The following is a 57,671-nucleotide window of genomic DNA, read 5'->3' on the forward strand; positions in this document are numbered from 1 at the left end:
ACTGACTTTTTATCAGACGTCGGGATTCGCGTTTCATCAGCAGCAACCCATAACAATTCAAAAAACAGGAACATTGCTCATGTGCACCCTCTTCGCTCCGCTCGCCAGTTCATCTATCCGTCATCCGGACCTCAAGAATCGACGACTGTCTCTGGCCACAAGCCAGCTATCGGTTCGCGTCGCCTGAAAAAAATCCAGCGCACTCGAAAGGCCCCGGCCGTGAATTGCCTGTCTGTAGAATCGTCTCGATAACGCCCCGCCTTGCGGCGTTCGAATTATGGTTCAACGAAGTCACTTTGCATGCATGACGCCTGAATCGAGTGGACTTCTCAGTCCGACTGTCGCAAGCAGCACAGTCTTGGAACGGATGGTTAGAACATTATGCTCAATACCCAGACCAACCCTGTCGCCCAGGCCGCCCGTGCCGGGATGGGCGAAAAGATTCGCGGCGCACTTGCCGTGGGCAAGACTCGCTGGGGCATGCTCGCCCTGGTGTTTTTCGCCACCACCCTGAATTACATCGACCGGGCAGCACTTGGCGTCATGCAGCCGATCCTCGCCAAAGAAATGAGCTGGACGGCGATGGATTACGCCAACATCAACTTCTGGTTCCAGGTGGGTTATGCAGTCGGCTTCGTGCTGCAAGGCCGGTTCATTGACCGGGTCGGTGTAAAGCGTGCCTTTTTCCTCGCTGTACTGCTCTGGAGCCTCGCTACCGGCGCGCATGGTCTGGCGACCTCGGCCGTTGGCTTCATGGTCTGCCGGTTCATTCTGGGCCTGACCGAAGCGGCCAACTACCCGGCCTGCGTCAAGACCACTCGCCTGTGGTTCCCGGCTGGCGAGCGTGCTGTGGCGACCGGCATTTTCAACGCCGGCACCAACGTCGGCGCGATGCTGACACCGGCTCTTTTGCCGCTGATTCTCACCGTCTGGGGCTGGCAGGCTGCGTTCGTAGCGATGGGCTCGCTGGGCGTGATCTGGGTCATCATGTGGCGCCTGAAGTACTACAACCCTGAAGAACACCCGACCGTCAGCAAAAGCGAACTGGATTACATCAATCAGGAAGTCGAGCCAGCACCGGTCAAGGTTCCGTTTTCGGGCATCCTGAAAATGCGCGGCACCTGGGCATTCGCCCTGGCCTACGCGATTACCGCGCCGGTGTTCTGGTTCTACCTGTACTGGCTGCCGCCGTTCCTCAATCAGCAATACAACCTGGGCATCAGCGTGACCCAAATGGGTATCCCGCTGATCCTGATCTGGCTGACCGCTGACTTCGGCAGCGTGGGTGGCGGCATTCTGTCTTCCTGGCTGATCGGCCGTGGCATGCGGGCAACCAGGGCGCGCCTGCTGTCGATGCTGATCTTTGCCATCACCATCTGCAGCGTGGTGTTTGCTGCCAACGCCAGCGGCCTGTGGGTTGCAGTGCTGGCGATCTCGCTGGCAGTGGGGGCGCACCAGGCCTGGACGGCCAACATCTGGAGCCTGGTGATGGACTACACACCCAAGCACATGATGAGCACCGTATTTGGCTTCGGCGGGATGTGCGCGGCGATTGGCGGGATGTTCATGACCCAGATCGTCGGCGCTGTGTTGACCGCCACCAACAACAATTACAACGTGCTGTTCACCATGATTCCGGCGATGTACTTCATCGCGCTGATCTGGCTGTACTTCATGGCACCTCGCAAGGTTCCGGACCTTAACGAATGAGGGGGCGGTAGCGTTGCACAAAGCCCGGTCATGGTGATGACCGGGCTTTTTCATGTCAGAACCCCGGCAACACAACGTTTACACATGCGGGGCGTAATCTTTGCCCTGGAGAAACAATAACGTCCTCACCGCCGGGTGTTGAGCACTGTTTCCGCGAAGCAGCTAACCGCTCACTCCAGAGCCAGCGCAGAGCACGAGGGACACCGATTCTCAGCCGCCCTTGCGTCGTTGCTGCCAGGCTGCAGCCAGGCCGCTGAGACAGATGATCGCGATACCGGCCTGGGCCGTCGGCGATGGCATGTGATCGAAGACGATGAACCCCAACAAGCCTGCAAACACGATCTGACAGTAACTGAACGGCGCCAGCATGGCCGGTGCAGCGAAGCGGAAGGCCTGGGTCAGCAGCAGGTGCGCTGACATGCCACACGCCCCCAACGCCAACAGAAACGGCAGGTGCTTGAGTGCGGGTACTTCCCAGAAGAACGGCACCAAGGCGCTCATCACCAGCGTGTTGAACAGCCCGGCGAAGAAATTGCTGGTGGTCGGGCTGTCGTAAGGGCTCACCAGACGGGTCAGCAGTTGATAGAGGGCAAAGCACAGCGCAGAGGTCAGCGGCAGCAGAATCGCAGGCGTGAACAATTCACCGCCCGGGTGAATGATGATCATCACCCCCATGAACCCGACGATCACTGCAATCCACTGACCCCGGGTGACGCGTTCCTTGAGCAAAGGCACAGACAGCGCAGTGACCAACAGCGGTGCAAGAAAGTTGACGGCCGTAGCCTCGGCCTGTGGGATGAACATCAGGCTGCTGGTGAAAAACAGGCTGGTGCCCAACAGGGCAAGCGCACGCAAGGCCTGCAAGCCCGGCCGTTTGGTGCGCAGCACGCGCAACCCGGAGGACGGCATGAATATGCACGCCATCAGCAAGGTGTGCACTACGTACCGCGCCCAGACCACGAGCACGATCGGATAGAAGCCGGACAGGTACTTGGACAGCGTGTCGTGACTGGCAAACAGGAAAGTGGCCAGAAGAATGAAGCCAATCCCCTTGAGGGGTTGATTGACGCCGGACAGGGGCGTGCTGGCAGTGCTCATCGGGCTTCCTTACTCAAAGTGTCTGATGGTTGAACTCACGCCCTCGGAAGGCGACTGGAGCGGTAAAAAAGTCCTGCGCAGGCAGGCGACATGAGCTTCGCAGCAAGCGTACGCAGCGTCCCCGACAAAATGTTCGAACCGGTTCATTAACGTTCGATAATCGCCCAAAACATGTGTTTCGCAATTGCAGACGGGTCTTGCGCCTCTCAATATCGCAGCCAGCTTCGTCGACTCGATAATTACAAAAAAAGGTCCATATCCATGCGCATGAACGCTTCCTGCACCTTCGTCTGCGGTCTTTCAGCAGCCATTGCCGCTACTCTCACACCCACCGTCGGGCACGCGGCAGGTTTTGTCGATGATGCCAAAGTGAATTTGAACCTACGCAACTTCTACATCAACCGCAACTTTGTAGACCCGGCCAACGCGCAGAATTATGCCGAGGAATGGACGCAGAACTTCATCCTCGATGCGCGCTCAGGCTTTACACAGGGCACGGTCGGTTTCGGCGTGGACGCACTGGGCCTGTACTCGCTAAAACTGGACGGTGGCAAAGGCACCGGTGGCACACAATTGCTGCCAATACACAGTGATGGCCGCCCGGCTGATGACTTTGGACGTCTGGCAATAGCAGGCAAGGCGCGCTTCTCGAAAACCGAACTGAAGATTGGCGAGTGGATGCCGGTGCTGCCGATCCTGCGCTCGGACGATGGTCGTTCGCTGCCGCAGACCTTTCGTGGCGGGCAGATCACCTCGAAGGAAATCGACGGCCTGACGCTGTACGGCGGGCAGTTCCGCGCCAACAGCACGCGCAATGATGCCAGCATGGAGGACATGTCCATGAACGGCCGCGCCGCGTTCACCTCGGACCGCTTCAACTTCGGCGGCGGCGAATACAGTTTCAACGAAAAACGCACGCAGGTCGGTGTGTGGTACGCCGAACTCGAAGACATCTATCACCAACAATATTTCAACCTGCTGCACAGCCAGCCGCTGGGCAGCTGGACCCTGGGTGCCAACCTCGGCTACTTCACGGGCAAGGACGATGGCCGGTCGCTGGCGGGTGATCTGGACAACAAGACCTGGTCCGCACTGCTGTCCGCTCGCAATGGCGGCAACACATTCTACGTCGGCTTGCAGAAGGTCAGCGGTGACAGCGCCTGGATGCGAGTCAATGGCACCAGCGGCGGTACGCTGGCCAACGACAGCTACAACTCCAGCTTCGACAACGCCCGCGAAAAATCCTGGCAACTGCGCCACGACTACGACTTTGCCGGTCTGGGCGTGCCTGGGCTGACCCTCATGAATCGTTACATCAGCGGCGAAAATGTGCACACCGGTGCCATCACCGATGGCGAAGAATGGGCGCGCGAAACCGAGCTGGCCTATGTGTTCCAGAGCGGCGCGTTCAAGAGCCTGTCACTCAAGTGGCGTAACTCGACCATGCGTCGCGACTACAGCACCAACCAGTTCGACGAAAACCGCGTGATTGTGAGCTACCCGTTGTCCCTGCTCTGACCTGCCGCGTCACGTAAAAAACGCCGCCGCAGTTCGACATTGCGGCGGCGTTTGGGTAAGTGCGACACAAAAGTCTGTGTCTTGAGATCAATCGGTATTCAGCGACTCCACACCCATTTCATCCCATACCGACTCTGCCAGGTGAAAGGTCGCATTGGCCGCCGGTATGCCGCAGTAAATGGCGCTCTGCATCAACACCTCCTTGATTTCCTCGCGGGTCACGCCGTTGTTCTTCGCCGCCTTGAGATGAAGGCGCAGCTCACCCTCGCGGTTCATGCCGATCAGCATGGCAATGGTGATCAGGCTGCGCGTGTGGCGAGGCAGACCCGGACGCGTCCAGATATCGCCCCAGGCGTGGCGCGTGATCATTTCCTGAAACTCTTCGTTGAACGGCGTCAGCTTGCTCAGGCTGTTATCGACATGTGTGTCGCCCAGCACCGCGCGACGCACTTGCATGCCGGCTTGGTAACGTTCGTCTTCGGTCATTGCGTAATCCTTGTGTGTTCAGCCACAGCGCGTTCGACCCAACGTCGGGCCTGGCCAAGGTAATGGGCCGGATCCAGCAGTCGATCCAGCTCGTCGGAAGAAAGTTGCTCTGTGACCTGAGCGGTTTCGCCCAGCACTTGACGCAAATGGGCGCCCTGCTCCACCGCACGGCGGCAGCTTTGCTCGATCAGGTGGTGCGCTGCATCGCGACCGATTCGCTGGGCCAGCGCGATACTGACGGCTTCAGCCAGCACCAGACCCTGGGTGGATTCCAGATTGACGAGCATCCGCTGCTCATCCACCTCCAGCCCAGGCACCACTTGCAACGCCTGTTGCAGCGAGCCAGACACCAGGCAGCAGAGTTGCGGCAAGGTCTCCCACTCGGCATGCCACAGACCCAGACTGCGTTCATGTTCCTGCGGCATGGCAGCCAACATCGTGGCAACCAGCCCCGGCGTACGGGTCGCGGCGCTGATCATGACGGCTGCCCCTACCGGGTTGCGTTTGTGCGGCATGGTAGACGAGCCTCCTTTACCGGGTGCCGAAGGCTCAAAGACTTCACCCACTTCGGTCTGCATCAACAGGCTCACATCACGCCCCAGCTTGCCCAGGCTTCCAGCGATCATGCCCAGCAGGCTGGCGAACTCGACCAGACGGTCGCGTTGCGTGTGCCACGGCTGTTCGGGCAGCACCAGACCCAACTCGTCGGCCAGCGCCTGCGCCACGGCAAACGCCTGATCACCCAGCGCTGCAAGGCTGCCGGACGCGCCACCGAACTGCAGGCACAGCACGCGTGGCTTGAGCTCCTGCAAGCGTTGACGATGACGGGTCACGGCACCCAGCCAGCCAGCGATTTTCATGCCCAGCGTGACGGGTGTTGCCTGTTGCAGCCAGGTGCGCCCGGCCAACGGTGTACCGGCATGACGCTGGGCCTGCTCGGCAAGCGCCGTGCCCAGCAGTGCAAGATCGCCGTCGAGCAAGCCGATGGCGCGTCGCACTTGCAGGACCAACCCGCTGTCCATCACATCCTGGCTGGTGGCGCCCATGTGCACATACCGCTCGGCTTCGGTATTGCGCGCAGCGATTTGCTTGCCCAATGCCTTGACCAACGGAATCGCAGAGTTGCCAGCGCTGCCAATCGCAATCGCCAGCTCGTCAAAATCGAACAGTTCGGCGCGACAACCCGCCTCGATATCAGCGACGACGCTCTGCGGAATCAGGCCCACACGTGCCTCGGCCCGAGCCAGCGCAGCCTCAAAGTCGAGCATGCCTTGTACGCGCCCTTGATCCGAGAAAATCACGCTCATTTCAGGTTGACTGAAATAGGCATCGAATAATTGATTGCTCGGTCTGTTCACATCACTGCTCCAGATTGAAAGGTTTCAGGTAGCGTCCGAATGGCTGACCCAGCCCTTGATCAGGATCGCGATCGCCGCCAATGCTGCAGGAACGACCAGCGCTGTCAGAACTTGCTCAAACGTCCAGCCCAACCCCAGCAGCGTTGCCCCGGCCCAGGCACCCAGGATCGCGCCAAACCTGCCGATGCCCAGCATCCACGAAACGCCGGTCGCACGCCCTTGAGTGGGGTAAAAACGGGCTGCCAGCGAGGGCATGGCCGATTGCGCACCGTTGATGCACATGCCCGCCACCAGCACCAGCGTTGCCAGCACGGCCACGTTACCCAGACTCTGGCCGACCAGCCAGGCGAACACACCGGCCAACGCATAAGCCAGGCCTATGACCTTGTGCGGGTTGTAACGGTCCATCGCCCAGCCGACACCGACGGCGCTGAGCACACCCCCAAACTGGAACAATGCGCCAATGAATGCCGATTGCTCCATGCTCGCGCCACTGTCACGCATCAGGGTCGGCAACCAGCTGGTCAGCAGGTAGACAATTACCAGGCCCATGAAATAGGTCACCCACAGCAGCAGCGTGCCTGCGCTGTACGTACCGGAGAAAATCACCTTCAGAACGTTGCGGCTGCTGACAGTTTTCTGCTCGGGGACACTGAACTCGCTGACCTTGGCCACTTCCAGCGGCGCAATAGGTGCCAGCACCTTGCGGATACGCTCGGCACCGCGATTACGTACCACCAAAAATCGCGCCGACTCCGGCAGCCAGATCAGCAACACCACTGCCAGGATCAGGGGCAGGACGCCGCCCAGCATCAACAGACTGTGCCAACCCATGCTGGGAATCAGCTTGGCCGACACAAAGCCGCCGCACGCCATGCCCAGGTTGAACCCGCAAAACATGCTGGTCACCAGAAGCGACTTGAGGCGCTCGGGCGTATATTCCGACAGCAGCGTGGTGGCATTGGGCATTGCCGCACCCAGGCCGAGCCCGGTCAGCAATCGCAACACCAGCAGTTGATCAAGGTTGGTGCTGTAAGCCGATGCCAGGCTGAACAGACCAAACAGGAAGACCGCGACCACCAACACCACCTTGCGACCAAAACGGTCCGCGAGCGGGCCCGAACCCAGTGCGCCGAAGACCATACCGATCAGCGCCGCGCTCATCACGGGTCCCAGGCTTGCCCGGTCAATACCCCAGTCCTGACTCAGAGCAGGTGCGATGAAGCCCATCGCAGCAGTGTCCAGACCGTCAAGAAACACGATCAGAAAGCACAGCGCCACGATCCGCCACTGATACCCGGACAAGGGCTGGGCATTGATGAAAGCCTGAACATCCAGCGTGCCCTTGGCCGCCGCGCCAGTCGAAAGCGTCATTGAAGTTTCCTTTTATTTTTATAGGTCTTGTTTTCATCACGTCGCCTGCGTGTACAGACCACGGGTGACGCACACCAACAACTTCCATGAATTGCAGTTTAGAAATCGAAAAAAACGGTCTCGCCTTCACCTTGTACGCGAATGTCGAAACGATAGGCCGGTTGACCGTCCACGGTGCAACGCCGGGCAATCAGCGTTTCACGACGGGCTGGCTGCTCGATCAGGTTGAGGACCGGGTCAACGGTGTTGGCCTCAATCTCGTCTTCGAAATACAGCCGCGTTTGCAGGTGGATGTTGATCCCGCGTGCAAACAGCGAAACGTTGATGTGCGATGCCATGGGCACACCGGCTGCATTGCTTGTCGAGCCAGGTTTGATGGTCTTCAGAATCCACTGTCCATCGTCTGCGGTGGCAGTACGACCAAAGCCATTGAACGGACGGGACGGATCGTATTCGCTGTGGTAAGCACCGTCCTGGTCGGCCTGCCAGAATTCCAGATAGGCGTCACGGATCAGGTGGCCATTGCCATCGAACACATTGCCCAACAACACGATATGCTCACCCGGCGAGCCGGGCCTGGCCATGTCGTTCCAGATCTCCAGCTCGCGGGTCGGGTTACCAGCAACTTGTGGAGCAAGGCCGATGTGCACGTAGGGACCGGCAGTCTGTGAGGGGGTTTCCTGCAGCAATTGAACGGGCATTGTGGACCTCCTCAGCAGTTTTCGAAGTGTGTCTTGCGCTGGCCGCGCAGCACGATATCAAAGCGATACGCCAGACAATCCATCGGGTTGCCCATCGCCAGATCAAGCCGTGCAATGAGACTCTGGACGGCTTCGGGGTCGGTAATCGACTTCACGATCGGACAGATCGGGATCAGCGGGTCACCTTCGAAATACAGCTGGGTAATCAGGCGTGTTGCAATCGACGGCCCACTGACCGAGACGTGGACATGCGCCGGACGCCAGTCGTTAGGGCCGTTGCGCCAAGGGTAAGGACCGGGTTTGACGGTGCGAAAACTGTAATTGCCTTCACTGTCGGTCAACGCACGGCCCACACCGCCGAAGTTGGGGTCGATCGGCGCAAGATATGCGTCGCGCTTGTGACGATAGCGGCCACCGGCGTTGGCCTGCCAGATCTCCACAAGCGTATGGGGAACCGGTTTTCCGTACTGATCGCACACGCGGCCTGCAATCAGAATGCGCTCACCAATGGGCAAGCCGCCGTTGTTGAAGTTGAGCAGCAGGTCATTGTCGTGCTGGCCGAACTTCAGGTGCGAGAAGTCCGGGCCGGAGGTTTCCGAAATGGACTGAGGAATGCTGACCAGCGCCTGGCGCGGCGAGCGCAGAATCGAGGTCTTGTAATCCGGGGTCAACGCTTTGGGGTGCCAATTACGATCACGAATGACGAAGCGGCTATTGTCCGCAACAGACATGGCGTTCTCCTTGTTTTTCTTATGAGGGCGCAGGCGTAGATCACATGCGCTACAGGCTGCGGCGAAGTGTCGCGCATCCCTGCTTCATCCAGAAATGAAAAGAACCCTATCATCCATAACCATTTGGTTATGGATATCGCCCGTCGCGGTACGCCTCCCCTACACCTCTCAATTCGTCTACACACCATTGCGCCGCGCGTGTCAGCGGCAACGCCGGGTTGCTGCAAAGACCGACCGAACCGCCGGGCTCGCGGATGCCCATGTCCAGCTCGACCAGTGCGCCGCTTTTAAGCTCCTCAAGAACGGCGTCCAGCGGAGCGATCCAGATGGCATTGCTGCACTGCACATAGCGGCGGCTAAGCGTGAGCGACAGCGTTTCCAGCCGTTGACGTGGCGGCTGGATACCGCACTGCACAAACAGGCTGTCGGCGAATTTACGGATAGTGGTACCCGCCAAAGGCAGTACCAACGGGAAATGCTCCAGACTCTCGCGCTTGAGCGGCGCGGCAAGCAGCGGATGATCACGACGCACCACCAGCGTCATCGATTCGTTGTACAGATGCTCGAAGGTCAGGCCTTGAATCTGCGGGCTGTCGGTCATGCGCCCGACCACCAGGTCCAGCTCTCCGACTCTCAATTGTGAAAGCAGGTAGGCGCTGGGCCCCGTCATCACGCTGACAATCAGCGCAGGATGTCGCGCATGCAGACGGTTGACCACCTCGGGCACCAGCAGGCTTTCAGCGGTTGAGAGAACGCCCAGCCGTGCAGTGACCGTTTCATGCTCACCGGACCGCAAACTGCTGACGCCCTCTCGCAGCGCCTGCACGCTGGGCCCGGCAAAACGCATGAAGGCGACGCCCGCCTCGGTCAACGCCGCGCCACTCTTGCTACGCACGAACAGCGTCGTGGCCAAGAGCGTTTCCAGCTCCTTGAGGCTTTTGGACAGCGCAGGCTGGCTGATCGACAGCGCATCGGATGCCCGAGCCAGACTGCCCTGGCGCGCCACTTCAAGAAAGCACACCAAATGGCGGAACTTGATTCGAGTATCGATATTCAATGCGCGTCTGGCCTTGGGTCGAGAGGGAGAAAGCGGATCAGTGGCTCAGGAACGACGCCAATTGTGGAGTATCGAACGGCCAGTCGAGCTCTTCCCCGGTGTCTATGCGCCGCAACACAGGAATGCGCAGTTCGTAGCGTTCGAGCAGCCGCTCATCCTCGCAGATGTCTACCCGCTCAACCAGCAAACCATGCTCGTCGACAAAGGGCAGCAGCACGGCCTCGGCGATTTCACAGAGGTGACAACCCAGGGTACCGAACAGTTGGCATTCAGGAGGCATATGCATCCTCGACAGGGCGTGAATCAGACCAGAGATGATTCTAGACCTGGCCTGACTGGACGTCGAGGCACACGGCGGTCTGTCATGCGCCCACCCGTGTCGCTTCGTTTCTGAAATACCGCTTGCTGAATACATTGGCCCGATCCAGCACCGGCTTCTCGAAACAGCGGTATCCCACCCAGCCGTAGCATACCGCCGCCGCCATCATCAGCACGGCGAAAAGCAGGTTATCCAGCAGACTCTCGGGGTGGGCGCCTAATACGCTCCAGACTCGCCCGATGACACCCAGTACCAACAGATGGGAGAGGTAGACGGTGTAAGACATGTCGCCAACCGCGACCAGAGCGTTCGGCACGCCAATCAGGTTGCGTCGTTCCAGAAGTGCCAGAGTCAGCACCAGCAACCCGAACGTGCCACCCACGCTGAACATGCGTAGCAGATCCTGACTGTCATACAGACGATAGGCGCCGATCAGCGGGATGCCCACCAGCAAGGCGATACCCAGCAAGGCACAAACCGCCGACGTCGGAATTCGCGCGCTGTGGCGGCTGTAAAAGAACAAGGCCAGTGCGGCGCCCACGATGAATTCAAGCGAGTACGGGTGAAGAATGATCTTCCAGGCAGCGCCATAGTCCTGCCAGTTCTGCAGTGCATTGAACACAACGATGACCAGTGCCCAGCCACCCAGCAGCAGCGGCAGGCCTCGTTCCTTGAACAGCAGGAAGCCGGTGAACATCACGTAGAACCACAGCTCGAACACCAACGACCAGGCGACCATTACCAGCAGGACCTTGTCGTTGGGCAGCAGCAGGAAAGACATCAGCAGATTGGACGATCCGTGGCCGCTGTTGACCATACCTGGCTGAACCAGATACACCGCCAGGGTGATGAAAAAGTACAACCAGTAAGTCGGATAAATCCGTGACACACGGTTGAACAGAAAGCGTTTTGCCTCGGTACTGCGCTGAAAGCGGCCACGGCTGACAATGACCATCACAAAGCCGCTGATCACAAAAAACAGGTCCACGCCCAACTGAAAGAAATCAAGGAACGGCGGCAGCAGAATATCGCCCCCCGAGAATTTCGACTCCACCGACATCATGTGAAACAACACCACACCCAGGACTGCAACGCCCCTTAGCCCTTGCAGGGAATACAGCCGCTCCATGCCGATCTCCACCACTGACCGACGCGTTCACGGACGGCGTCGATACTTCCAGAATCACGAGACGTGCCGCGCGACAGCCTCTGCGCGCAGCTCCTTGCATGCAGTAGAGCATAGCCGGCAACAGCTATGACACTTCCATCAATCCTGACTGACTGCCCCGATCTTGTGAATGGACAGGTCCGCCCCGTAATACTCCTGTTCCTGAGTCAGCCGCAGCCCGACCACCGCACGGATTGCGCCGTACACCACAAAGCCGCCGATCAACGCCACTACCACGCCAAGGGCAGTGCCGATCAGTTGACTGATCATGCTCACGCCACCCAGACCACCGAATGCCGTCTGACCAAAAATGCCGCACGCGATCCCGCCCCACACGCCGCACAGGCCATGCAACGGCCAGACACCCAACACATCGTCGATTTTCCAGCGCACCTGCGCGGCGGTGAAACACCAGACAAACAGCACACCGGCAATCGCCCCGGTCACCAACGCGCCGACCGGATGCATCACATCGGAACCGGCACAAATGGCAACCAGACCGGCCAGCGGGCCGTTGTGCAGAAAGCCCGGATCGTTGCGACCGACGATCAGTGCCGCGACAGTTCCTCCGACCATAGCCATCAGCGAGTTGACCGCGACCAATCCGCTCAGCCCTTGCAGGGTTTGCGCGCTCATGACGTTGAAGCCGAACCAGCCGACGATGAGAATCCACGAACCCAAGGCCAGAAACGGGATGCTGGAAGGCGGATACGCCACCAGACGACCATCGCGATAACGCCCGTTACGCGGCCCCAGCAGCAGAACCGCGGCCAGCGCCAGCCAGCCGCCCATTGCATGGACCACCACCGAACCCGCAAAGTCGTGGAAACCCGCACCAAAGGTCGCCTGCAACCAGCCCTGCAGACCCAGATTGCCGTTCCACACCACGCCTTCAAAAAAGGGATACACGAACGCGACAATCAGCACGGTTGCGCAGAGCTGCGGCGCAAAACGTGCGCGCTCTGCGATACCGCCCGAGATGATCGCCGGGATGGCGGCAGCAAAGGTCAGCAGGAAGAAAAATTTGACCAGACTGTAGCCATGATCGGCGCTGATGACAGCTGCTGGCTGCATGAAACTCACGCCATAGGAGATCCAGTAGCCTATAAAGAAATACGCCAGAGTCGAGACCGCGAAGTCGCTGAGGATCTTGGATAACGCATTGACCTGATTTTTCTGGCGGACCGTCCCGACCTCCAGGAAGGCGAAGCCAGCGTGCATTGCCAGCACCATCACGGCACCCAGCAACAAAAACAAGGTGTTGGAGCTGTGAACCAAAGTGTTCACGGCGCTAGATAAATTTTCCATCGGAGGGCAGACCTGCAAGTATCGAAAAAGCACCAAAGCAGCACAGCCACACTCGGCACGCACCAACATTGCGCAACAAAGAGCAAAGCAGGACCACCGAATCGCTCCAGGCGAGCCTGTAACGCCGCGTGATGGACTTTGGGTTTTTCTTGTATTTTATGGTTATGGAGTATGGTTGCTGAGGCAACACTTGAACTCACGCGCCGACTTGGCGCGAGCGCCCTCCATGGCGCACCAAGGAGAAGCAAAAGCTGTACCAGCGCTCACTTGCAAGCGGCGCAGCAATTGAAATGAACCTTAGCCAATCCTCTGTACTCGAAACCCTCATACGCCACCAAACGGAGAAAACCATGCCTCGCCATACCGCTCAGAATGCTCAGGAAATCTTGATGGCAGACTTCCAGGTCCTGGTCGCCGATACCGAAAAGCTGCTCGCCCATACCGCCACATTGGCAGGTGATCAGGCAGACGAGTTGCGCGCCCAGATTCATGAAAGTCTCCTGCGTGCCAAAGAGACGCTGAAGTCGACTGAAGAGTCGTTGCGTGAGCGCGGTGAAGCGGCCGTTGTTGCGACCGAAGAATACGTGCAGAACAACCCATGGCAATCGGTGGGCATTGCCGCCGGTGTTGGCTTTTTGATCGGCCTGCTGGCTACAAGGCGCTAAAATATGACATTGGGAACAGAATCGGGTCCGCCCAAGGCGGATCAGGGCTCATCACCGCGGCGCCTCGGTGCCGCCTTTCTGGGCCTGCTGCACAGCCACGTCGAATTGTTCGGCATCGAACTGCAAGAACAGAAAGCGCGCACCGTCAGCCTCCTGCTGTTCGCAGGGCTGGCACTGGTCTTCGGTCTGTTGCTGCTGACGGGGCTGTCTGCATTGCTGCTGATCGTGTTGTGGGACAGCTACCGCCTGGCCGGGATTGTGGGTCTGTGTACGTTCTACTTCCTGGCCGCCGTATTCTGCGGGTTGCGTCTGAAAGCCGCCATATTCGATGAGTCTTCGCCGTTTCATGCAACGCTTGAAGAACTGGCCAACGACCGTGAGCGACTGATGCCATGAGTGAACCGAAATCTCACCAGGGAAACACCCGACGTGAACTGCGCAAGGCGTTGATCAGACTGCGCATGGAAATGCACCGTCAGGAAATACGTCATGAATCGACGCATATCCTGCAACCGCTGCAACGTTTTCGCGGCATTCGTCATGACTGGAAAAGCGCCCTTGGCTTGAGACACGCTCCCCTCTGGGGAGTGGGCTCGGTCGCCTTGATGGGCTTTCTCAGCGGAAAGCGCGTCAAGACCGGACGGACCAGTTTCCTGGGCCGAATCATCAAACTGGGCATCACCTTGACGCCCCTTATCAGAATTGCCCTGCAGAACCGCGCCCGCAAACCCTGACCGGTCTGTTGGCTGCATTCTTGCTAACTCCCTCCCCACATCCAGGACCCGTTGCGAGTTTTCGCAACGGGTTTTCGTGTCTGCATCCAGGATTCCGATAAGGAGGGCTACGTGATTGAAGGGCAACCCTTTGCCTGCTTTCAACCGTTCATAGACACAGCCACGGGCCGCATTGCCGGGGTCGAAGCGCTGGGACGGGTACGTGACAAAGAAGGCCGTCTCCAGTCGGTCGGCCCCTTGTTCAATGACCCGCATGCGCCTGCCGCAGAGTTGCGGCGCATCGATAGGCAGATCCGTGATCATGCCCTGAGTCGACTGCATGAAGCACCGGACGACTGGTTTCTCAGCATCAACATGTCGCCGCGCTGGATCAGCCGCCTGCGTCCCGGACAGGCGCTGCCCAGCCTCGCACAACTCGCGCAGCACAACGTCCCCGCAGAACGCATCGTGTTTGAAATCACCGAGCTGGGTGGCGATATTCGACGCCTGGCGGAAGTGGTGACGCGCTATCGTCAGGCGGGTGCGCGCATTGCGATTGATGATTTCGGCGCGGGCTATTCGCAACTGGACCGGGTACTGGCGCTGCAGCCGGACATACTCAAACTGGACATGAGGCTGTTCCAGGCGGCGGCCAAAGGCGGCCCTAGCAGTGATGTAGTCAAGGCGCTGGCCCAGATGGCAGAGAAAACCGGCTGCTGGATTATCGCCGAGGGCGTCGAAACCGAGGCTGAGCTGCATTTCGCCCTCGAGTGCGGCTCGCGTTACGTGCAGGGCTACTTGTTCGCCAAAGGTGAAACGGATTTTTTTGCTGCCGACGCGTTTGTTGAACAGTTCGCAGCTCTGCGCGATCGGTATGTATTGCGCAAGGTAGCCGAACGGGCGCAGCTAATGAAGTTGCGCCTGAGTCTGGGCACGCTGATGGACAGCCTGCAACGCTGGGCGCAGAGCCAGTCCTCGATCAGTGAGTTGCCGCAGCCGCAGGAGTACCCTTGGTTACTGCGCTTCTATCAATGCGACCGGCATGGCACCCAACTCACGCCAAACATGGAATGGAGGGAGGGAGCCTGGCATGCCGACACCCGATACGTCGGCCACAACTGGTCCTGGCGACCTTACTTCTACCACCTGCTTGCCGAAGGCTGGCACGAACGCCGGATGACCCTGTCGAACACCTATCGCGACGCGACCAGCAACCAGTATTGCCTGACGGCCGGGCAGTTTTTTGACAACGGCAACCGCCTGTTGCTGATCGACATTGATGCCGCCGGGATGTGAAAGCCTTGCGGCACGCTCGCCGAACCGCGAAGCTAAGCCCACACGACTGACGGAGTGACCGCCTTGGATTGGCAAACCCTGCTTAACCGCGAACGACTCGGCAAAACATTGCACAGCCCCGAAGAGCTGGGCCGCAGCCCCTTTCACAAGGACCATGACCGGATCATTTTCTCAGGCGCCTTCCGCCGCCTGGGGCGCAAGACACAGGTCCATCCGGTGTCGAGCAACGATCATATCCACACGCGCCTGACCCACTCACTGGAAGTCAGCTGCGTCGGGCGTTCACTCGGCATGCGCGTTGGCGAAACCATTCGTAGCGCCCTGCCCGACTGGTGTGATCCAAGCGATCTGGGAATGGTGGTCCAGTCGGCCTGCCTGGCGCACGACATTGGCAACCCGCCGTTTGGTCATTCCGGCGAAGACGCCATCCGCAACTGGTTCAATCAGGCGGCAGGACGCGGCTGGCTCGACGCAATGACTGAAACCGAGCGCAACGACTTCCTCAATTTCGAAGGCAACGCCCAAGGGTTCCGGGTACTGACCCAACTGGAGTATCACCAGTTCGACGGCGGTACGCGACTGACCTACGCGACCCTGGGCACCTACCTCAAATACCCATGGACAGCCCGCCACGCCGACTCACTGGGCTATAAAAAACACAAGTTCGGCTGCTATCAGAGTGAGCTGCCGATCCTTGAGCAGATCGCTGCCAAACTGGGCCTTCCCCAGCTCGAAGACCAGCGCTGGGCGCGGCATCCGCTGGTTTACCTGATGGAGGCAGCCGACGACATCTGTTACGCCCTGATCGATCTTGAAGACGGTCTCGAGATGGAGCTTTTGGACTACGCAGAAGTTGAATCGCTGTTGCTGGGCCTGGTGGGCGACGACCTGCCGGAAACCTACCGGCAACTGGGCCCCGGTGACTCACGGCGGCGCAAACTGGCGATACTGCGCGGCAAGGCCATCGAACACCTTACCAACGCTGCGGCACGTGCCTTTGTCGAACAGCAGGATGCCCTGCTGGCGGGCACGCTGCAGGGCGATCTGGTCGAGCACATGCATGGCCCTGCCAAGCACTGCGTCCTGAGTGCCAAGGACATGGCGCGCAAAAAGATCTTCCAGGACAAACGCAAGACACTGCATGAAATCGGCGCGTACACCACCCTGGAAATTCTGCTCAATGCCTTCTGCGGCGCGGCAGTCGAGCAGTTTGGTGGCCGTACGCCCTCATTCAAACATCGACGCATTCTCGATCTGCTGGGCAACAGTGCACCGGACCCCAAGGCTCCGCTGCATGCCTCTTTCCTGCGCATGATCGACTTCATTGCCGGCATGACCGACAGTTATGCCAGTGAAATGGCCAGGGAAATGACCGGAGGCTCCGGGCACCATTGATCCGCTGGAAACAAACGAGCAGAACCGGCCAAGCATCAGCAAAAGCCGGTTCTCTTATTCGGCGCCTTCGCTTCACTCACTAAAACTTCAGACGTTTCCTACATTTCTCTCGGAAGCGGCCTATCGTAGAGCTCCCTTCTCCCCTCAATAATCCGGTCACCTCAATAGCCGATCCGGCACGGCAGGCAATGCCTGCAACGTCTTTGCGAGTTGCACTCTGCCCACCGACCGGCTCGACACATGCTGCTTCGCTGGCATGCAACCGGAAACCTCATGCTCATGCACAACTTGCGAATCCTGTTGGTGGAGGATCATCCCTTCCAGTTGATCGCCACGCAGATCCTGCTGAACAACCACGGCTATTACCTGCTGACGCCTGCCCTGACAGCTTCTGAAGCCATGGCGGCGATGGAGCGCAGCATCGAACCCTACGACCTTCTACTCTGCGACCAGTGCCTGCCTGACCTTTCCGGCCTGGACCTTATCGATCAGGCGTGCCAGCGGGGGCTCGCCCGTCAGGCCATCGTTCTCAGCGGGTTGCCCGGCGGTCAACTACTGGACCTTCAGCAATTGGCCAGCGAGCGCGGTTTGCCGTTGCTCGGCTGTCTGAGCAAACCATTGCACGGGCCGGATCTTGCCCGATTGCTGGCCGAGAAAGCTGCAAGAGTTGACTCGGCCCGGTGACAACCTGTGGCGGTAGAATCGGGACAAAAGACGTACTTACAGCTTCTGTAAAACCTGCTGTTCAAGGGGTAGGAAACAGGCGATAAACAGGACGGCTAATTCCCAAACGTAATAAACAGGCAAACCGCCAGCAAGGAAACATCACACTAGGACGCACCCCGCCTTTAAACATTGAGCAATCAAAGCAGAGCTTTATGTGCTCCGATACTCTAATTATTGTAGGAAGCTTCCTATATATGCTTGCTGACCGAGTCTGTTCATGTGCCTGCATGAACATCTGAGCTAAGGTGCGCGCTTTCTTCATTGATTGTATGGATTGAACTATGAACTCTGTTTTTATCATCGACGACCACCCCGTTGTTCGATTGGCAGTAAGAATGCTGCTGGAAAACGAAAACTATGAAGTGGTCGGCGAAACCGACAACGGCGTGGATGCCATGCAAATGGTTCGCGAATGCATGCCTGACCTGATCATCCTGGATATCAGCATCCCCAAGCTCGACGGCCTGGAGGTCCTGGCCCGCTTCAACACCATGGGGCTTACGTCGAAGATCCTGGTGCTCACTTCGCAGACGCCAAACCTGTTCGCCATTCGCTGCATGCAGTCAGGAGCGGCTGGCTATGTCTGCAAACAGGAAGATCTCAGCGAACTGCTTAGTTCGGTAAAGGCGGTATTATCCGGCTACAATTACTTTCCAAGCCAGGCATTGACGCATGCCGTTCGCGAAGATGGCCAGCCGAGCGAAATCGAACTTTTCAAGCTGGTCAATGATCGGGAGCTGATGGTACTGCAATTATTTGCCCAAGGCCGCTCCAACAAGGAAATCGCCAAGGGCATGTTTCTGAGCAACAAGACAGTCAGCACTTACAAGACGCGACTGATGCAAAAACTGAAAACAAGAACCTTGGTAGAACTTATCGAGATGGCGAAACGTAACGCGCTAGTGTGAGAGACCGGATGTCAAAACGTTTCAAACATCTTCTGATACTGGCCATTTGCATGTGCCTGTACGGGGTCATGCTGGCTCGCGCGGAGGCCGCCGACCGCTATGCCTTGCTCGGTCGCTCAAGCCCCGCTCACATGGATGTGAAGCTGGAAAGCAGGCAGTGGCAGTGGGTACGCAGCAAAGGCGAACTGATTCTGGGCACATCGGCGCCCGACTATCCACCTTTCGACATCACGATTTCAGGCAACGAATACGAAGGCATCACGGCCGATTACGCCGGTATCATTTCTCGCGCGCTGGATCTGCCGGTCAGGGTCCAACGCTTCGAGACACGCGATGCTGCGATGAAGGCACTGGTTGCCGGTCAGATCGACCTGCTGGGGACCGCCAACGGTTTTGAAGCCGCAGACCGTGACATCGCGTTGTCCCACCCTTATTCAGTGGATCAGCCTGTACTGGTCACACGCATTGGCGAAACCCGCTCCCTGACCGACGGCCTGAAAGGCATGCGCCTGAGCATGGTTTACCACTACCTGCCCCTGGCGGATGTCGAAGCAGCGTACCCCGATGCCACGCTCAAGACTTATCCTTCCTTTCAACACGCCATCAATGCCGTTGCATTCAACGAGGCCGATGTATTCCTGGGAGATACGATTTCCACCCGATACATCATCAACAAGGGTTACCTCAACAATGTGCAAATGGCCAACTTTGGCAAACACGAAGCCATCGGCTTCGGTTTTGCCATCGGCAACGCTAACCCTTTGCTGCCGGGCATCATCAACCAGACGCTAAAAGCCATTCCAGTCGAAGAGCGCATAGACATTTCCAAACGCTGGGGTGCAGGCAGCGATCTTTTGCTGACGGACCAGAAGCTGCAGCTCACTCAGCGAGAAGAGCGCTGGATCGCGCAACACCCTATCGTGAAGGTGCTCGTCAACGAAGCCTATGCCCCATTGACGTTCTTCGATGCCAACGGAAACTTTCGCGGGATTACTGCAGAGCTGCTGGAGCTGGTTCGCCTGCGCACAGGCATGCGATTCGAGGTAAGGCGCGCTGCCAGCCTGAGCGAGATGTTGAACGAGGTCAGCCAGGGTCGCGCAGACATGATCGGTGCGCTGGACTCCAGCGATGAACGTGAAGATCTCCTGAGCTTCAGCCGCCCATATATCGATAACTCGTACGTGCTGGTAACCCGCAAGGAGCCAGATGCCGCCAACCATCTGGAACAGCTTGCCCGCAAGCGGCTTTCCGTCACTCAGGGCAGTCCGATGCTGGGCTGGCTACGCCGCGAACACCCGAACATCGTTGCAGTCGAGGTCGACAACCCCTTTCAGACCCTGGACATGCTTGCGCTGGGCAGAACCGAAGGCGCCGTCACGTCTCTGCTCAGCGCCAATTACTTTCTGTCCTCCGGCATATTCGGCGACCGGCTGCAGATCAGCGCCACCGCCGGCGAAGACCCGGCACTGATTTCAATGGCCACCTCCCGCAACTCCATCGAGCTGAGCTCTATCCTCGACAAGGCATTGGCGAGCATTGCGCCCCAGGAACTGGCAGTCATCAACAATCGCTGGCGGTCCTACACGCCGGCCAACACCAACTGGCACGAGTACCAGCGACTGATCTATCAGATCCTCACGGGCGCTGGCGTGTTGCTGTTGGCCCTGCTGATCTGGAACGCCTACATGAGGCGTCAGATAAAACAGCGTGAGGCAGCCGAGCGCGCGCTTGGAGACCAGTTTGAATTCATGAGTGCGCTGGTCGACGGCACCCCTCACCCGATCTATGTTCGGGACCGCGATGGCCTGCTGCGGATGTGCAACGACAGCTACCTCTCTTCCTTCAGTGCTGGGCGCGCAGACGTCATCGGTAAAAGTGCAACTGACGGCGTCCTCAGCAACGCCTTCGAAGCCCGGGAGTACGCCGCCGATTATCAGCGAGTGATGGCAAGCAACACCTCGCTGATTCAGGACCGCACGCTGCACATTGGCGAGCGCCGTCTGACCATCTACCACTGGATTCTGCCATTCCGTGATTCCCTGGGCGAGGTGCAGGGCATTATCGGTGGCTGGATCGATATCAGCGAACGCCGCCAGCTTATCGAAGAGCTGCAGACCGCCAAGGAACAGGCGGATGCTGCGAATCGCGCCAAAAGCACATTCCTGGCAACCATGAGCCATGAAATCCGCACCCCCATGAACGCCGTCATCGGCATGCTCGAGCTGGCACTCAAGCGTGCCGACAAGGGCGAACTCGACCGATCTGCCATCGAGGTGGCGTATGGATCGGCCAGGGAGTTACTCGACCTGATCGGCGACATCCTGGATATCGCACGCATCGAATCCGGCCGCCTGGCGCTCAACCCCGAGCGAGCCAACCTGCGTCAACTGATCGAGTCGGTGGTCCGCGTGTTCGATGGCCTGGCACGCCAGAAAAACCTTGTGCTTGTGCTGGAACTCGACAGCCAGATCAATACCGACGTGCTGGTCGACCCTCTGCGCTTCAAACAGATACTCTCCAACCTGATCAGCAACGCCATCAAGTTCACCCCGCAAGGCCAGATCAGGATCACCCTGCAGGCCGAAAACACCCACGACCCGCAGCAGATACAGCTGCATCTTACCGTTCAGGACAGCGGAATTGGCATCAGCACCCAGGACCAGCAGCGGTTGTTCGAACCTTTCGCGCAGGTCGACAATAACGGTCAACTGGCCCGCACCGGGGCAGGTCTGGGGCTGGTCATCTGTCGTAGCCTGTGCGAGATGATGGGTGGTTCGCTTACGCTCGACAGCGAACTCGGAAACGGCACGCAGATCAATCTGGATCTGATGCTGACAACCCTCGACCCCATGGCCGATCCCCCGATCCAGGCTGCTCCGGCGGCATTGACGGATCAGCCTCTGAATATCCTGATCGTCGATGATCACCCAGCCAACAGGCTGCTGATGTGTGAGCAACTCAGTTATCTGGGGCATCATTGTCAGGTCGCCGAAAATGGCGCACACGGGCTGGAACACTGGCTGTCAGGCAGCTTTGATCTGGTCGTGGTCGACTGCAACATGCCGATCATGAACGGTTACGACCTGACACGCGCAATCAGGGAGCGTGAACAGTCTGTGCAGGCCGGTTCCTGCACGGTCTGGGGGTTCACAGCCAATGCCCAGTCAGAGGAAATACAACGCTGTCTTGAGGCGGGCATGGATGACTGCCTGTTCAAACCGATCAGCCTGAGCATGCTTAACGACAGGCTGGCTCGACTCTCACCCCTGCCTCTATCTGCGCCTGTCTCCGCCCCCCCCTTCAACCCGGACAGCGTGGGTAACCTGACCGGCAATCGCCCGGAGATGATCGAGCGGCTGCTCGCGCAATTGCTGCAAAGCAATCAGGAAGATCGGCAAGCACTCGCTGAGCTCATCATCGAAGGTGATCACGGTCTGGTGGGCGAAATGGCGCACAGGATCAAAGGCGCAGCGAAAATCATCAGCGCACACGCCGTGGTCAAGGTGTGCGATTCACTCGAACAGGCGTGTGAGCTCAAGATGGCGCCCGCACATTTGCAAGAGCGGCATGTGGCCGTCAACACTGCCATGCTCGAACTTGAACAGGCTTTGACGGTGCAATTGGTCAAGAACGGCGCGGCCAGACGCACTGACTGAACCGCCTCACATTGTGATGCTGCAATCGCTGGAAGGAAGGTTTGTCAGGAATGTCGATAACAGAAGGGATAAACAACAGGCTGGGCGAGCGGGGAAAGCAAAGGAAGCAGGCGATTGCCTGCTTCCTGATACATCAAGCGACCGGATTGATTTCTTTTTCCGGGTACCAGACGTCGATCAGCGGGCTGACAGTCACTTCTGTCAGTTCGCTGCGGCCTTTTAGCCATGCTTCAACGGCAGCGCGTTGCTCTTCGCTGACCGAACCACGCTTGCTCAGGCAAACCAGACCGAAGTCATCGCCGCCTACGTAGCCAAGACCGTTGGCTTCCATTGCTTCTTTCAGGAAAGCGTCGAGGAAAGCATCAATTGCCTGATCATCCAGCTCTTGCTTGAAGTCCAGGTTCAGCTCAAAACCCAGCTCCTGAAATTCATCGACGCAGAGTTTTTTGCGCAGACGGCGGGAACGGTTAGTGGCCATGGGACAATCCTCATCAGTAAATATCGGGCGGCACTTTACCAGCTTGGCGAGGTAAAAGCCCGACAAATGAAGGCCGGACAGATGTCCGGCCTTGTCACCTGTCTCAAAGATGAATACTCAAAAAAATAGCCACTTCTTGGCACCTGCCCCGTCACAAGCCCCTCCCGCTTGGGGCATAATGCGCCACGTTCAAAGCGCTGATTCATCTATTCACCAGACCTCTGCGCAATCACTATCGTTAAATCGTTACCGAGGGAATTCATCCATGCCCTCTTTTTTATTTCCCTTACTGCAGTAGGGTTGTATTCATGATCAAATCGTTGCGTCCACTTCTGATTGCTTCATTGCTTTTGCCACTGGCCCTCCCCATCAATGCGGCCGTCATCAACAACACACTGCCCCCCAAGGTCCAACAGGCCCTGAAAGCCAGCAAACTCGGCGATGACGCGCTGTCTCTGGTCATGCTGCCGCTCAATGGTCCCGGCACACCCACCGTATTCAACGCCGACGTTTCTGTTAACCCCGCTTCGACGATGAAGCTCATCACCACTTACGCGGCGCTGGAAATACTTGGACCTACGCACCAGTGGAAGACCGAATTCTTTACCGATGGCACGCTGAGCAATGGCGTGCTGCGTGGCAACCTTTATCTCAAGGGCGGCGGCGATCCCAAGCTGAACATGGAAAAGCTCTGGCTGCTGATGCGCGACCTTCGCGCCAACGGCGTGCAGCAAGTGACTGGCGATCTGGTGCTCGACCGCAGCCATTTCGTGCAACCACAACTGCCCGTATTCAATGACGATGGCAACGATGACAACAAACCGTTTCTGGTCAAGCCTGACTCATTGATGGTCAATCTCAAGGCCTTGCGCTTTGTGACCCGCAACGACGATGGCAGGATTCTGGTGTCGGTGGAGCCGCCGATTGCAACGATCCGTATCGACAATCAGGTAAAGGCCTCAGCCTCCAAACAATGCACCGGTGACGTACGCTACAACCCTGTCACCCAGCCCGATGGCAGTGTGAACGTGACCGTTACCGGTCAGTTGGGCAATGGCTGCAACTCACAGACCTACCTTTCACTGCTCGACCACCCGACCTACGCTGCAGGCGCCGTGCGGGCGATCTGGCAGGAACTGGGCGGCAGCATTCAAGGCAAGGATCGCGTTGACGTGGTGCCGGCCAACGCCAAACTGCTGGCCAAGGCGTTTTCGCCAGACCTGGTGGAAGTCATCCGCGACATCAACAAGTTCAGCAACAACACCATGGCGCAGCAGCTGTTCCTGAGCCTGGGGCAAGAGTTTCGCAACGATGCCGACGGCGATGACGCCAAGGCGGCCCAACGGGTCATTCGCCAATGGCTCGCGAAAAAGGGCATCACAGCTCCGCATCTTGTGATGGAAAACGGCTCGGGCCTGTCCCGCGCAGAACGCGTCAGCGCACGGGAAATGGCTGTCATCCTGCAGGCCGCATGGCGCAGTCCTTACGCAGCAGAGTTCATGAGCTCGATGCCGCTGGCCGGGCTGGACGGCACCATGCGCAAACGCTTGAAAAAAACCCCTCTGCTGGGTGAAGCGCACATCAAGACAGGCACCCTGAACACCGTGCGCGCTATCGCAGGGTTCAGCCGCGACAGCAACGGCAACACCTGGGCCGTGGTGGCCATTCTCAACGATCCGCGCCCATTCGGCGCCTCGTCGGTGCTTGACGAAGTATTGGTTGACCTCTATCGCCAGCCCAAGTTGGGTAACACCACAGTGTCCATTCAGCAGCCTTGAATGTGTCAGCTCAGGCCAGCTCATAAAGAGCTGGCCTGAGCTGACAGTCTAGAGCTGCTCTGGCTCCACGCGATCTCTGCCGGCCTGCTTGGCAGCGTACACGCCAGAATCGGCGCGCAACAGCATTCCATCGACGCCTTCGCCCTCTCGCCAACTGGCTATTCCGAAGCTGGCCGTTACCTGACCGACGCCGTCGATGTCCTGACTGCGCAGCGACTCGCGCAAGCTCAAGGCCAATTGATAGGCTTGCGCGCCTTGAGTGGCAGGGCAAAGCACCATGAACTCTTCGCCGCCAAGACGGCAAAACACATCATCGCTACGCAACCGCTGATTGATCTTTTGCGAAATCGCCTTGAGCACCTGATCGCCCACTGCATGGCCGAATCGGTCGTTGATACGTTTGAAGTGGTCGATGTCGAGCATGATGATGGATAAATGCCCGCCGTGTCGGTCGATGCGCTTCAACTCTCCCTGCAACCGATCCTGAAAATAGCGACGGTTATAAGCCCCGGTCAGCACGTCGGTCACCGACAAAGCCCGCAGCTCCTGCTCGACCCGCTTGAGATCGGAAATATCGGAAACAAACCCATGCCAGAGCACACTGCCGTCGGCCAGCAATTCCGGCGTCGAAGCCGCCCGCAACCATCGCAGGCCCTTGAGTGGCAACTCCACCCGGTACTCCTCGGACCACGGCGTCAGGTGCTGCGCGCTGGGTATGATCGAGCTTCTGATTCGCAGCAGGTCGACGGGATGAATACGTTGCAGCACCAGTTCTGCGTCACTCATCAGCTGCGCTTCATCCAGTTCGAACAATTCGCACATACCGGCGCTGGCGTACTTGAACCGGGAATGGCCATCGCTATCGAGCTGGAACTGATAGATGCCGCCTGGCACCTGCAGACTCAGCTTTTTCAAAAGCTGGCCCTGCGCCTCCAGCGCATCATGAATACGCCGATGCTCAGTGACATCACTGCACACGGCAAGATAACCAGTCCACTCATCTTCGTCGTCGTGCACAGCCGTGATGAGCATGCTGACCACCATTGTCTGGCCGTCACGCCGCCTGAAAGTCAGATCCCGTGCAGGATGCCCACCCTCCTGAACCGCCGCCACGAAGAGAGCTTTCAAGGCGATAACTTCGTCGTCCGATGCGTTGAAAGTCGTCGACGAGAAAGGCTGGAGCAGCTCGCCGAGCTTCAGCCTGGCCACCACCTCCGCCTCCGGATAGCCCAGCATCCGCTGCGCACCCACATTGAACGTATTGATGACACCTTCGCGGTCAGTCGCAATGATCGCCACTTCAGTCGCAGCGTCGAGCACGCTACGCAATTGCGCGTTGGCAGCGCGCAGCTGCTGCTCGCGCAGACGCAGTTGACGGGTGCGTTGCTCGACTCGACTCAAAGCCCGCTGTCGCTGGCTGATCAAGCTATACAGCAACGCACTGAGCATCAGACTCAACAGCCCGCCGAGCCAGACCACACTGCCGAATACCATGTGGTTGCTGACAACGAACAGCTCAGTAGGCCGCACTTCCAGCAGATAGTCCCGGTCACCCAGATTCAGCACTGTGCTCTGATACAAATCACCTGCCACCGCAACACTGGGTGAGCGATACGCCTCTTCCGGCTCCGGCTGGACATTCAGGTCAGTCAGCGTGACGGCAAGGTTATCGTTCTCCGCCGCACCTACGCTCATCAATTGCGCAAGGCTGATGATCGCAGTAAGCATCCCCCGGAGTTCCGGCTGGGACGCCCCGGAAGACCTTGAAAACACAGGCGCAACCAGCATCACGCCGTAGGTATTGGCGGGAGACATTCCTAAAAGTCGAAGACGGGGTGTCGCGACAATTCGGTCAAGCAGACGCGCGCGCTCAATCGCGAGATGGCGTGTTGCTTCGGAATAAATATCGAAGCCCAGCGGCGCCGGGTATTGGCTGAGCGAATCAAGATAAAGAACAGGAAAATACTCGTCACGCGTCCCTGCGGGGGTCAGCGTACCCTGACTGTCGAGTTCGCGAATAGAAAAGTCAGGCATGCCGTCGCGACGCAAGCCCGCTTCGAACTCTGCACGCTCGGTTCGGGTCACTCGGGGGTTCCAGCCATACGCCTGAGTACCCTGCAACAACGGAGTTACAAAGCCATCGTACTCAGCTCGTTCTACTTCATTTGAAAAAAGGAAGAAGCGACGCAAGGTATCCAGCCTGCTGACCTGACGATCAAGACGCTCCTGAATGCGGCTGAAACGCTCTCCGGCGAGGATATCGAAGCGTTGTCGCATCTGCTGTTGATACACCTCATGGTCAGCCAGCGTCAGCATGACCGTCAGCGCGGCCCCGACCGCAAAGGCGAGAACCGCAACCAGCCATGCTGAAACCTGCTCACTGATGAAGCCCAGCACTCTAAGCTTGAACCGTTTCGCCGCCATAGACAGAACTCACTGACGCCAACACGGTGTTGCGCCGCGCGGGCTGTGCATTCTGTTATAGCTAGTCGCCAGTAATTTGCCTAGTGGCGATGCACCAACCTGCGCGTTTGCTGCGAAGATTGGCGCATCGCACACCGTCAGGCACGGGCCATGATTTTCCAGGCACGGTGAATCTTGCTGTTGCGGGCGAAATCCTGATCGATAGTCTGCGCCGTGATTTCCTCGACGGCATAGCGCTGACCCAGATTTTCGTCCAGCACGAACTTGCGGAAGTTGTTGGAGAAATACAACACACCACCTGGCGCCAATCGGGCCATGGCCAGGTCGATCAGCTCGACCTGATCGCGTTGCACATCAAAAATGCCTTCCATGCGCTTGGAGTTGGAGAACGTCGGCGGGTCGATGAAGATCAGGTCGTACTCTTCCCGACAGGCTTGCAGCCAGGCCATCACATCACCCTGCTCCAGACGGTTCTTGTCAGAAAAACCGTTGAGCGACAGGTTGCGGCGCGCCCAGTCCAGATACGTACGCGAGAGATCGACGCTGGTGGTGCTGCGCGCACCACCCTTGGCGGCGTGGACGCTGGCCGTGGCGGTGTAGGCAAACAGATTGAGAAAGCGTTTGCCGGCTGCCTCGCGCTGGATACGCATGCGCATCGCGCGGTGATCGAGAAACAGACCGGTGTCCAGATAATCCGTCAGGTTCACCAGCAGCTTGACGCCACCTTCGCTGACTTCCAGGAACTGGCCCTGTGTGCTCTGACGCTCGTACTGTTTGGTACCGCTCTGACGCTCGCGGCGCTTGATCACCACTCGGCTCTTGTCGATGTTGAGCGCTTGCGGGATGGCAGCCAGCGCGTCGAACAGCCGGGCTGATGCCTTTTCAGGGTCGATGGACTTGGGCGCGGCGTACTCCTGCACATGGACCCAGTCGTGATAGAGGTCAATGGCCAGCGAATACTCGGGCATATCGGCATCGTAGACACGGTAGCAATCGATGCCCTCACGGCGAACCCACTTGCCCATCAGCTTGAGGTTCTTTTGCAGGCGATTGGCAAACATCTGCCCGCCTTCGCTGAGGCGCGCCTGCTCCACTACTACCGGCGCAGGCTTGATCGGGTTACCGTTCTTGTTGAGTTTGCGTTCTTCGACCTCTGCTTCAACCGGCGTTTCGCGCTCGATCTGACGCTGCTCGGGGGTACGTCGCTCGCCGGTAACAAACTGGTCAGGCGTGACCTTGATCAGCAGCAGCTTGCACGGCAGCGCACCATTCCAGAAGGAATATTGCTTGTGGCTGCGGATGCCCATGCGCTTGCCCAGATCCGGTGCGCCGGTGAACACCGCCGCCTCCCAGTTCAGGCAGGCCTGACGCAGACGCTCGCCAAGGTTCTGATAGAGATACAGCAAGCTCGCCTCGTCACCCAGACGCTCGCCGTAGGGCGGGTTGCAGATGACCAGGCCCTTCTGGTTCTGATCGGGACGCGGTTCGAAGGTAGCGACTTCGCCCTGATACACCTTGATCCAGTCGCTGAGGCCGGCGCGCTCGATGTTGTTGCGACCCGGCTGGATAAGACGCGGATCAGCTTCATAGCCGCGGATCCACGACGGCGGCTTGGCAAGGCCTGCGGCAGCCCGCTCCAGCGCCTCGTCATGCAACTTGCGCCACAGCGCCGGGACGTGACCCAGCCATGCGGAAAAACCCCAGCGCTCGCGTTTGAGGTTGGGGGCGATATCGGCGGCGATCATGCCCGCCTCGACCAGAAACGTCCCCACACCACACATGGGGTCTGCCAGCGCGCCACCCTCGGCGGCGATGCGGGGCCAGCCGGCGCGGACCAGAATGGCGGCAGCGAGGTTTTCCTTCAAAGGCGCAGCGCCTTGCTGCAAGCGGTAACCGCGCTGGTGCAGGCTGTGACCGGACAGGTCCAGGGACAGGATCGCCTCACCACGGTCAAGACGCAGGTGTACGCGCAGGTCGGGGTTGATCTTGTCGACCGATGGACGCTCGCCGTCGGGCGTACGCAGTTTGCCGACGATCGCGTCCTTGACTTTCAATGCACCGAAGTGGGTGTTGTCGATGCCCGAACCGTGACCACTGAATTCCACGGCAATGGTGCCGTCCGACTCGAGATGGTCATGCCATTCGACGTCGAGAACACCGTGGTACAGGTCTTCGGCGTCCTTCATCGGGAAGCGCTTGAGCACCAGCAGCACGCGGTTGGCCAAGCGGGACCACAGACAAAGCCGGTAAGCCGTCTCCATGTCGGCCGAGCCACGTATGGCAGAAGTGTGCTCGCGGGTCTCTTCAAGACCCAGCGCGGTGGCTTCCTCAGCGAGCAGCCCTTCGAGACCTTTGGGGCAAGTGAGGAAAAGTTCGTAGCGATCCGACATGTGTATTCCAGGGCCTGAGCCGTCAGCAGGCGGGCAACGCATTGCCCAGCCAGATTTTAAACAAGCGCCTTTCTTGGAGAACGCCTGCATGGCACATGAAGTGTGCCGGTCCGCCGCATGCGCCAATTGGCATTACGGCAGTTATCAATAGCAGTAAAACGAATATTCAACCCGACGACGTCGGCAATAAAAAGTCACATCACGACCCTTCGTCGCTTTGCTTGCTGAATCAGTTTGCCACCTCATGCATTTGAGAACAGGTATCGATTCGCTCTCAAACCCTTGCGTCAAAAGGCCTGCCTCAAAAAACAATTTTGAAACGCAGAGCGCCTTATCACCCTAAAGACCTGAATGTGACGCGCTTATGACAAAACGATCATTCACACCGCACTTCGCTTTGGTTAGAAATCACCTCAGGTCATCTCCGCAACGGTTATGACAAAAAGGCCCGCGACGCCGGCAGCGGGTACCAACGGCAGAACTTTTCTGCCCGACCTCACCATGAGGTCTCAGGGATATAACAGTCAACAGACGAGGGCAATACCCTATGAGAAGACTTAAGCGTGATCCGTTGGAAAGAGCATTTTTACGCGGATATCAGTACGGCGTTCATGGCAAATCCCGTGAGCTTTGCCCTTTTACTCTACCGTCAGTACGTCAGGCATGGATCAATGGCTGGCGAGAAGGACGCGGCGACAACTGGGACGGTATGACCGGCACTGCGGGAATCCACAGACTCAACGAACTTCACGCGGTTGGATAAAACGCCTTTGGAGACTCAAGGCCCCAACCAGTCCATCACACTTTTTTGACTGATTAAGACTGACTTTGATCAATGCTGCACCCATACACCACGCACGCCCGACCCGGGCGGCGGGCTTCGGCCCAGGGGCTCTTCATGAGCCCCTTTTTGTGCCAGATTTTCAGGTATTTTTCGCCCAGTACGCTTTGCCAGGATCAGCCGTGGCTGCGTGGCATTGCTGCGATTGCATCCACCGACTCGCGAATCAGCGCAGGGCCCTTATAGATGAAACCCGAGTAGATCTGCACCAGACTCGCACCTGCCGCGATCTTTTCAGCCGCATGCCGCCCTTCGGTGATACCACCTGCTGCGATGACCGGCATGCGACCGGCCAGTTCAGTGGCCAGCACCTTGACCGTGTGCGTACTTTTTTCACGCACCGGCGCACCTGACAACCCACCCGCCTCATCGGCGTGCGGCAACCCTTCGACGCCTTCACGGCTGAGGGTCGTATTGGTAGCGATTACCGCATCCATACCCGACTCGATCAGCGCAGCCGCTACCAGCACGGTTTCTTCATCGGTCATGTCTGGTGCGATCTTGATCGCCAGCGGCACACGCCTGCCGTGCATTTGGGTGAGTTCACGCTGGCGCAGGCTCAGTGCCTCAAGCAATTGTTTGAGCGAATCACCGAACTGCAGGCTGCGCAGCCCCGGCGTGTTGGGCGAGCTGACATTGACTGTAACGTAGCTCGCATGGGCATAAACCTTGTCCAGACAGATCAGGTAATCGTCCACTGCCCGTTCGACCGGCGTATCAAAGTTCTTGCCGATGTTGATGCCCAGAATGCCGGTGTATTTCGCCGCCTGAACCCGCGTGACCAGGTTGTCGACGCCCAGATTGTTGAAACCCATCCGGTTGATAATGGCTTCGGCGTGGGGCAGACGAAAGATCCGCGGTTTGGGGTTGCCCGGCTGCGGACGCGGCGTGACGGTGCCGATCTCGACAAAACCGAAGCCAAGTTGCGCAAAACCATCAATGGCCGCACCATTCTTGTCCAGACCGGCCGCCAGACCGACCGGGTTCGGGAACTCAAGCCCCATGACCGACACCGGCAACTTCGCAGGCGCCTTGCTCAGCAAGCCATTGAGGCCCAGCCTTCCTCCCGCGCCGATCAGGTCGAGCGACAGGTCATGAGAGGTTTCAGGGGAGAGTTTGAACAGTAACTGGCGGGCCAGGTTATACATGGGCGGGATAGGCTCGTGAGAAGCTGAATTCAGGGCCAAGATTATAGACGCGTGAGGGGCTCACAGGCGAGGCGCACGACAAACTTGTTGCCTCGGACGGGCACTGGCATATGCCTTGCTTGAAACAGGTATTGGCACTCGCTCCAACGACGGAGCGGTGCGTGGACAACGGCGTCGCTCCAGCTCTTGCTTTGGCAATGGGCCGGTCGACGCCTTTTTTCTGGATGTGGCTTTGATGAAGCAAGCGGTATGAACGAACGAACAAGCAACGCCCTGGACTGGGTGGGCGGCAGCGATGCCCCGGAAATGAACAGCCTGGACGTCGGCTTCATGGCCCTGACGGACTGCGCCCCACTGGTCGTCGCAGCGACACAGGGGTTTGCCCAGCCTTACGGCCTGAGCCTGAACCTGAAGCGCCAGCCTTCGTGGGCCAGTTTGCGCGACAAGCTGGTCAGCGGTCAGTTGCAGGCGGCACACTGTCTGTACGGCCTTGTCTATGCGGTCGAGCTGGGCATCAGCGGCGGGCCTGCCACCGACATGGCCATTCTCATGGGGCTCAATCAGAACGGCCAATGCATCAACCTGTCCAGAGCATTACAGGAAAGTGGCGTGACCAGTCCTGAAGCGCTGGACAAACGGGCGCACCAAAGCGGAACAAAACTGACCTTCGCCCAGACTTTTCCCACAGGCAACCATGCCATGTGGCTCTATTACTGGCTCGCCAGCCAAGGCATTCACCCGCTCGACGACGTGGACAGCGTGGTGGTACCGCCACCGCAGATGGTCGCTCACCTGCAGGCCGGACGAATCGACGGGTTCTGCGTCGGCGAGCCATGGGGCGCGAGTGCCGTCAATCAGCAACTGGGCTTCACCATGGCCACTAGCCAGGCGATATGGCCTGACCATCCGGGCAAGGTCCTGGGGTGTACCCGCGAATTCGTCGAGCAGAACCCCAATACCGCACGCGCGCTGGTCATGGCCGTACTGGAGGCGAGTCGCTTCATTGAGCAGAGCGATCAAAATCGTCGCAGCACCGCACAATTGCTCAGCGGCGCGGACTACCTGAACGCACCGCTGGATTGCATCGAACCACGTCTGCTCGGGCAGTACAGCGATGGCCTGGGCAACCACTGGCAAGACCCGCACGCGGTCAAGTTCCACGATGACGGCAACGTCAATTACCCCTGGCTCTCGGATGGCATGTGGTTCATGACCCAGTTCCGGCGCTGGGGCCTGTTGCGCGAAGACCCGAATTACCTGGCTGTTGCCCAGCAGGTTCAACAACTGGACCTCTATCGCCAGGCCGCCAACGCGCTGGGGATCGAAACGCCCGCAGCCACCCTGCGCAGCAGCCAGTTGATTGACGGCAAGGTCTGGGACGGCAGTGACCCGGCGGCGTATGCGCGCAGCTTCAAGATCAATGCGATGGCCGATCATGTGCCTCGCGCTGCCCGTCGTTGAAGGAGGACGTCACCATGCTGCGTATCCTGCTTATCAATGACACCCCGAAAAAGGTCGGTCGTCTCAAATCCGCGCTGGTCGAAGCCGGATTCGAGGTCATCGACGAGTCCGGGCTTATCATCGACCTGCCCGCCCGCGTCGACGCCGTGCGCCCTGACGTGATTCTGATCGATACTGAATCGCCAGGACGAGACGTGATGGAGCAAGTGGTATTGGTCAGTCGCGACCAGCCACGGCCCATCGTGATGTTCACCGACGAACATGATCAGGAGGTAATGCGCCAGGCCATCAAGTCCGGGGTCAGTGCTTACATTGTCGAAGGTATTCAGGCGCAACGCCTGCAACCGATCCTCGACGTGGCCATGGCCCGTTTCGAGAGCGACCAAGCCCTGCGCGCCCAATTTGACCAGCAACTCGCCGAGCGCAAGCGTATTGAACTGGCCAAGGGCCTGCTGATGAAAATGAAGGATTGCAACGAGGAGGAGGCTTACACGCTGATGCGTCGCCAGGCAATGAGCCGGCAACAGAAACTGATCCAGGTGGCGGAACAGATTATTGCCATGAGCGAGTTACTGGGTTGAGCATGGGGTGCTGCGAATTTTCGCAGCACCCTGTTCTTTCATGAATACATACGCCAAGTCAAAGTGGCCAGTTGCTTTCTGAATATCAAAGAGTTGTACCGGACCGTCACCCCAAGGCGCCCGGACTTAGCGGACACCTCAACTATAAATGACAGTTTGATTACAGGTTTAGCGTAATATCGCGCATCGCCGGAATATAACCGTAATCATAAGACTCTTGAACAAACGAACGATCCCCTTTCAATAGAATGCGAACAGTAGGCGCTTCAGTGCCACCGATACGATAATCCTCATCATGGGTCGGCACACTGTCGATAAAGGACGTCACCAAACCGTTGGGCATCACGCAGTGCGAATACGTTTGAAACGGTTGCTCAGGTGGATTACCCAATACCAGGCCAGATGCATTCATCGCACGATAAGGCCCGAACAGACTTTCACTGACAAAACCATATACGCCGTCAGGCCCGCTCAAGCCATCGGCATACGTAAACTTGTGGCTGATGGTAAACAGGTAATAGTTGTTGTCCTGAAACACATAGTGCGGACGCTCTGTCTGATCATTCACGCCCACGGCAGTCACTAATGGCGGGAGGATCTGCCATTCATCTCCACTGAGGTCCTTGGCAACGGCCAGGCCGATACAGCCCACCTGGAACCTCGCGCCGCCCACGTCTTCGTAACCCGGTGGCACAGGGCCCAGTTCATCGGGGCCTACTTTATGCGAGCCGCGCTCGCCTGCCACATTGCCCTCAAACACCATGTACAGCTTGCCGTCATGGGGGTCAATGAAAGGACTGGGATCGCGGAAATTCCAGGTCGAATTCTGCGCCTCCGTCTGATAGTACGTGCCATCTGCCTCGAACAGCGTCCTGACCTGGGTAAAGTCGCGCAACTCGACCCCCGTGCCGGATGTCACGATGCGGCCGCGCACCTTGGCAATCGTCGCGCCAGGCGTCACGCAGGTGTAATACAGGTCGATGTCACCCTTGTCGTTGAGCAGAATCGGGGTTCCTGCCCATTCGCGGGTAGTGGGCGACACGCCCTCGGCCATCACTCGGCCGCCGAAGATCCAGTCCTTGCCGGTTCTGGAGTACCAGTAGCACATCCGGGCGCGGCCATGACGGTCCTCCCAGTCACGCTTGATATCGTATCGACCATTGGCGCCAAGGTACTGAGGATCTTCAGGGTGACGATCAGCGGTCAAGGTCAGAATCACGGACCATCCGTTGACGGAAACCACGGTGCCATCCAGCTCTCGCAAAGGCATGGTGTCCCAGATAAAGACCGTGTCACTCATGACCGGGAAATCGGGGCTCACCATTGGCTGAGTGGTGGTAGGGTCTTTTTCATTGACCTTCAACGCGTCTGCGCGGGTCCAGCGGGTGGGCGTGTAATTTACGTTATTCATGATGTTGTCCTGTATTGGCGTTCTGTATCAGCAACGCGAAGAGGAAGACCATGCAGCATGTAAACTTGTAACGCTGAAGTCTGTATGAAGCAGTATTCGTTCCGAACAATCAACAACGTGTCGAAAAAAGAAACAGCGTGGGAAGCACCTGACAAAGGCGTCCATTAGTTGACTCTGACAACAAAAGCCTATCTGCCGTCCTGCCAAAAGATGCCATCTCAACGATGGGCCGCAAGCATCACGGCGAAAACGATCCTGTCAGAGACTTAATTCAATGTAAATTAAATAATTGCTGCTTTTCAGCAAACCGCTGCACACACGGGTCGACCGTCTTTTTATTTACTTGTTTCAATTGAATGAGGAGGGTCATGCAAGCACATCAAAACAATATCATTATACTGGCCAACCCTTCATTAAAGATGGCCAGTAGAACTGCATCTGCCGCACGACATAAAAACTTCCCACTGCGGTCATCAATAACATTTATTTAATCGAACCCGTTCAGCAACTTGTTACACGACTGTATTCAGTGCACATCCGAGTGCCTGCCAGCGCGCAGCGAAAGCACAGGCTGGCGGGGCACGGCGCCCTTTTTTGCAGCGCCGCGGCACGGGCACGCTCGCTTCAAGGTCATCACACGCCCACGTCGACAAGGCGAAAGACTTTTCAACACGTCAAAAACCACGCCACCTCAATAAGTATGTGGCCTGCAGCGGTGACGAACGCAACTGGCCCAGCTCTTGCTTTAGCTATCGCACCGGTAGCCAACGGCGGTTACCACCACTTACGACAAAGACGTCGCTTATCTCTTTCGCTCGCTGCGGACAGAGAGGCGACGTTTTTTGCGTTTTGGCCCCGGCGATGGGGCCGGTGGAGTCGCCGACATCCGGAACACTCCACCACAGCGTCTGGAATATCCCACGTCGCGGTCATGGCCCGACTGACTAACTAGCAGATGATGAGGTGTGCAAATGGATACAAGCTTTTGGAAGGCCGGCCATAAACCGACCCTGTTCGCTGCCTTTCTGTACTTCGACCTGAGCTTCATGGTCTGGTATCTGCTCGGCCCGATGGCGGTGCAGATCGCTACCGACCTGCATCTGACCACCCAGCAGCGCGGCCTGATGGTGGCGACACCGATTCTGGCAGGTGCCGTGCTGCGCTTTTTCATGGGTTTGCTGGCCGACCAACTGTCGCCGAAAACCGCCGGCATCATCGGTCAGGTGATTGTCATCGGCGCGCTGTTCACCGCCTGGCAACTGGGCATCCACAGCTATGAGCAAGTACTGATTCTCGGCTTGTTCCTCGGCATGGCTGGCGCATCGTTCGCTGTCGCTTTGCCGCTGGCCTCGCAGTGGTACCCGCCGCAGCATCAGGGCAAGGCCATGGGCATTGCCGGTGCAGGCAACTCGGGCACTGTACTCGCTGCGCTGATTGCACCGGTTCTGGCCGCAAGCTTTGGCTGGGGCAATGTGTTCGGCCTGGCACTGATCCCGCTGGTGCTGACGCTGATCGCCTTCACGATGATGGCGCGCAACGCTCCGGAACGCAGCAAACCCAAATCCATGGCTGATTACCTCAAGGCACTGGGTGATCGCGACAGCTGGTGGTTCATGTTTTTCTACAGTGTGACGTTCGGCGGCTTCATTGGTCTGGCCAGCGCCCTGCCCGGCTACTTCAACGACCAATACGGCCTCAGCCCGATAACTGCGGGCTATTACACCGCAGCCTGCGTATTCGGCGGCAGCCTGATGCGCCCTCTGGGCGGCGCGCTGGCGGACCGTTTTGGCGGTATCCGCACGCTCACCGTGATGTACGCAGTTGCCGCCATCGGTATTGCCGCTGTGGGCTTCAATCTGCCCAGCTCCTGGGCTGCACTGGCCCTGTTCGTGGCGGCGATGCTCGGTCTGGGCGCCGGCAACGGTGCGGTCTTCCAGTTGGTACCACAGCGCTTTCGCAAGGAAATCGGCGTCATGACCGGCCTGATCGGCATGGCGGGCGGCATCGGCGGCTTCCTGCTGGCGGCGGGTCTGGGCACCATCAAGCAAAACACCGGTGACTACCAGTTGGGCCTGTGGCTGTTCGCCAGCCTGGCTGTACTGGCCTGGTTTGGTCTGCTGAACGTCAAGCGCCGCTGGAGAACCACTTGGGGTTCGGCCGCCGTTACTGCCGCGCGGGTCTGAGCCGTACATGACACTGAAACTGCGTTTCGCCGAGTTCAGTGCCAGCGGTCCGCGGCCGGAGAATCAGGACGCTCTGCGCCTGGTCACTCCGGTTCCGGCGCTGGCAGCCAGCAAGGGCTACCTGTTCGCCCTTGCCGATGGCGTCAGTCAGTGCGCCGATGGCGCGCTGGCCTCCCAATCCACGCTGCAAGCCCTTGCGCTGGATTACTACGCCACCCCGGAAACCTGGGGCGTGGCCCAATCTCTGGATCGCCTGCTGCTGGCGCAAAACCGCTGGCTGCTGGCGAATGGCTTATTGACCACCTTGAGCGCGCTGGTACTGCGCGGTCGGCGCTTCACGCTGGCGCATGTGGGTGACTGCCGGGCCTATCGCTGGAATGCCGGCAAGCTCAAACGCATCAGTGAAGACCACGTCTGGGAACAGGCCGACATGCAGCACGTACTCAAACGTGCGCTGGGGCTCGATCAATATGTGGTCATGGATTACCTGGACGGGGAGCTGTGTGAAGGCGAACGTTTGTTGCTGGTCAGCGACGGCGTCTGGTCGACACTGGGCGATGCCAGCATCCGTTCGATCCTGAGCGAACAGGCAGACCTCGACGCGGCGGTAAAAACCCTCGTGAGTGCCGCGCACCTGGCCGGGAGCCAGGACAACGCCAGCGCCCTGTTGATCCAGGTCGACAGCGTGGGCGAAGACGACCTGGGTGATGCGCTGGTGCAACTCCAGCAATGGCCACTGCCGCCAGTCCTCAAAACAGGCCATACGTTCGAAGGCTGGAATGTCGGCAACGTCGTTGCGCAGTCCCGCCAGTCGATCCTTTATCGGGTCTATGACGCGCATGGGCAGCCATGGCTGCTGAAAACCCTGCCGAGCAGTCGCCACGACGAAGCAGGCGCCGGACAAGGACTGTTGCTTGAAGAATGGTTCCTGCGACGCGTTGCCGGGAGGTTTTTCCCGGAAGTTCATCCACTGGCGGAGCGTCAGCACCTCTATTACGTGATGCGTGAATACGCGGGTCGGACACTCGCCGAAACATTCACCCTCAGCGGTCCTCTGCCGCTAGCGCAGTGGCAGGATCTCGCGACCCGACTGTTGCGCGCCACTGGGTTGCTGCATCGACGAAACATCGTGCATCGCGATATCAAGCCCGAGAACCTGTTGCTCGACAATGACGGCGAACTGCGTCTGCTGGATTTCGGCCTGGCGTTTTGCCCAGGCCTGTCTGCCGCCAATGCCGAGGACTTGCCTGGTACGCCGAGCTACATTGCCCCCGAATCCTTCAACGGCGCCGAACCTGCGGCACAGCAGGATCTGTATGCGGTTGGCGTCACGCTTTACCACCTGCTGACCGGTCAGTACCCCTATGGCGAGATCGAGGCGTTTCAGCATCGCCGGTTCGGCACGCCCATCCCAGCCAGTCGCTACCGGCCCGATCTGCCGCTATGGCTGAGCCAGAGCCTGGACAAGGCAGTACAGGCCGACCCGGCCCAGCGCTACGAAACCTCCGAACAATGGCTGCTGGAGCTGGAGCAGGCGGAGCATCGGCCTGTCGTTGCCCGCCCTCGCCCGTTGCTGGAACGCGAACCTCTCAAGGTCTGGCGCTCACTGGCGCTAAGCTCGCTGCTGATCAACCTCTGCGTGCTGATCTGGTTCATGGCACGTCATTGATCTGAAGCTGCGCGACATCGCCCTGCTTCTGTGCGGCGCGCTTCATGGCAGTGCAGAAACGCTGCCCGTTATCCGCACAAAGCCCCCGGGATGCGCCAAACCGTGAGTTGGCACAACCACTGCATGGTCATGCTCAGATGATTCATAACGCGCAGCCCTCAACGATGAAGGCTGCGCCTCCCGAGAGAACGGGACCGGACAAAGGCGTCCTCGTCAGGCAACTGGCGAGACGCCTTTTTTTGTTTGCGCGAAATTTGTCGAGCACGCCCTGACGGTGACTCGGAGGCATGATGAAAAAACTCAAACTAGTGATGATCGGCAACGGCATGGCCGGCGTGCGCACACTCGAAGAGTTGCTGAAATTGAGCGAAGACCTCTACGACATCACGGTCTTCGGCGCCGAGCCACACCCCAATTACAACCGCATCCTGCTGTCGCCGGTACTGGCTGGCGAACAGAACTTCGAAGACATCGTCCTCAACGATCTGGCGTGGTACGAAACCAACAGCATCGAGTTGCTGCTTAACCGCCGCGTCGTCAAGATCGACCGCATCAGGCGTCTGGTTATTGCCGATGATGGCACCGAGGCCCGCTACGACCGCCTGCTGATCGCCACCGGCTCAAGCCCATTCATCCTGCCGATCCCAGGAAACACACTGGAAGGCGTGATCGGCTACCGAGACATCAGCCACACCCGACAAATGATCGACACTGCCGTAACCCACAAACGTGCCGTGGTGATCGGCGGCGGCCTGCTGGGCCTGGAAGCGGCCAATGGTTTGAGCATGCGCGGCATGCAGGTCACTGTCGTGCACAATGGCCAGACGCTGCTGGAACGTCAGTTGGACAAAACCAGCGGTTTGATGCTGCAGCGCGCACTGGAACAACGTGGTCTCAACTTTCGCCTCAACGAACAGACCGAAGCCTTGCTGAGTGATGAACAAGGCCGCGTACAAGCCGTGCGCTTCAAGAACGGCGACGTGATCGAGGCCGATCTGGTCGTCATGGCTGCGGGCATCCGCCCCAATACCGAACTCGCCGAACAGGCCGGTTTGCCGTGCAGCCGAGGCATTCTGGTCAACGACACCCTGCAAACCTATGACCCGCGTATCTACGCAATCGGCGAATGCGTCAGCCATCGCGGCATCGCCTACGGCCTGGTTGCGCCATTGTTCGAGCAAGCCAGGGTCTGTGCCAATCACCTTGCGCAGCTGGGCTTCGCGCGTTACCCAGGCTCCGTGACCTCCACCAAATTGAAAGTCACCGGTATCGACCTGTTTTCGGCAGGCGACTTCCTCGGCGGCGAAGGCACTGAGAGCATCACACTGTCAGACCCTATCAGTGGCATCTACAAGAAACTGGTGATCAAAAACGATGTACTGGTGGGTGCCTGCCTGTATGGCGACACCGCTGATGGCAGCTGGTATCTGCAGCAAATCCGGGACGGTCAAGGCATCGACGCTATTCGCAACCACCTGATGTTTGGCGAGCCCGCCACTGCCGAGGCTGCATGCGCATGACAAACCTGGCCATCCCCACCACTGAGGTCACTGCGTCCACGTGCTGCTATTGCGGCGTGGGCTGCGGGGTGCTGATCGAGCACGACGGACACTCTATTCTGGGTGTCAGCGGCGATCCGCAACATCCTGCCAATTTTGGCAAGCTGTGCAGCAAAGGCTCGACCCTGCACCTGACAGGTGATATCGCAGCTCGTGCGCTCTATCCGGAACTGCGCCTGAGCAAAGGGTTTTCGCGCAGCGTTACTGACTGGGACACTGCGCTGGACCACGCCGCCAGCATCTTCGCGGAAACCATTCGTGAGCATGGTCCGGACAGCGTAGCGTTCTACATCTCCGGCCAGTTGCTGACCGAGGATTACTACGCCTTCAACAAACTGTCGCGCGCCTTGATCGGTACCAACAACATCGACAGTAACTCGCGGCTGTGCATGTCGTCTGCCGTGGCAGGCTACAAACGCAGCCTCGGCGCCGACGCCCCGCCGTGCAGTTATGAAGACATCGAGTCGAGTGATTGCGTGATGATCGTTGGCAGCAACATGGCCTACGCGCACCCAGTGCTCTTCCGCCGTCTTGAAGAAGCGAAAAGTCGTCGCCCAGCGATGAAACTCATCGTCATCGACCCGCGCCGTACCGACACCTGCGAGCTGGCCGATCTGCATCTGGCCATCCAGCCTGGCACCGATGTCGCGTTGTTTCACGGCATCCTCTATCTGCTCATGGCCGACGACCTGATCGATAAGGCATTCATCGACGCCCACACGCAAGGCTACGCCGAGCTGCAAACACTGGCGCGAGATTACACCCCGGAGCATGTGGCCAGCGTGTGCGGCATTTCGGTTGAGCAACTGCACACTTGCGCGCGCTGGGTTGGCGAATCTCCCAGCTTTCTGTCGCTGTGGTGCATGGGCCTGAACCAGTCCACTGCAGGCAGCGCCAAGAACAGCGCCCTGATCAACCTGCACCTGGCCACCGGACAGATCGGTCGCCCAGGCGCCGGACCTTTCTCTCTCACCGGCCAGCCTAATGCCATGGGTGGGCGCGAAACGGGCAGCCTGTCGAACCTGCTGCCAGGTCACCGCGACGCGAACAACGCCGCGCACCGCGCAGAAGTCGCCGAGTACTGGGGCGTTGATCAACTGCCGGCGACGCCCGGCCTGTCAGCCATCGAGCTGTTCGATGCGCTGCAAAGCGGCCAGATCAAAGCGCTGTGGATCGCTTGCACTAACCCGGCGCAATCACTGCCGGACCAGAACAGAATCAGACAGGCACTGGAAAGCTGCCCGTTCGTGGTGCTCCAGGAAGCGTTCAAGACCACCGAAACCGCACGCTTTGCTGACCTGTTGCTGCCTGCCGCCAGTTGGGGCGAGAAGGAAGGCACGGTCACCAACTCTGAACGACGCATTTCCAATGTGCGAAAGGCCATTCCTGCGCCGGGGCAAGCGCGTCCCGACTGGGCAATCACCGTCGACTTCGCCCAGCGCCTGGAACGTCGCCTGCAACCGCAAGCCCCTGCATTGTTCGACTTCCAGACACCCAAGGCCTTGTTCGACGAATTCAAGGGCCTGACGGCGGGCCGTGATCTGGACATGTCCGGGATCAGCCGAGAACTGATCGACCGCCAAGGCCCACAGCAATGGCCTTTCCCGACAGGCGCCAGCGGCGGTACGGCGCGCCTGTACGCAGATGGCGTATTTCCGAGCGCATCCGGCCGTGCGCAATTTCTCAGCGAACACTACGTCGCCGCCAAAGAGCTGCGTGACGCGCAATATCCACTTACCCTCAATACCGGCCGTCTGCGTGACCAATGGCACGGCATGAGCCGCACAGGCACCGCTGCGCGCCTGTTTGGCCATGTCAGCGAAGCCGTGCTGGGCCTGCACCCGCAAGACCTCTCGATTCATGGGCTGCAGACAGGCGATCTGGTCAGACTGATCAGCCGTCGTGGCGAACTGGTGGTGCCCGTCAACAGCGATAACAGCTTGACGCCTGGCCAGGCATTCCTGCCAATGCACTGGGGTGACAGGTTTCTCAAAGGCGGCGTAAACGCCCTGACCCAACCGGCATTCGATCCCGTGTCCAAACAACCGGAGCTCAAGCATTCGGGCGTATGTATCGAAAAAGCCCAGTTGCCATGGCAATTCTTTGCATTGGTCGAGGGCAACGTTCAGCAGCAGATGGAGCGCCTGCGCCCGCTGTGCGATGCCTTCACCTACCTCAGCATGGGTCTGATCGGTCGCGAACGGCCCGCACTGGTGATCCGTGCCGCAAGCGCCGAAGCGCCTGACCCGATGCTGCTCCATCAACTGGACACCGAGTTGGGGTTGGACAGCGGCCCGGTGCTCGCCTATGACGATCCCAAACGCTCGATCGGCAAGCGCGTGCGCATCGACGAAGGCCGCATAACGGCTGTTCGTCTGGCAGGCGAGACGCTTGCCCAGCATTGGCTGCAAACGCTGTGGCTGGAAGAGCGAGTCGATGCACCGCTGCGACGCTGGCTGCTGGCGCCGCTCAGCAGCCAGCCAGGCAAAAGCTCCCAGACACGCGACAAGACCTTGTGCAACTGCATGAACGTCAGCCAGAGCAGCGTCATGGCGGGCATCGAGCGTGGGCTGGACCTGAGTCAACTCAAAGCACAACTGGGCTGCGGGACCCAATGCGGCTCCTGCGTACCGGAAATAAAAAAACTGATTGCCGCCGTAATGGTCACTGAATGAGGAACGCAGCATGAGCGCAAAAGTATGGCTGGTGGGCGCAGGCCCCGGCGACCCTGAGTTACTGACTCTCAAAGCCGTGCGCGCCTTGCGTGAAGCGGATGTGGTGTTGATCGACGATCTGGTCAACACCGCCGTGCTCGAACACTGCCCAAATGCCCGCGTCATCGCCGTCGGCAAGCGGGGCGGTTGCCGCTCGACGCCTCAGGCGTTCATTCACCGCCTGATGTTGCGCTATGTGCGACAAGGCAAATGCGTGGTACGCCTGAAGGGCGGCGATCCGTGCATCTTCGGCCGCGGTGGCGAAGAAGCCGACTGGCTTCGGGAGCGCGGCGTGGATGTGGAATTGGTCAATGGCATAACTGCAGGTCTGGCAGGTGCCACACAGTGCGGTATTTCCTTGACCCTGCGCGGCATAAGCCGTGGCGTGACACTCGTTACCGCACACACTCAGGACGACAGCACACTGAACTGGCAGGCACTGGCGCAGAGCGGTACGACCCTGGTGGTTTACATGGGGGTGGCCAAGCTGCCGGAGATTCGCGAAAACCTGCTGGCTGGTGGGATGAGCGCCGACATGCCGGTGGCAATGATCGAAAATGCATCGCTTCCGTGGCAGCGCGAGTGCCGCAGCACTCTGGCGAGCATGCAGCGCGACGCAGCGGCTTTCGAACTCAAGAGCCCTGCTATCCTGGTCATTGGTGCAGTTGCGGCCTATGGCCAGGCAGCACTTGACCAGACGCTGCAGGAGAGCGCTCGCGTACAAGCGGGCTGATTGCAGTCAGCGCAGATTTCAAAAGCTGACGCTGACCGTCACCAAATCGCAGATAAAGAAAAGCCCGGCCTGAGCCGGGCTTTTCAGTACAAGCAGCTAATTACTTAGCTTGAGCTTCTACTTCTGCTTCTACGCGACGGTTAACTGCGCGGCCAGACTCAGTTGCGTTGTCAGCAACTGGACGGGATTCGCCGTAACCAACCGAGTTTACGCGGCTAGCGCCAACACCGTACTGGTTAACCAGAACCTGTTTAACGGCGTTTGCACGACGCTCGGACAGTTTTTGGTTGTAAGCGTCAGGACCGACGGAGTCAGTGTGACCTTCAACAGTGGTGGTGGTCTGTGGGTACTGCTGCATGAAGTCAGCGAGGTTCTTGATGTCGCCGTAGCTGTTAGGCTTGACTACGGATTTGTCGAAATCGAACTTCACGTCCAGCTCAACACGAACAACTTCAGCAACTGCCGGGCAGCCATCAGCATCAACAGTTACGTTGGCTGGGGTGTCTGGGCACTTGTCGACGTTGTCGCACACGCCGTCGTTGTCGCTGTCGGAGCACACTTCAGCTACTGGAGCTGGTGCTGCTGCTTCGACTTTCTTGCTGCCGCCGCCGAAGTTTACACCGATACCAACGCTAGGTGCCCACTCGGTGTCACGCTGGTCGAGGTTGTACTGAGCTTCAACGCCTGCACGGGCATAGAAGTTGTCAGTGAAGTACAGCTTGGCGCCGCCGCCGATGTTGGCGAAGGTCGAACCGTTACGGCCGCCACGAGCGTCCTGGCCAATGCTCTGGTCAGAGAAACCGGCAGAAACGTATGGACGCAGCATGTCGCCCGGGTTGTTGAAGTGGTACAGAGCGTCCAGAGCAGTGTTGGAGCCCTTGATGTTCTTGCCGCTGTCGCTACGGACATTGTGAACTTCGTCGTAGCCCAGACGCAGTTCTACGTCATCGGTCAGGAAGTAACCGATGGAACCGCCGAACAGGTTGCCGTTGTTCTTGAAATCACGAGCGCTGTCGTACATTTCTTTCTTGGCGAAGCCTTCGACTTCGACCGCGCCTTGGCCTTGTGCCAGAGCGCCGAAAGAAGTTGCGGCAACAATAGTACCAATGGCCAAGCCCAAGGTGTTTTTCAGTTTCATCCGTTAAATCCCCATCTGATGATTGTAAAGCAGTCCCACATAGCTGGGGACAACTCGTCGGCAAGTCTACCAGACCTTGCCAGTTTCTTAGAGATATTTGCTTTCCGTTAAGTTTCGGAGATACCTGCAAATTTCTCGCGTAATTTATCTAACGCCCGCTTGTAGCGCATTTTCGTTGCGCTCAAGCCCATGTGCATGATGTCTGCGATCTCCTGAAATTCCAGTTCTGCGACAAAACGTAGCACCAGAATCTCCCGATCGATCGGGTTCACATGCACAAGCCAGCGATCGAGACCACCCCGCTCTTCAGGTTTGGGCGTCTTGTCTTCCGACGCTTCCTCGAGCGGATCCAGACTCAAAGCATCCATCAAGCGACGCTTTCGCCGTTCCTTCCTGTACTGAGTGATGCACTCATTGTAAGTGATGCTGTAGAGCCAGGTTTTAAATTTCGATTTACCTTCGAAATTCTTCAGTCCATACAACACCTTAAGCATCACCTCCTGACAGACATCGTCAGCATCGCGATCGTTCCCTAAATAACGCGCACATACGTTAAAAAGTGTTCTTTGGTAACGACGCATCAATTCTTCGTACGCCCTGGTCACGTTGAACAGCTCAACATGAGCGCGCGCGACCAACTCCTCATCAGAGAGCTCGCGGGGGTCGTAACGCGTTGAAAGCGGTTGGGGTTTATTCAAAACGAATCTTGCCGACAGTCAGGTCAATGTCCGCCAAGGCCTGTTCCGGCAACTGGGCGGCATAGAGTAGCAGGTTCGCCGCCTATCGGCTGCTTACTCTCTGCTCAAGGAGGATGCGGTTGGAAAAAGACACCAGCTCCCCTTCGTCTGTCAGCAACGTCGTTTTGACCGTACCGATTTCTTCGATTTGCCCCTCTGTGTCGCCCACCTGCACGTACTGGCCGACCTGGAAAAGCTCCCTGACGTAAATACCCGCGATGATCTGACCCGCGATTTCGCGACTTCCAAGCCCGAGCGCCAGGGCAACTGCCAGACCAACGGTAATCAAAGCAATGACAATCACATGGTTCAGCAGGTCGGTCTTGACCTCAAGCTGGCTGATCGCCACGGAAATACTGATGATAATGACCAGCCCTTGGGCGATTCGCCCCAGACCGGACGAGTAATCGATCCCGACGCCCTCGGCGGCACCACGCACCAGGCCATTGACCAACTGCGCCAGCAGCACGCCCACCAGCAACACCAGCGCCGCACCGAACACTTTCGGCAGATAGAGCGCCAGCATGTCAAGCGTCGCTGACACACGCTGCAAACCAAGCGATTCGGCGGCCGACACCAGGAAGATCAACAATACGAACCAGTACACGATCTTGCCGATCAGCGTCGAGATCGGCACTTTGACGCCAGCACGACCGATGATCTTGGTCAGGCCGGTGCCACCTACCAGACGATCCAGACCCAGTTTGGCGAGCAACTTGGACAGCAACGCGTCGAGCAGCTTGGCCACGACGAAACCCAGCAGCACCACGACCAGCGCGCCGAACAGGTTAGGAATGAAATTTGCGACTTTGGTCCACAATGCAGTCATTGCAGCAAGAAGGCTCTGGGTCCAGAGGTTCAATTCCATGCTCAATCAGCCTTATCGGTAGAACGGGCACCGCGAGGGGTGCGACGAGAAACAGGAGCAACGTGTGCAGAACCGTTGTTCAGGGCAATCATCATCGCCTCGGACCAACGACCCAGCAATCCAAACAGCACACCGGCACCGACCTGGCGGTTGGCGGTCTTCAGGACGCGTCCAAGACATGCATCATCATCCCGGCTGGAGGACGACGAATTGAGCATGTCACGTAAAGATTCTTCAAACGGATCGTGCATCAGGCACCTCACGCAATGTCAGTCAAAGACGTGACGCATTCCACACAAGTCACAAAGGCGCGACAGATAATCACAAAAGATCGGCCTCAGACCCAGCGCAGTCGCCTGAACAGCAGCCACTGCCCGGCAGCCAGCGAGACGATGAGCCCGCACGCAACCAGAAATCCGTAAGGGCTGCTTGAACCCGGTATGCCTCCGACGTTGATCCCCAGCAGACCGGTCAGAAAGCTCATGGGCAGGAAGATACCGGTAATGATGCCGAAGCGGTACATGGTGCGGTTCATGTGTTCACGCAGCCTTCGATCTTCGGACTCAAGCAGCAGCCCCACTCGCTCTCGGGTCAGCTCGAGCTCTTCGAGGTAGCGCGTCAGACTGTTGTTGAGTTCGTTCCAGTAGTCGGCATCGTCATCACAAAACCATGTCAGTTTGATGCGCGAAAGCTGTCCATAAATGTCCCGTTGCGGCCCTAGAAAACGTCGCAGCCCGGCAGCGCGGCGACGGATATGCAGCAGCTTGCCGTGATCGGGACTGTACCGTTCGTCGGTATCTGTTTTCTCTTCTTCTTTGTCGACCGACTCGGTCAGTTCGCCGACCAGATCCTGAACCTTGTCCGTCAGGTACTGAGCCAGGTACAGAATCAGCTCAGAGGCTGTTTTTGGCCCCTTGCCCTGCCCCAGCAGCTCGATCAATTCTTCGGTGGCGCGCAACGGACGCAGTCGCAACGAGATGACGCGCTGGGCGGCGGCGAAAATACGCACCGACACCATGTCCTCGGGCTCTGCACCAGGGTTGAGGTTGACGCCGCGCAGGAACAGCAACAACTCCTGATCCGGCAAAGGCAGCAAACGCGGCCGAGTGTTTTCCTCAAGCAACAGGTCACAGGCGAATTCGCTCAGCCCGCTGGCGCTACGTAACCAGGTATGCGTTTGTGGGTGGCTGCGATCCCAATGCAGCCAAAGGCTTTCCTGTGGCTGCAACTCCAGGTCCTGCAGTTCGGTTCGTGCGATGAAACGTGCCCCGCCCCTGCCATCCAATACGAGGGCGTGAACCAGCCCCCACTGCGCGTTTGCTTCATCGAACATGGATACTTCGCTTATTCCGGCATGGTCAGAGGTGAGGGAGAAATAATGACGCCATTGTTGTCGGCGTACAGGTAGTCGCCAGGACGGAATGTCACACCGCCGAACGTCACTGGCAGATTCAACTCTCCCACGCCGCGTTTTTCGGTTTTTTTCGGGTGACTGGCCAAGGCCTGGACGCCAACATCGGTCTGCGCAATGACGTCGACATCGCGGATGCAGCCGTAAATCAGCAGACCTTCCCAGCCATTTTTCGCCGCTTTCTCGGCCAGCATGTCACCCAACAATGCACACCGCAGCGAGCCGCCACCGTCGACCACCAGCACCTTGCCTTTACCATCGAGCTCCACTTGCTCTCTGACCAGCGAGTTGTCTTCAAAGCATTTGAGCGTGACGATCTGTCCGCCAAACGAGTCGCGGCCGCCAAAGTTACTGAACATGGGCTCGACGACCTGCACCAGTTCCGGGTAGGCATCGCACAGATCGGGGGTGAGGTAATGCATGGGGCAACTCCTGTCATCGAAGCATGAATGAGAGAGCACAGCGGTTTCAGTTCAACCCGAGGCTGACCTGATGGCCTTAACCATAGCGACTTTAATCGCTAACCGCTTACCGCTGCCTGCAATTCTGCGCCCTCTTCAGCAACAGATTGCTCAACCGCAGATTGCTCAGCTACAGACCGTTCACGCAACCATTCGATCACTCGCGGCCACACCTGCTGCTGCGCGCCTTTGCTCACCAGCATCTGCACATGGCCGAAATCTTCGGTAAAACCGTGCTCGCGCCCCAGACACAAAAACTCTTTGTGCGGTGCTCCGATCTGATCGAACAACATGCGACAGGCCCAGACCGGATCCTGATGGTCACCGTCGGCTGCCACACACAGTACCGGAACCTGCACCGATTGCAGACCTTTCCACCAGTCGCCGTCCCGATCACCGAAACGTCCGAACAGCCCATGCCAGCGCATGCTTTCCAGCAACACACCTACTGGCTCGTCTTCCGGGCCACGCTTGAAACGCGGTCCGGAGACGTGCTCGAACGGTTTGAGCAACAAGCGGCCGGACCATTGCACCGGCGGGATCTTCAACGGCCAGTAGCTACGACTGACCTGGCTGCCAAACAGCGCAACAGAGGCGGCATTTTCAGGCCCCAGATACTCTCCGCCCAATGCGGCGGCGAGCGTGGTACCGCCCAGCGAATGGCCGATCCAGTGCGGCACCTGTGCGCTTTGCTCGGCGACGAACGCGCCTATGACCGGCAGGTCGTAACGGGCGTAATCGGCAACCTGATTGGCGCGATAGTTCTGATTGCGCGCCGACAGACCATGCCCGCGCATTTCAGGTATCCAGACGTCATAACCGGCACGTGCAAGATACGGCCCCAGACCTATGCCCTTGGGTGAATACCAGAAGCGCCGATTGGAAAAGCTGCCGTGCAGCAGAATCACCGGAACGCCACGGCGGTCAGGCTGATCCACCAGCCCGAGACGGGTCACGACCAGTTCGACGCTGGGATCCGGGCTGTTGGCAGGCTTTAGGCGGTAAACGTCCTCGACCAGATCGCCACGACGTTCGGCACTGATCAAGGCGACGGGAAAAAGATGACTGCTGCTTTGCATATTGCTCTTTATTCATAAAACCAGAGGCACCAGGCCTCTGGCAGACAAGACAGGAACACGTTTACGCGTTAAAGGCGCGGCATAAAAAAGGCGGTTTCCGAAAAAACCGCCTTTCATGAACCACCTGAACCACAAGACGGCTCAGGGTGTCAGTGCGTCACATCAGTAACGTCAGACTGGCGCCTGGGCTTCGGCCAGGAAGAACCAGGTTTCAAGCACGGAGTCTGGGTTGAGCGAAACGCTTTCGATCCCCTGATCCATGAGCCAGCGCGCCAGATCCGGATGATCGGAAGGGCCCTGGCCGCAGATACCGATGTACTTGCCGGCCTTGTTGCACGCCTGAATAGCGTTGGACAACAGCTTTTTGACCGCCGGGTTACGCTCGTCGAACAAGTGCGCAATGACACCCGAGTCGCGATCCAGACCCAGAGTCAGCTGTGTCAGATCGTTCGAGCCGATAGAGAACCCGTCAAAGTACTCGAGGAACTCGTCAGCCAGAATGGCGTTGGACGGCAATTCGCACATCATGATGATGCGCAGACCGTTTTCGCCACGCTTGAGGCCATTGGCCGCAAGCAGATCGATCACCTGGCTGGCTTCACCGAGCGTGCGCACGAACGGCACCATGATCTCGACGTTGGTCAGGCCCATGTCTTCGCGAACGCGCTTGAGCGCACGGCACTCCAGCTCGAAGCAGTCGCGAAAGTTCTCGCTGATATAACGCGAAGCACCGCGAAAGCCCAGCATCGGGTTTTCTTCTTCCGGCTCGTACAGCTTGCCGCCGATCAGATTGGCGTATTCGTTGGACTTGAAGTCCGACAGACGCACGATGACCTTTTTCGGCGTGAACGCCGCAGCCAGCGTGCTGATGCCTTCAACCAGCTTCTCGACATAGAAACCGACCGGATCATCATAGCCAGCGATACGCTTGTCGACGCTGTCCTTGATTTCCGGCGGCAGCCCCGAGTAGTTGAGCAGCGCCTTGGGGTGCACGCCGATCATGCGGTTGATGATGAACTCCAGACGCGCCAGACCGACACCGGCGTTGGGCAACTGGGCAAAGTCGAACGCGCGGTCGGGGTTGCCGACGTTCATCATGATCTTGAACGGCAGCTCTGGCATGGCATCGACCGAGTTGGTCTTGATGTCGAAGCCCAGCTCGCCTTCGAAGATGTATCCGGTGTCGCCTTCGGCACAGGAAACTGTCACGCCCTGCCCGTCGGCCAGCGTCTGGGTCGCATTACCGCAACCGACCACAGCCGGAATCCCCAACTCACGGGCAATGATCGCCGCATGGCAGGTTCGGCCGCCGCGATTGGTAACGATGGCGCTCGCACGCTTCATGACCGGTTCCCAATCCGGATCGGTCATGTCGGAGACCAGGACGTCACCGGCCTGGACCTTGTCCATCTCGGAGACGTCCTTGATGATACGTACCTTGCCGGCGCCGATGCGCTGGCCGATCGCACGGCCTTCGACCAGCACCTTGCCGGTTTCCTTGAGCAGGTAGCGTTCCATGACGTTGGCGGACGCACGGCTTTTCACGGTTTCAGGGCGTGCCTGCACGATGTAAAGCTTGCCGTCGTCACCGTCCTTGGCCCACTCGATGTCCATCGGGCACTTGTAGTGTTTCTCAATGATCATCGCCTGCTTGGCCAGCTCCGACACTTCAGCATCGGTCAGGCAGAAACGGGCACGGTCAGCCGGCTCGACATCGATCACCTTGACCGACCGGCCCGCCTTGGCTTCTTCGCCGTAGATCATTTTGATCGCCTTGCTGCCCAGGTTGCGACGCAGGATCGCTGGACGGCCGGCACTCAGGGTGTCCTTGTGTACGTAGAATTCGTCAGGGTTGACCGCGCCTTGCACCACGGTTTCGCCCAGGCCATAGGCGCCTGTGATGAATACCACGTCCCGGAAGCCCGACTCGGTGTCCAGCGTAAACATGACGCCAGCGGTTCCGGTTTCGGAACGCACCATGCGCTGTACGCCAGCGGACAACGCCACCAGCTTGTGATCGAAACCCTGGTGCACACGGTAGGAAATCGCGCGATCATTGAAGAGCGAGGCAAACACTTCCTTCGCGGCACGAATGACGTTCTCAACACCACGAATGTTCAGGAAGGTTTCCTGCTGGCCCGCGAACGAGGCGTCAGGCAAGTCTTCGGCTGTGGCGGAAGAGCGCACGGCAACGGCCAGATTCGGATTACCCGCCGACAGCTCAGCGAACGCGGTACGAATCTCGGCGTTGAGTTTCTCGGGAAACTCGGCTTCCATGATCCACTGACGAATCTGCGCACCGGTTCGGGCCAGCGCGTTGACATCGTCGACATCCAGAGCATCCAGGGCGGCGTGGATCTGATCGTTCAGACCACTGAGCTCAAGGAAATCACGGTAGGCCTGGGCCGTAGTTGCGAAGCCGCCGGGTACAGAAACGCCAGCACCTGCGAGGTTGCTGATCATTTCGCCGAGGGATGCGTTCTTGCCTCCCACGTGCTCTACATCATGGACGCCGAGCTTATCGAGGGAAACTACGTACTCTACCAAGGTGATCTCTCCACTAACTGTGTTTGTTGTTGGGAAAAGCTCATTTACCCGAGCCACCAATGCGATGGCCGCGGGCCTTTTTGGTCGGGCGCAAGCCTGAACCTTCAAAAAAGGTGAGAATGCAGACCCTCAGGGCCCGCAAGCGCGCCTATGATATCCAAGAATCGTCAACTGCTTAAGGTCAAAAGCGCAAATGAAGCGATCCGCTTTTTTTATCTCCGACGGCACGGGCATCACCGCCGAAACCCTTGGGCAAAGCCTGTTGGCGCAATTTGAAAACATTACGTTCAACAAGTTCACCAGGCCCTACATCGACAGTGTCGAGAAAGCGCGGGCGATGGTACAACAAATCAACAATGCCGCCGACAAGGACGATGTCCGACCGATCATCTTCGACACCATCGTCAATCAGGATATTCGGGAAATCCTGGCGACTTCCAATGGCTTCATGATCGATATCTTCTCGACCTTCCTGGCGCCGCTGGAACAGGAGCTTAGTTCACACTCTTCCTATTCGGTGGGCAAATCGCACTCCATCGGTCATAACTCCAACTATATGGAGCGCATTGAAGCGGTCAATTTCGCACTGGACAATGATGACGGCGCACGCACGCATTATTACGACAAGGCTGACATCATTCTGGTTGGCGTGTCACGTTGTGGCAAAACTCCGACCTGCCTGTACATGGCCATGCAGTTCGGTATCCGCGCCGCCAATTACCCGCTGACCGAAGACGACATGGAGCGCCTGCAGCTGCCAGCTGCGCTCAAGCAGCACCGCGAAAAGCTCTTCGGCCTGACCATCGACCCGGACCGCCTGACCGCTATCCGCCACGAGCGCAAGCCCAACAGTCGCTACTCAAGCTTCGCCCAGTGTGAATTCGAGGTGCGTGAAGTGGAAAGCCTGTTCCGTCGCGAAAATATCCCGAACATCAACTCCACGCATTTCTCGGTCGAAGAGATTTCCGCCAAGGTACTGGTCGAGAAAGGCGTGGAACGGCGCTTCAAATAACGCCATGGCTGACGCGCTAGACGTACGAACCGGGCACGCGCACCCAGCCTTCCATCAACACCCTGGCGCTGCGGCTCATGATTGCTTTGGTGACCTTCCATTGGCCGTCCTTCTCAAGCGCCTGCGCGCCGACACGCAGCGTGCCTGACGGGTGACCAAAGCGGACCGCATCACGCGCCACGCCACCGGCCGCCAGATTGACCAGCGTGCCAGGGATGGCGGCTGCAGTGCCAATCGCCACAGCAGCAGTACCCATCATGGCGTGGTGCAGCTTGCCCATGGAGACCGCACGTACCAGCAGATCAATATCCTTTGCTGTCACCGGCTTGCCACTTGAAGACATGTAGTCTGCAGGGGTCGCCACGAACGCCACCTTCGGCGTGTGCTGACGCGTTGCCGCCTCCTCGGCCGTGGCAATCAGACCCATGCGCACAGCACCATACGCCCTGATGGTTTCCAACGTGTTCAGGGCCTGAGCATTACCATTGATATCGCCCTGCAACTCGGCTCCGGTGTAGCCGATGTCGGCGGCATTGACGAAAATGGTCGGGATGCCCGCGTTGATCAGCGTCACGCTCAGCGTACCGACGCCAGGTACTTCAAGCTCGTCCACCAGATTGCCCGTGGGGAACATCGAACCGCCTGCGCCGTCCTCGTCGGCTGCCGGATCAAGAAATTCGAGCTGGACTTCAGCCGCCGCAAAGGTCACGCCGTCCAGTTCAAAATCGCCAGTCTCCTGCACCTGGCCATCGCTGATCGGCACATGGGCGATGATGGTCTTGCCGATGTTGGCTTGCCAGATGCGCACCACGGCAGTGCCGTTGTGCGGGATACGGCTGGCATCGAGCAGACCGTTGCTGATGGCGAACGGGCCGACGGCGGCGGAAAGATTGCCGCAGTTGCCGCTCCAGTCCACGAACGGCTTGTCGATGGATACCTGACCAAACAGATAATCGACGTCGTGATCTGCCTTGCTGCTGCGCGACAGAATCACGGCTTTGCTGGTACTGGACGTTGCCCCACCCATGCCATCGATCTGTTTTTCATAAGGGTCTGGGCTGCCAATGACCCTCAATAGCAGGGCATCGCGTGCCGGACCTGGCGCTTGCGCAGCGTTCGGCAAGTCGCTCAGGTTAAAAAATACGCCCTTGCTGGTGCCGCCACGCATATAAGTGGCGGGAATTCTGATTTGCGGTAGATGAGCCATAGCTGTTCCTGTCTTTGCTGACGAGACCCATGCTTTTACGAACAAAGCTATGGGCCAGTCCGGTTGCGCCGTGCCGTGTCAAGACACGGTCGCCTCAAGGAAATCCTGGGCAAAGCGCTGCAAGACACCGCCCGCTTCGTAAATGGAGAGCTCTTCGCCAGTGTCCAGACGACACGTTACCGGCACCTCGACACGCTCGCCGTTCTTGCGCTGGATCACCAGCGTCAAGGTCGCTCGCGGGGTCCGCTGGCCGATCACATCAAAGGTTTCCGTACCGTCGATGCCCAGCGTCAGGCGGCTGGTGCCCGCTTTGAACTCCAGCGGCAGCACGCCCATCCCGACCAGATTGGTACGGTGAATCCGCTCGAAGCCTTCTGCCGCAATAGCTTCGACACCCGCCAGACGCACGCCTTTGGCTGCCCAGTCGCGTGACGAACCCTGGCCGTAGTCAGCACCCGCGATGATGATCAGCGGTTGTTTGCGAGCCATGTAGGTTTCAATCGCTTCCCACATGCGCGTGACTTGCCCTTCGGGCTCAAGGCGCGTCAGCGAACCTTTTTTGACCTTGCCATCCACCACAGCCATCTCGTTGACCAATTGCGGGTTGGCAAACGTCGCGCGCTGTGCGGTCAAATGATCGCCACGGTGAGTCGCGTACGAGTTGAAATCTACCTCAGGCACGCCCATTTTCGCCAGGTACTCGCCCGCAGCGCTGTCGAGCATGATGGCGTTGGAGGGCGAGAGATGGTCGGTGGTGATGTTGTCCGGCAGCACCGCCAGAGGACGCATGCCCTTGAGCGTACGCTCCCCGGCCAGTGCACCTTCCCAATACGGCGGACGGCGGATGTAGGTGCTCATAACACGCCAGTCATACAGAGGCTCTACGCCAGGCCCGCTGTGCTCTTCGATGGCAAACATCGGGATGTACACCTGGCGGAACTGTTCCGGTTTGACCGACGCCTGCACCACCGCATCAATTTCCTCGTCAGTTGGCCACAGGTCCTTGAGGCGGATCTCTTTGCCGTCAGCCATTCCCAGCACGTCGTTCTCGATGTCGAAACGAATCGTGCCGGCAATCGCATACGCCACCACCAGCGGCGGGGAAGCAAGGAAGGCCTGCTTGGCGTAGGGATGAATACGCCCGTCGAAGTTGCGATTGCCGGACAGCACTGCCGTGGCGTAAAGGTCACGGTCGATGATTTCCTGCTGGATCTGCGGGTCCAGCGCGCCAGACATGCCATTGCAGGTAGTACAGGCAAACGCCACCACGCCAAAACCCAGCTGCTCAAGCTCCGACGTCAGCCCGGCAGCGTCCAGGTAAAGGGCCACGGTCTTCGAGCCAGGCGCCAGCGATGACTTCACCCAGGGCTTGCGCGTCAGGCCCAGCCGATTGGCATTGCGCGCCAACAGGCCGGCGGCGATCACGTTGCGTGGGTTGCTGGTGTTGGTGCAACTGGTGATAGCGGCAATGATCACAGCGCCGTCGGGCATCTGACCCGGCACGTCGCTCCACGGCCCGGCAATGCCACGACTGGCGAGATCCGAAGTCGCGACGCGTGCATGCGGGTTGGACGGTCCCGCCATGTTGCGCACGACGCTGGACAGGTTGAAGCTCAACACACGCTCGTACTGAACCTGCGCCAGGCTGTCGGACCATAGCCCAGTGTGACGCGCATACAATTCGACCAGCTTGACCTGCTCGTCTTCACGGCCGGTCAGGCGCAGGTAATCGATGGTTTGCGCATCAATGGAGAACATTGCGGCTGTAGCGCCATATTCCGGCGCCATGTTGGAAATGGTTGCCCGATCGCCCAGCGTCAGGCTCGAAGCGCCCTCGCCGTAAAACTCAAGGTAGGCGCCGACCACCTTCTGCTGGCGCAGGTACTCGGTCAGGGCCAGCACCACATCGGTGGCGGTGATGCCAGGCTGCCTGCGACCAGTCAGCTCAACGCCAATGATGTCCGGCAGGCGCATCCAGGAGGCGCGCCCGAGCATGACATTCTCGGCTTCAAGCCCGCCCACTCCGATGGCAATCACGCCCAGCGCGTCGACGTGCGGTGTGTGGCTGTCGGTGCCGACCAATGTGTCAGGAAATGCCACGCCGTCGAGCACCTGCACCACGGGCGACATTTTCTCCAGATTGATCTGGTGCATGATGCCGTTGCCCGGCGGTATGACTTCGACGTTTTTGAACGCCTGCTTGGTCCAGTCGATGAAGTGAAACCGGTCTTCGTTGCGGCGATCTTCGATGGCACGGTTCTTCTCGAATGCCTGCGGGTCGTTGCCACCGCACTCCACGGCCAGCGAGTGATCGACGATCAATTGCACCGGCACAACCGGGTTGACCAGCGCCGGGTCGCCGCCTTGAGAGGCGATGGCGTCGCGCAAGCCGGCCAGATCGACCAGCGCGGTCTGGCCCAGAATGTCGTGGCACACCACGCGTGCAGGAAACCACGGAAAATCCAGATCACGACGACGCTCGATCAGTTGCGTCAGCGAGGCGGTCAACGTGGCAGGGTCGCAGCGGCGTACGAGGTTTTCGGCCAGCACGCGGGAGGTATAAGGCAGCGTGTCGTAAGCACCGGGTGTGATCGCCTCGACGGCCGCGCGGGCGTCAAAATAATCCAGCCGGGTACCTGGGAGCGGTTTGCGAAATTCTGTGTTCATTGCGGGACTCGATCACGGGCGGTTCGGAAGACGGGCGGGGAACTCGTGAGCGGCTCCCCTGCCCCCTTTTCAGCGATTTGCGATGGGTACGAAGCTGCGCTGTTCGACACCAACGTACTCGGCACTCGGGCGGATGATGCGGTTATTGCCACGTTGTTCAAACACGTGCGCCGCCCACCCGGTCAGCCTTGAGCAGACAAAGATCGGCGTGAACAGTTTGGTGGGGATGCCCATGAAGTGGTACGCCGACGCATGGTAGAAATCGGCGTTCGGGAACAGTTTCTTCTGCTCCCACATGACCTTGTCGATGGCTTCGGACACCGGAAACAGCACGGTATCGCCCACTTCGTCGGCGAGCTTTTTCGACCAGCCCTTTATGACCTCGTTGCGCGGGTCCGACTCTTTGTAGATCGCGTGGCCGAAGCCCATGATCTTTTCCTTGCGCTCGAGCATGCCAAGCGTGCCCTGCGTCGCGTCTTCAGCAGAGCCGAAGCGCTGGATCATCTCCATGGCCGCTTCGTTGGCGCCGCCATGCAACGGACCGCGCAACGTGCCGATGGCCGCCGTGATGCACGAGTAAAGGTCGGACAAGGTCGAGGCGCACACCCGGGCGGTAAAGGTCGACGCATTGAATTCATGCTCTGCATACAGGATCAGCGACACGTCCATGACCTTGCGGTGCAGCTCGCTGGGCGTGCGGTCCAGCAGCAAGTGCAGGAAATGCCCGCCAATGGAGTCTTCATCGGTGATGCAGTCGATGCGCTTGCCTTCGTGACTGAAGCGATACCAGTAGCACATGATCGCCGGAAAGGCTGCGAGCAGGCGATCCGTGGCGTCACGCTGCTGTTCGAACGTGCGCTCAGGCTCCAGCGTACCGAGCATTGACGCGCCGGTGCGCATGACATCCATGGGATGGGTGTCTGCGGGAATGCGTTCCAGTACTTCCTTCAGGGCCGGCGGCAGCTCGCGCAGTTCCCTCAGGCGCTG

Annotated in this window: 45 protein-coding genes and 1 pseudogene (1 of these 46 only partly in view); 20 read left to right on the plus strand and 26 right to left on the minus strand. The window is 58.7% G+C overall.

The genetic code is table 11. From position 1 onward, the window contains the following. Positions 1-381: 381 nt before the first annotated feature. Entirely contained in the window at positions 382-1,710 is a 1,329-nt protein-coding gene (locus KDX37_RS08145) for an MFS transporter (RefSeq protein WP_231652164.1), read from the plus strand. Positions 1,711-1,920: 210 nt separating this feature from the next. Here KDX37_RS08145 and KDX37_RS08150 read toward each other — a convergent pair whose 3' ends face one another. After that, positions 1,921-2,808 (minus strand): DMT family transporter, encoded by an 888-nt coding sequence (locus KDX37_RS08150; protein WP_231652165.1) that lies wholly within the window; start codon positions 2,806-2,808, stop codon positions 1,921-1,923. A 261-nt stretch (positions 2,809-3,069) separates the two neighbouring features. Here KDX37_RS08150 and KDX37_RS08155 point away from each other — a divergent pair, with 261 nt between their 5' ends. Continuing rightward, a complete protein-coding gene (locus KDX37_RS08155) occupies positions 3,070-4,326 on the plus strand; it encodes an OprD family porin (protein WP_231652166.1) in 1,257 nt (418 codons plus the stop codon). Between the two features lie 87 nt (positions 4,327-4,413). Here the strand turns inward: KDX37_RS08155 and pcaC are convergent, their stop codons facing one another. From pcaC to KDX37_RS08200, 9 genes are all read right to left on the minus strand, one after another. Further along, the gene (pcaC, locus tag KDX37_RS08160; RefSeq protein WP_231652167.1) at positions 4,414-4,812 is read right to left on the minus strand and encodes a 4-carboxymuconolactone decarboxylase; all 399 of its coding nucleotides are present in this window, start codon (positions 4,810-4,812) and stop codon (positions 4,414-4,416) included. Then, positions 4,809-6,185, minus strand: coding sequence for a 3-carboxy-cis,cis-muconate cycloisomerase (locus KDX37_RS08165; RefSeq protein WP_319941679.1), 1,377 nt, complete (start codon positions 6,183-6,185; stop codon positions 4,809-4,811). The genes pcaC and KDX37_RS08165 overlap by 4 nt, the downstream gene beginning before the upstream one ends. Before the next feature lie 9 nt (positions 6,186-6,194). Then, positions 6,195-7,544, minus strand: a complete 1,350-nt coding sequence (locus KDX37_RS08170) for an MFS transporter (RefSeq protein WP_231652168.1) — start codon at positions 7,542-7,544, stop codon at positions 6,195-6,197. A gap of 98 nt (positions 7,545-7,642) precedes the next feature. Next, complete coding sequence (pcaG, locus tag KDX37_RS08175) at positions 7,643-8,245, minus strand: protocatechuate 3,4-dioxygenase subunit alpha (protein ID WP_231652169.1); 603 nt, start codon at positions 8,243-8,245, stop codon at positions 7,643-7,645. 11 nt (positions 8,246-8,256) lie between these two features. Beyond that, on the minus strand, positions 8,257-8,976 hold the full coding sequence (gene pcaH, locus KDX37_RS08180; protein WP_231652170.1) for a protocatechuate 3,4-dioxygenase subunit beta: 720 nt from the start codon (positions 8,974-8,976) through the stop codon (positions 8,257-8,259). Between the two features lie 127 nt (positions 8,977-9,103). Next, the gene (gene pcaQ / locus KDX37_RS08185; RefSeq protein WP_231652171.1) at positions 9,104-10,033 is read right to left on the minus strand and encodes a pca operon transcription factor PcaQ; all 930 of its coding nucleotides are present in this window, start codon (positions 10,031-10,033) and stop codon (positions 9,104-9,106) included. 37 nt (positions 10,034-10,070) lie between these two features. Further along, positions 10,071-10,319, minus strand: a complete 249-nt coding sequence (locus KDX37_RS08190) for a glutaredoxin family protein (protein WP_231652172.1) — start codon at positions 10,317-10,319, stop codon at positions 10,071-10,073. Positions 10,320-10,395: 76 nt separating this feature from the next. Further along, on the minus strand, positions 10,396-11,481 hold the full coding sequence (locus KDX37_RS08195) for an acyltransferase family protein (protein ID WP_231652173.1): 1,086 nt from the start codon (positions 11,479-11,481) through the stop codon (positions 10,396-10,398). A gap of 138 nt (positions 11,482-11,619) precedes the next feature. Next, positions 11,620-12,828: an ammonium transporter gene (locus KDX37_RS08200; RefSeq protein ID WP_231652174.1), complete on the minus strand. Its 1,209-nt coding sequence runs from the start codon at positions 12,826-12,828 to the stop codon at positions 11,620-11,622. A gap of 350 nt (positions 12,829-13,178) precedes the next feature. On the opposite strand from KDX37_RS08200, the gene KDX37_RS08205 reads away from it, so the two are divergent. The 8 genes from KDX37_RS08205 to KDX37_RS08240 all read left to right on the plus strand — a co-directional run bounded on the left by KDX37_RS08205 (position 13,179) and on the right by KDX37_RS08240 (position 22,187). Beyond that, positions 13,179-13,493 carry a DUF883 family protein gene (locus tag KDX37_RS08205; RefSeq protein WP_231652175.1) on the plus strand — a complete coding sequence of 105 codons (315 nt, stop codon included), beginning with the start codon at positions 13,179-13,181 and terminating at the stop codon, positions 13,491-13,493. A gap of 3 nt (positions 13,494-13,496) precedes the next feature. After that, on the plus strand, positions 13,497-13,889 hold the full coding sequence (locus KDX37_RS08210) for a phage holin family protein (RefSeq protein WP_231652176.1): 393 nt from the start codon (positions 13,497-13,499) through the stop codon (positions 13,887-13,889). Continuing rightward, complete coding sequence (locus tag KDX37_RS08215) at positions 13,886-14,227, plus strand: hypothetical protein (RefSeq protein ID WP_231652177.1); 342 nt, start codon at positions 13,886-13,888, stop codon at positions 14,225-14,227. The genes KDX37_RS08210 and KDX37_RS08215 overlap by 4 nt, the downstream gene beginning before the upstream one ends. Positions 14,228-14,338: 111 nt before the next feature. Continuing rightward, a complete protein-coding gene (locus KDX37_RS08220; protein ID WP_231652178.1) occupies positions 14,339-15,502 on the plus strand; it encodes an EAL domain-containing protein in 1,164 nt (387 codons plus the stop codon). Between the two features lie 63 nt (positions 15,503-15,565). Further along, positions 15,566-16,897, plus strand: coding sequence for a deoxyguanosinetriphosphate triphosphohydrolase (locus tag KDX37_RS08225; protein ID WP_231652179.1), 1,332 nt, complete (start codon positions 15,566-15,568; stop codon positions 16,895-16,897). 273 nt (positions 16,898-17,170) lie between these two features. Continuing rightward, a complete protein-coding gene (locus tag KDX37_RS08230; protein ID WP_231652180.1) occupies positions 17,171-17,581 on the plus strand; it encodes a response regulator in 411 nt (136 codons plus the stop codon). Between the two features lie 323 nt (positions 17,582-17,904). After that, positions 17,905-18,531 (plus strand): response regulator transcription factor, encoded by a 627-nt coding sequence (locus tag KDX37_RS08235; RefSeq protein ID WP_231652181.1) that lies wholly within the window; start codon positions 17,905-17,907, stop codon positions 18,529-18,531. A gap of 8 nt (positions 18,532-18,539) precedes the next feature. After that, positions 18,540-22,187: a transporter substrate-binding domain-containing protein gene (locus KDX37_RS08240; RefSeq protein WP_231652182.1), complete on the plus strand. Its 3,648-nt coding sequence runs from the start codon at positions 18,540-18,542 to the stop codon at positions 22,185-22,187. A 133-nt stretch (positions 22,188-22,320) separates the two neighbouring features. On the opposite strand, the gene KDX37_RS08245 is transcribed toward KDX37_RS08240, so the two are convergent. Further along, positions 22,321-22,665, minus strand: coding sequence for a YggL family protein (locus KDX37_RS08245; RefSeq protein WP_184323112.1), 345 nt, complete (start codon positions 22,663-22,665; stop codon positions 22,321-22,323). A gap of 308 nt (positions 22,666-22,973) precedes the next feature. Here KDX37_RS08245 and dacB point away from each other — a divergent pair, with 308 nt between their 5' ends. Continuing rightward, positions 22,974-24,443 (plus strand): D-alanyl-D-alanine carboxypeptidase/D-alanyl-D-alanine endopeptidase, encoded by a 1,470-nt coding sequence (gene dacB / locus KDX37_RS08250; RefSeq protein WP_231652183.1) that lies wholly within the window; start codon positions 22,974-22,976, stop codon positions 24,441-24,443. 48 nt (positions 24,444-24,491) lie between these two features. Here dacB and KDX37_RS08255 read toward each other — a convergent pair whose 3' ends face one another. Beyond that, positions 24,492-26,867 (minus strand): sensor domain-containing diguanylate cyclase, encoded by a 2,376-nt coding sequence (locus tag KDX37_RS08255; RefSeq protein ID WP_231652184.1) that lies wholly within the window; start codon positions 26,865-26,867, stop codon positions 24,492-24,494. 137 nt (positions 26,868-27,004) lie between these two features. Then, positions 27,005-29,257 (minus strand): bifunctional 23S rRNA (guanine(2069)-N(7))-methyltransferase RlmK/23S rRNA (guanine(2445)-N(2))-methyltransferase RlmL, encoded by a 2,253-nt coding sequence (gene rlmKL / locus KDX37_RS08260; RefSeq protein ID WP_231652185.1) that lies wholly within the window; start codon positions 29,255-29,257, stop codon positions 27,005-27,007. Between the two features lie 547 nt (positions 29,258-29,804). Here rlmKL and rmf point away from each other — a divergent pair. Continuing rightward, a complete protein-coding gene (gene rmf / locus KDX37_RS08265) occupies positions 29,805-30,020 on the plus strand; it encodes a ribosome modulation factor (protein WP_002553055.1) in 216 nt (71 codons plus the stop codon). Positions 30,021-30,214: 194 nt separating this feature from the next. On the opposite strand, the gene KDX37_RS08270 is transcribed toward rmf, so the two are convergent. Further along, positions 30,215-31,246 (minus strand): quinone-dependent dihydroorotate dehydrogenase, encoded by a 1,032-nt coding sequence (locus KDX37_RS08270; RefSeq protein ID WP_231652186.1) that lies wholly within the window; start codon positions 31,244-31,246, stop codon positions 30,215-30,217. A 249-nt stretch (positions 31,247-31,495) separates the two neighbouring features. On the opposite strand from KDX37_RS08270, the gene KDX37_RS08275 reads away from it, so the two are divergent. Further along, the gene (locus tag KDX37_RS08275; RefSeq protein WP_231652187.1) at positions 31,496-32,707 is read left to right on the plus strand and encodes a CmpA/NrtA family ABC transporter substrate-binding protein; all 1,212 of its coding nucleotides are present in this window, start codon (positions 31,496-31,498) and stop codon (positions 32,705-32,707) included. Positions 32,708-32,721: 14 nt separating this feature from the next. Continuing rightward, positions 32,722-33,288, plus strand: coding sequence for an ANTAR domain-containing response regulator (locus tag KDX37_RS08280; protein ID WP_231652188.1), 567 nt, complete (start codon positions 32,722-32,724; stop codon positions 33,286-33,288). Positions 33,289-33,448: 160 nt separating this feature from the next. On the opposite strand, the gene KDX37_RS08285 is transcribed toward KDX37_RS08280, so the two are convergent. Beyond that, positions 33,449-34,699, minus strand: a complete 1,251-nt coding sequence (locus tag KDX37_RS08285; protein WP_231652189.1) for a glycoside hydrolase family 68 protein — start codon at positions 34,697-34,699, stop codon at positions 33,449-33,451. Between the two features lie 971 nt (positions 34,700-35,670). Here KDX37_RS08285 and KDX37_RS08290 point away from each other — a divergent pair. The 5 genes and pseudogenes from KDX37_RS08290 to cobA all read left to right on the plus strand — a co-directional run bounded on the left by KDX37_RS08290 (position 35,671) and on the right by cobA (position 43,557). Beyond that, the gene (locus KDX37_RS08290; RefSeq protein WP_231652190.1) at positions 35,671-36,882 is read left to right on the plus strand and encodes a nitrate/nitrite transporter; all 1,212 of its coding nucleotides are present in this window, start codon (positions 35,671-35,673) and stop codon (positions 36,880-36,882) included. A 7-nt stretch (positions 36,883-36,889) separates the two neighbouring features. Next, the gene (locus KDX37_RS08295) at positions 36,890-38,551 is read left to right on the plus strand and encodes a bifunctional protein-serine/threonine kinase/phosphatase (RefSeq protein WP_231652191.1); all 1,662 of its coding nucleotides are present in this window, start codon (positions 36,890-36,892) and stop codon (positions 38,549-38,551) included. Positions 38,552-38,841: 290 nt separating this feature from the next. After that, positions 38,842-40,056: pseudogene (locus tag KDX37_RS08300) on the plus strand (NAD(P)/FAD-dependent oxidoreductase); the annotation flags it as partial. Positions 40,057-40,067: 11 nt separating this feature from the next. Then, the gene (locus tag KDX37_RS08305) at positions 40,068-42,785 is read left to right on the plus strand and encodes a nitrate reductase (RefSeq protein ID WP_231652214.1); all 2,718 of its coding nucleotides are present in this window, start codon (positions 40,068-40,070) and stop codon (positions 42,783-42,785) included. A 10-nt stretch (positions 42,786-42,795) separates the two neighbouring features. Beyond that, entirely contained in the window at positions 42,796-43,557 is a 762-nt protein-coding gene (gene cobA / locus KDX37_RS08310) for a uroporphyrinogen-III C-methyltransferase (protein WP_231652192.1), read from the plus strand. 100 nt (positions 43,558-43,657) lie between these two features. On the opposite strand, the gene KDX37_RS08315 is transcribed toward cobA, so the two are convergent. The 8 genes from KDX37_RS08315 to ppsA all read right to left on the minus strand — a co-directional run bounded on the left by KDX37_RS08315 (position 43,658) and on the right by ppsA (position 51,798). Next, positions 43,658-44,695: an OmpA family protein gene (locus KDX37_RS08315; protein WP_231652193.1), complete on the minus strand. Its 1,038-nt coding sequence runs from the start codon at positions 44,693-44,695 to the stop codon at positions 43,658-43,660. A gap of 107 nt (positions 44,696-44,802) precedes the next feature. Then, positions 44,803-45,393, minus strand: coding sequence for an RNA polymerase sigma factor SigX (sigX, locus tag KDX37_RS08320; RefSeq protein ID WP_231652194.1), 591 nt, complete (start codon positions 45,391-45,393; stop codon positions 44,803-44,805). An 82-nt stretch (positions 45,394-45,475) separates the two neighbouring features. Continuing rightward, complete coding sequence (locus KDX37_RS08325; protein ID WP_231652195.1) at positions 45,476-46,300, minus strand: mechanosensitive ion channel family protein; 825 nt, start codon at positions 46,298-46,300, stop codon at positions 45,476-45,478. A gap of 2 nt (positions 46,301-46,302) precedes the next feature. Further along, on the minus strand, positions 46,303-46,551 hold the full coding sequence (locus KDX37_RS08330) for a CrfX protein (RefSeq protein WP_231652196.1): 249 nt from the start codon (positions 46,549-46,551) through the stop codon (positions 46,303-46,305). An 86-nt stretch (positions 46,552-46,637) separates the two neighbouring features. Further along, a complete protein-coding gene (locus tag KDX37_RS08335) occupies positions 46,638-47,633 on the minus strand; it encodes a zinc transporter ZntB (protein WP_231652197.1) in 996 nt (331 codons plus the stop codon). 11 nt (positions 47,634-47,644) lie between these two features. After that, a complete protein-coding gene (gene rraA / locus KDX37_RS08340) occupies positions 47,645-48,133 on the minus strand; it encodes a ribonuclease E activity regulator RraA (protein WP_231652198.1) in 489 nt (162 codons plus the stop codon). Between the two features lie 98 nt (positions 48,134-48,231). Next, positions 48,232-49,251, minus strand: a complete 1,020-nt coding sequence (locus tag KDX37_RS08345) for an alpha/beta fold hydrolase (RefSeq protein ID WP_231652199.1) — start codon at positions 49,249-49,251, stop codon at positions 48,232-48,234. Positions 49,252-49,422: 171 nt separating this feature from the next. Then, a complete protein-coding gene (gene ppsA / locus KDX37_RS08350; RefSeq protein ID WP_231652200.1) occupies positions 49,423-51,798 on the minus strand; it encodes a phosphoenolpyruvate synthase in 2,376 nt (791 codons plus the stop codon). Positions 51,799-51,991: 193 nt separating this feature from the next. Between ppsA and ppsR the strand changes: the two genes are divergently transcribed. Then, positions 51,992-52,810: a posphoenolpyruvate synthetase regulatory kinase/phosphorylase PpsR gene (ppsR, locus tag KDX37_RS08355; RefSeq protein ID WP_231652201.1), complete on the plus strand. Its 819-nt coding sequence runs from the start codon at positions 51,992-51,994 to the stop codon at positions 52,808-52,810. Between the two features lie 16 nt (positions 52,811-52,826). On the opposite strand, the gene prpF is transcribed toward ppsR, so the two are convergent. From prpF to prpC, 3 genes are all read right to left on the minus strand, one after another. Then, positions 52,827-54,017, minus strand: coding sequence for a 2-methylaconitate cis-trans isomerase PrpF (prpF, locus tag KDX37_RS08360; protein ID WP_231652202.1), 1,191 nt, complete (start codon positions 54,015-54,017; stop codon positions 52,827-52,829). Positions 54,018-54,095: 78 nt separating this feature from the next. Further along, positions 54,096-56,684: a Fe/S-dependent 2-methylisocitrate dehydratase AcnD gene (gene acnD / locus KDX37_RS08365; protein ID WP_231652203.1), complete on the minus strand. Its 2,589-nt coding sequence runs from the start codon at positions 56,682-56,684 to the stop codon at positions 54,096-54,098. Positions 56,685-56,753: 69 nt separating this feature from the next. Then, positions 56,754-57,671 carry the 3' portion of a bifunctional 2-methylcitrate synthase/citrate synthase gene (gene prpC, locus KDX37_RS08370; RefSeq protein WP_231652204.1) on the minus strand. It continues 210 nt past the right edge of the window, so only the last 918 of its 1,128 coding nucleotides appear in the window; its start codon lies off the right edge, out of view; its stop codon occupies positions 56,754-56,756.

The sequence above is a fragment of the Pseudomonas californiensis genome (assembly GCF_021147775.1).
In the GTDB taxonomy this organism is placed as follows: Bacteria; Pseudomonadota; Gammaproteobacteria; order Pseudomonadales; family Pseudomonadaceae; genus Aquipseudomonas; species Aquipseudomonas californiensis.

What these genes read in the sequence shown, in the direction of transcription:
- KDX37_RS08145 (WP_231652164.1), top strand. Translation starts at nt 382, where the DNA reads ATGCTCAATACCCAGACCAACCCTGTCGCCCAGGCCGCCCGTGCCGGG.
- KDX37_RS08150 (WP_231652165.1), bottom strand. Translation starts at nt 2,808, where the DNA reads ATGAGCACTGCCAGCACGCCCCTGTCCGGCGTCAATCAACCCCTCAAG.
- KDX37_RS08155 (WP_231652166.1), top strand. Translation starts at nt 3,070, where the DNA reads ATGCGCATGAACGCTTCCTGCACCTTCGTCTGCGGTCTTTCAGCAGCC.
- pcaC (WP_231652167.1), bottom strand. Translation starts at nt 4,812, where the DNA reads ATGACCGAAGACGAACGTTACCAAGCCGGCATGCAAGTGCGTCGCGCG.
- KDX37_RS08170 (WP_231652168.1), bottom strand. Translation starts at nt 7,544, where the DNA reads ATGACGCTTTCGACTGGCGCGGCGGCCAAGGGCACGCTGGATGTTCAG.
- pcaG (WP_231652169.1), bottom strand. Translation starts at nt 8,245, where the DNA reads ATGCCCGTTCAATTGCTGCAGGAAACCCCCTCACAGACTGCCGGTCCC.
- pcaH (WP_231652170.1), bottom strand. Translation starts at nt 8,976, where the DNA reads ATGTCTGTTGCGGACAATAGCCGCTTCGTCATTCGTGATCGTAATTGG.
- KDX37_RS08190 (WP_231652172.1), bottom strand. Translation starts at nt 10,319, where the DNA reads ATGCATATGCCTCCTGAATGCCAACTGTTCGGTACCCTGGGTTGTCAC.
- KDX37_RS08195 (WP_231652173.1), bottom strand. Translation starts at nt 11,481, where the DNA reads ATGGAGCGGCTGTATTCCCTGCAAGGGCTAAGGGGCGTTGCAGTCCTG.
- KDX37_RS08200 (WP_231652174.1), bottom strand. Translation starts at nt 12,828, where the DNA reads ATGGAAAATTTATCTAGCGCCGTGAACACTTTGGTTCACAGCTCCAAC.
- KDX37_RS08205 (WP_231652175.1), top strand. Translation starts at nt 13,179, where the DNA reads ATGCCTCGCCATACCGCTCAGAATGCTCAGGAAATCTTGATGGCAGAC.
- KDX37_RS08210 (WP_231652176.1), top strand. Translation starts at nt 13,497, where the DNA reads ATGACATTGGGAACAGAATCGGGTCCGCCCAAGGCGGATCAGGGCTCA.
- KDX37_RS08215 (WP_231652177.1), top strand. Translation starts at nt 13,886, where the DNA reads ATGAGTGAACCGAAATCTCACCAGGGAAACACCCGACGTGAACTGCGC.
- KDX37_RS08230 (WP_231652180.1), top strand. Translation starts at nt 17,171, where the DNA reads ATGCTCATGCACAACTTGCGAATCCTGTTGGTGGAGGATCATCCCTTC.
- KDX37_RS08235 (WP_231652181.1), top strand. Translation starts at nt 17,905, where the DNA reads ATGAACTCTGTTTTTATCATCGACGACCACCCCGTTGTTCGATTGGCA.
- KDX37_RS08240 (WP_231652182.1), top strand. Translation starts at nt 18,540, where the DNA reads ATGTCAAAACGTTTCAAACATCTTCTGATACTGGCCATTTGCATGTGC.
- KDX37_RS08245 (WP_184323112.1), bottom strand. Translation starts at nt 22,665, where the DNA reads ATGGCCACTAACCGTTCCCGCCGTCTGCGCAAAAAACTCTGCGTCGAT.
- dacB (WP_231652183.1), top strand. Translation starts at nt 22,974, where the DNA reads ATGATCAAATCGTTGCGTCCACTTCTGATTGCTTCATTGCTTTTGCCA.
- KDX37_RS08255 (WP_231652184.1), bottom strand. Translation starts at nt 26,867, where the DNA reads ATGGCGGCGAAACGGTTCAAGCTTAGAGTGCTGGGCTTCATCAGTGAG.
- rlmKL (WP_231652185.1), bottom strand. Translation starts at nt 29,257, where the DNA reads ATGTCGGATCGCTACGAACTTTTCCTCACTTGCCCCAAAGGTCTCGAA.
- rmf (WP_002553055.1), top strand. Translation starts at nt 29,805, where the DNA reads ATGAGAAGACTTAAGCGTGATCCGTTGGAAAGAGCATTTTTACGCGGA.
- KDX37_RS08270 (WP_231652186.1), bottom strand. Translation starts at nt 31,246, where the DNA reads ATGTATAACCTGGCCCGCCAGTTACTGTTCAAACTCTCCCCTGAAACC.
- KDX37_RS08275 (WP_231652187.1), top strand. Translation starts at nt 31,496, where the DNA reads ATGAACGAACGAACAAGCAACGCCCTGGACTGGGTGGGCGGCAGCGAT.
- KDX37_RS08280 (WP_231652188.1), top strand. Translation starts at nt 32,722, where the DNA reads ATGCTGCGTATCCTGCTTATCAATGACACCCCGAAAAAGGTCGGTCGT.
- KDX37_RS08285 (WP_231652189.1), bottom strand. Translation starts at nt 34,699, where the DNA reads ATGAATAACGTAAATTACACGCCCACCCGCTGGACCCGCGCAGACGCG.
- KDX37_RS08290 (WP_231652190.1), top strand. Translation starts at nt 35,671, where the DNA reads ATGGATACAAGCTTTTGGAAGGCCGGCCATAAACCGACCCTGTTCGCT.
- KDX37_RS08295 (WP_231652191.1), top strand. Translation starts at nt 36,890, where the DNA reads ATGACACTGAAACTGCGTTTCGCCGAGTTCAGTGCCAGCGGTCCGCGG.
- KDX37_RS08305 (WP_231652214.1), top strand. Translation starts at nt 40,068, where the DNA reads ATGACAAACCTGGCCATCCCCACCACTGAGGTCACTGCGTCCACGTGC.
- cobA (WP_231652192.1), top strand. Translation starts at nt 42,796, where the DNA reads ATGAGCGCAAAAGTATGGCTGGTGGGCGCAGGCCCCGGCGACCCTGAG.
- KDX37_RS08315 (WP_231652193.1), bottom strand. Translation starts at nt 44,695, where the DNA reads ATGAAACTGAAAAACACCTTGGGCTTGGCCATTGGTACTATTGTTGCC.
- KDX37_RS08325 (WP_231652195.1), bottom strand. Translation starts at nt 46,300, where the DNA reads ATGGAATTGAACCTCTGGACCCAGAGCCTTCTTGCTGCAATGACTGCA.
- KDX37_RS08330 (WP_231652196.1), bottom strand. Translation starts at nt 46,551, where the DNA reads ATGCACGATCCGTTTGAAGAATCTTTACGTGACATGCTCAATTCGTCG.
- KDX37_RS08335 (WP_231652197.1), bottom strand. Translation starts at nt 47,633, where the DNA reads ATGTTCGATGAAGCAAACGCGCAGTGGGGGCTGGTTCACGCCCTCGTA.
- rraA (WP_231652198.1), bottom strand. Translation starts at nt 48,133, where the DNA reads ATGCATTACCTCACCCCCGATCTGTGCGATGCCTACCCGGAACTGGTG.
- KDX37_RS08345 (WP_231652199.1), bottom strand. Translation starts at nt 49,251, where the DNA reads ATGCAAAGCAGCAGTCATCTTTTTCCCGTCGCCTTGATCAGTGCCGAA.
- ppsR (WP_231652201.1), top strand. Translation starts at nt 51,992, where the DNA reads ATGAAGCGATCCGCTTTTTTTATCTCCGACGGCACGGGCATCACCGCC.
- prpF (WP_231652202.1), bottom strand. Translation starts at nt 54,017, where the DNA reads ATGGCTCATCTACCGCAAATCAGAATTCCCGCCACTTATATGCGTGGC.
- acnD (WP_231652203.1), bottom strand. Translation starts at nt 56,684, where the DNA reads ATGAACACAGAATTTCGCAAACCGCTCCCAGGTACCCGGCTGGATTAT.